The sequence below is a fragment of the Halomonas sp. MS1 genome (assembly GCF_024182575.1).
Lineage (GTDB): Bacteria > Pseudomonadota > Gammaproteobacteria > Pseudomonadales > Halomonadaceae > Vreelandella.
In genome coordinates this window covers 3,852,474-3,909,394 of sequence record NZ_CP098926.1, presented here as the reverse complement: position 1 = coordinate 3,909,394, position 56,921 = coordinate 3,852,474, and the positions used below count along the sequence as shown (strand labels likewise).

55 protein-coding genes, 1 tRNA gene and 1 pseudogene (2 of these 57 cut by a window edge) are annotated in these 56,921 nt (G+C 50.9%); 24 read left to right on the top strand and 33 right to left on the bottom strand.

All coding sequences use genetic code 11. The features are described from left to right. From NF683_RS18155 to NF683_RS18120, 8 genes are all read left to right on the top strand, one after another. On the top strand, positions 1–724 hold the 3' portion of the coding sequence (locus tag NF683_RS18155) for a DegT/DnrJ/EryC1/StrS family aminotransferase (RefSeq protein WP_253920633.1). It extends 482 nt beyond the left edge of the window; the window shows 724 of its 1,206 coding nt (coding positions 483–1,206); the start codon falls outside the window, past its left edge; it ends in the stop codon at positions 722–724. A 159-nt stretch (positions 725–883) separates the two neighbouring features. Continuing rightward, positions 884–2,098, top strand: coding sequence for a glycosyltransferase family 4 protein (locus NF683_RS18150; RefSeq protein WP_253920632.1), 1,215 nt, complete (start codon positions 884–886; stop codon positions 2,096–2,098). Positions 2,099–2,186: 88 nt separating this feature from the next. Continuing rightward, entirely contained in the window at positions 2,187–3,107 is a 921-nt protein-coding gene (locus tag NF683_RS18145; RefSeq protein WP_253920631.1) for a glycosyltransferase family A protein, read from the top strand. 26 nt (positions 3,108–3,133) lie between these two features. Further along, entirely contained in the window at positions 3,134–3,595 is a 462-nt protein-coding gene (tagD, locus tag NF683_RS18140) for a glycerol-3-phosphate cytidylyltransferase (RefSeq protein WP_089038491.1), read from the top strand. A gap of 40 nt (positions 3,596–3,635) precedes the next feature. Then, a complete protein-coding gene (locus NF683_RS18135; protein ID WP_253920630.1) occupies positions 3,636–4,847 on the top strand; it encodes a CDP-glycerol glycerophosphotransferase family protein in 1,212 nt (403 codons plus the stop codon). Between the two features lie 79 nt (positions 4,848–4,926). Continuing rightward, positions 4,927–5,868: a glycosyltransferase gene (locus NF683_RS18130; protein ID WP_253920629.1), complete on the top strand. Its 942-nt coding sequence runs from the start codon at positions 4,927–4,929 to the stop codon at positions 5,866–5,868. Between the two features lie 353 nt (positions 5,869–6,221). Next, entirely contained in the window at positions 6,222–6,620 is a 399-nt protein-coding gene (locus tag NF683_RS18125; protein WP_089038488.1) for an antitoxin Xre-like helix-turn-helix domain-containing protein, read from the top strand. After that, a complete protein-coding gene (locus NF683_RS18120; protein WP_089038487.1) occupies positions 6,614–7,330 on the top strand; it encodes an RES family NAD+ phosphorylase in 717 nt (238 codons plus the stop codon). The genes NF683_RS18125 and NF683_RS18120 overlap by 7 nt, the downstream gene beginning before the upstream one ends. Positions 7,331–7,344: 14 nt before the next feature. On the opposite strand, the gene mntR is transcribed toward NF683_RS18120, so the two are convergent. Further along, positions 7,345–7,821 carry a manganese-binding transcriptional regulator MntR gene (gene mntR, locus NF683_RS18115; protein ID WP_089038486.1) on the bottom strand — a complete coding sequence of 159 codons (477 nt, stop codon included), beginning with the start codon at positions 7,819–7,821 and terminating at the stop codon, positions 7,345–7,347. 153 nt (positions 7,822–7,974) lie between these two features. Between mntR and NF683_RS18110 the strand changes: the two genes are divergently transcribed. Further along, positions 7,975–8,115, top strand: coding sequence for a hypothetical protein (locus tag NF683_RS18110; RefSeq protein WP_253920628.1), 141 nt, complete (start codon positions 7,975–7,977; stop codon positions 8,113–8,115). Here the strand turns inward: NF683_RS18110 and NF683_RS18105 are convergent. From NF683_RS18105 to NF683_RS18095, 4 genes are read right to left on the bottom strand one after another with little or no spacing between them, the layout of a single operon-like run. Next, a complete protein-coding gene (locus NF683_RS18105) occupies positions 8,112–9,650 on the bottom strand; it encodes a cation:proton antiporter domain-containing protein (RefSeq protein WP_253920627.1) in 1,539 nt (512 codons plus the stop codon). The genes NF683_RS18110 and NF683_RS18105 overlap by 4 nt on opposite strands. Positions 9,651–9,679: 29 nt before the next feature. Then, entirely contained in the window at positions 9,680–10,129 is a 450-nt protein-coding gene (locus tag NF683_RS18100) for an ion channel (RefSeq protein WP_253920626.1), read from the bottom strand. A 35-nt stretch (positions 10,130–10,164) separates the two neighbouring features. Next, positions 10,165–10,296: a hypothetical protein gene (locus NF683_RS21325; RefSeq protein WP_269768699.1), complete on the bottom strand. Its 132-nt coding sequence runs from the start codon at positions 10,294–10,296 to the stop codon at positions 10,165–10,167. Continuing rightward, positions 10,293–11,501: an MFS transporter gene (locus tag NF683_RS18095; protein ID WP_089038483.1), complete on the bottom strand. Its 1,209-nt coding sequence runs from the start codon at positions 11,499–11,501 to the stop codon at positions 10,293–10,295. Before NF683_RS18095 ends, NF683_RS21325 begins: the two co-directional genes overlap by 4 nt. A 432-nt stretch (positions 11,502–11,933) precedes the next feature. Here NF683_RS18095 and NF683_RS18090 point away from each other — a divergent pair, with 432 nt between their 5' ends. The 3 genes from NF683_RS18090 (at position 11,934) to NF683_RS18080 (ending at position 16,127) form a co-directional block, all read left to right on the top strand. Beyond that, positions 11,934–13,361, top strand: a complete 1,428-nt coding sequence (locus tag NF683_RS18090; protein ID WP_253920625.1) for a bifunctional enoyl-CoA hydratase/phosphate acetyltransferase — start codon at positions 11,934–11,936, stop codon at positions 13,359–13,361. A gap of 2 nt (positions 13,362–13,363) precedes the next feature. Continuing rightward, positions 13,364–14,611 (top strand): acetate/propionate family kinase, encoded by a 1,248-nt coding sequence (locus NF683_RS18085; protein WP_089038481.1) that lies wholly within the window; start codon positions 13,364–13,366, stop codon positions 14,609–14,611. A 169-nt stretch (positions 14,612–14,780) separates the two neighbouring features. Further along, positions 14,781–16,127 (top strand): Na+/H+ antiporter family protein, encoded by a 1,347-nt coding sequence (locus NF683_RS18080; RefSeq protein ID WP_089038480.1) that lies wholly within the window; start codon positions 14,781–14,783, stop codon positions 16,125–16,127. Between the two features lie 75 nt (positions 16,128–16,202). Here the strand turns inward: NF683_RS18080 and NF683_RS18075 are convergent, their stop codons facing one another. The 4 genes from NF683_RS18075 to NF683_RS18060 form a co-directional block, all read right to left on the bottom strand. Beyond that, positions 16,203–16,937 (bottom strand): RNA methyltransferase, encoded by a 735-nt coding sequence (locus tag NF683_RS18075; RefSeq protein WP_253920624.1) that lies wholly within the window; start codon positions 16,935–16,937, stop codon positions 16,203–16,205. Between the two features lie 155 nt (positions 16,938–17,092). Continuing rightward, complete coding sequence (gene groL / locus NF683_RS18070; protein ID WP_089038478.1) at positions 17,093–18,736, bottom strand: chaperonin GroEL; 1,644 nt, start codon at positions 18,734–18,736, stop codon at positions 17,093–17,095. A gap of 58 nt (positions 18,737–18,794) precedes the next feature. Then, positions 18,795–19,088: a co-chaperone GroES gene (locus tag NF683_RS18065; protein WP_038484796.1), complete on the bottom strand. Its 294-nt coding sequence runs from the start codon at positions 19,086–19,088 to the stop codon at positions 18,795–18,797. Between the two features lie 230 nt (positions 19,089–19,318). Continuing rightward, positions 19,319–19,789, bottom strand: a complete 471-nt coding sequence (locus NF683_RS18060; RefSeq protein WP_038484793.1) for an FxsA family protein — start codon at positions 19,787–19,789, stop codon at positions 19,319–19,321. A 229-nt stretch (positions 19,790–20,018) separates the two neighbouring features. Between NF683_RS18060 and NF683_RS18055 the strand changes: the two genes are divergently transcribed. Continuing rightward, a complete protein-coding gene (locus NF683_RS18055; RefSeq protein WP_038484790.1) occupies positions 20,019–20,780 on the top strand; it encodes an SDR family oxidoreductase in 762 nt (253 codons plus the stop codon). Positions 20,781–20,908: 128 nt separating this feature from the next. Here the strand turns inward: NF683_RS18055 and NF683_RS18050 are convergent, their stop codons facing one another. Both NF683_RS18050 and NF683_RS18045 read right to left on the bottom strand, forming a co-directional pair. Then, on the bottom strand, positions 20,909–21,997 hold the full coding sequence (locus NF683_RS18050; RefSeq protein WP_253920623.1) for a hypothetical protein: 1,089 nt from the start codon (positions 21,995–21,997) through the stop codon (positions 20,909–20,911). 158 nt (positions 21,998–22,155) lie between these two features. After that, positions 22,156–22,240: transfer RNA gene (locus NF683_RS18045), tRNA-Leu, on the bottom strand. 86 nt (positions 22,241–22,326) lie between these two features. Here NF683_RS18045 and NF683_RS21385 point away from each other — a divergent pair. The 3 genes and pseudogenes from NF683_RS21385 to NF683_RS18035 form a co-directional block, all read left to right on the top strand. Beyond that, a pseudogene (locus NF683_RS21385) lies at positions 22,327–22,533 on the top strand (double zinc ribbon domain-containing protein); the annotation flags it as partial. A gap of 135 nt (positions 22,534–22,668) precedes the next feature. Continuing rightward, the gene (locus tag NF683_RS18040; protein WP_253920622.1) at positions 22,669–23,046 is read left to right on the top strand and encodes a ComF family protein; all 378 of its coding nucleotides are present in this window, start codon (positions 22,669–22,671) and stop codon (positions 23,044–23,046) included. A 34-nt stretch (positions 23,047–23,080) separates the two neighbouring features. After that, positions 23,081–24,055: a serine/threonine protein kinase gene (locus NF683_RS18035; RefSeq protein ID WP_253920621.1), complete on the top strand. Its 975-nt coding sequence runs from the start codon at positions 23,081–23,083 to the stop codon at positions 24,053–24,055. Positions 24,056–24,111: 56 nt separating this feature from the next. Here NF683_RS18035 and NF683_RS18030 read toward each other — a convergent pair whose 3' ends face one another. Beyond that, on the bottom strand, positions 24,112–24,705 hold the full coding sequence (locus tag NF683_RS18030; RefSeq protein WP_253920620.1) for a hypothetical protein: 594 nt from the start codon (positions 24,703–24,705) through the stop codon (positions 24,112–24,114). 297 nt (positions 24,706–25,002) lie between these two features. Here NF683_RS18030 and folE point away from each other — a divergent pair, with 297 nt between their 5' ends. Then, the gene (folE, locus tag NF683_RS18025) at positions 25,003–25,554 is read left to right on the top strand and encodes a GTP cyclohydrolase I FolE (RefSeq protein WP_038484772.1); all 552 of its coding nucleotides are present in this window, start codon (positions 25,003–25,005) and stop codon (positions 25,552–25,554) included. Between the two features lie 119 nt (positions 25,555–25,673). Further along, on the top strand, positions 25,674–27,131 hold the full coding sequence (locus NF683_RS18020; RefSeq protein ID WP_089038472.1) for an NAD-dependent succinate-semialdehyde dehydrogenase: 1,458 nt from the start codon (positions 25,674–25,676) through the stop codon (positions 27,129–27,131). A 129-nt stretch (positions 27,132–27,260) separates the two neighbouring features. On the opposite strand, the gene purH is transcribed toward NF683_RS18020, so the two are convergent. The 8 genes from purH to ppa form a co-directional block, all read right to left on the bottom strand. Further along, positions 27,261–28,841: a bifunctional phosphoribosylaminoimidazolecarboxamide formyltransferase/IMP cyclohydrolase gene (gene purH, locus NF683_RS18015; protein ID WP_253920619.1), complete on the bottom strand. Its 1,581-nt coding sequence runs from the start codon at positions 28,839–28,841 to the stop codon at positions 27,261–27,263. 60 nt (positions 28,842–28,901) lie between these two features. Continuing rightward, complete coding sequence (gene fis / locus NF683_RS18010; protein ID WP_038484762.1) at positions 28,902–29,225, bottom strand: DNA-binding transcriptional regulator Fis; 324 nt, start codon at positions 29,223–29,225, stop codon at positions 28,902–28,904. Further along, positions 29,222–30,262, bottom strand: coding sequence for a tRNA dihydrouridine synthase DusB (gene dusB / locus NF683_RS18005; protein ID WP_253920618.1), 1,041 nt, complete (start codon positions 30,260–30,262; stop codon positions 29,222–29,224). Before dusB ends, fis begins: the two co-directional genes overlap by 4 nt. Before the next feature lie 99 nt (positions 30,263–30,361). Further along, entirely contained in the window at positions 30,362–31,273 is a 912-nt protein-coding gene (prmA, locus tag NF683_RS18000; RefSeq protein ID WP_253920616.1) for a 50S ribosomal protein L11 methyltransferase, read from the bottom strand. A gap of 108 nt (positions 31,274–31,381) precedes the next feature. Next, positions 31,382–32,722 (bottom strand): acetyl-CoA carboxylase biotin carboxylase subunit, encoded by a 1,341-nt coding sequence (gene accC / locus NF683_RS17995; protein ID WP_038484756.1) that lies wholly within the window; start codon positions 32,720–32,722, stop codon positions 31,382–31,384. A gap of 30 nt (positions 32,723–32,752) precedes the next feature. After that, positions 32,753–33,217 carry an acetyl-CoA carboxylase biotin carboxyl carrier protein gene (gene accB / locus NF683_RS17990; RefSeq protein WP_089038468.1) on the bottom strand — a complete coding sequence of 155 codons (465 nt, stop codon included), beginning with the start codon at positions 33,215–33,217 and terminating at the stop codon, positions 32,753–32,755. Between the two features lie 296 nt (positions 33,218–33,513). After that, a complete protein-coding gene (gene dsbD, locus NF683_RS17985) occupies positions 33,514–35,394 on the bottom strand; it encodes a protein-disulfide reductase DsbD (protein WP_253920615.1) in 1,881 nt (626 codons plus the stop codon). 217 nt (positions 35,395–35,611) lie between these two features. Next, entirely contained in the window at positions 35,612–36,142 is a 531-nt protein-coding gene (gene ppa, locus NF683_RS17980; protein ID WP_009724723.1) for an inorganic diphosphatase, read from the bottom strand. Between the two features lie 257 nt (positions 36,143–36,399). On the opposite strand from ppa, the gene NF683_RS17975 reads away from it, so the two are divergent. Then, the gene (locus tag NF683_RS17975; protein ID WP_038484747.1) at positions 36,400–38,115 is read left to right on the top strand and encodes a bifunctional protein-serine/threonine kinase/phosphatase; all 1,716 of its coding nucleotides are present in this window, start codon (positions 36,400–36,402) and stop codon (positions 38,113–38,115) included. A 91-nt stretch (positions 38,116–38,206) separates the two neighbouring features. Here the strand turns inward: NF683_RS17975 and NF683_RS17970 are convergent, their stop codons facing one another. Together NF683_RS17970 and rnt are read right to left on the bottom strand one after the other, a co-directional pair. Further along, positions 38,207–39,466: a 6-phosphofructokinase gene (locus NF683_RS17970; protein WP_253920613.1), complete on the bottom strand. Its 1,260-nt coding sequence runs from the start codon at positions 39,464–39,466 to the stop codon at positions 38,207–38,209. Between the two features lie 235 nt (positions 39,467–39,701). After that, positions 39,702–40,370, bottom strand: a complete 669-nt coding sequence (gene rnt / locus NF683_RS17965; RefSeq protein WP_038484741.1) for a ribonuclease T — start codon at positions 40,368–40,370, stop codon at positions 39,702–39,704. 209 nt (positions 40,371–40,579) lie between these two features. On the opposite strand from rnt, the gene NF683_RS17960 reads away from it, so the two are divergent. The 3 genes from NF683_RS17960 to NF683_RS17950 are packed head-to-tail and all read left to right on the top strand — an operon-like array spanning position 40,580 to position 43,338. Then, the gene (locus NF683_RS17960; protein ID WP_030072775.1) at positions 40,580–41,800 is read left to right on the top strand and encodes an argininosuccinate synthase; all 1,221 of its coding nucleotides are present in this window, start codon (positions 40,580–40,582) and stop codon (positions 41,798–41,800) included. 53 nt (positions 41,801–41,853) lie between these two features. Then, positions 41,854–42,180, top strand: a complete 327-nt coding sequence (locus tag NF683_RS17955) for an HlyU family transcriptional regulator (RefSeq protein WP_089038465.1) — start codon at positions 41,854–41,856, stop codon at positions 42,178–42,180. A gap of 30 nt (positions 42,181–42,210) precedes the next feature. Beyond that, entirely contained in the window at positions 42,211–43,338 is a 1,128-nt protein-coding gene (locus NF683_RS17950; protein WP_253920612.1) for a DUF294 nucleotidyltransferase-like domain-containing protein, read from the top strand. 3 nt (positions 43,339–43,341) lie between these two features. Here NF683_RS17950 and NF683_RS17945 read toward each other — a convergent pair whose 3' ends face one another. The 4 genes from NF683_RS17945 to NF683_RS17930 are packed head-to-tail and all read right to left on the bottom strand — an operon-like array spanning position 43,342 to position 48,744. Continuing rightward, the gene (locus NF683_RS17945; protein ID WP_089038463.1) at positions 43,342–46,110 is read right to left on the bottom strand and encodes an ATP-binding protein; all 2,769 of its coding nucleotides are present in this window, start codon (positions 46,108–46,110) and stop codon (positions 43,342–43,344) included. A 2-nt stretch (positions 46,111–46,112) separates the two neighbouring features. After that, entirely contained in the window at positions 46,113–46,316 is a 204-nt protein-coding gene (locus NF683_RS17940; protein WP_089038462.1) for an Asp23/Gls24 family envelope stress response protein, read from the bottom strand. Beyond that, positions 46,313–48,373 carry a 3'-5' exonuclease gene (locus NF683_RS17935; RefSeq protein WP_089038461.1) on the bottom strand — a complete coding sequence of 687 codons (2,061 nt, stop codon included), beginning with the start codon at positions 48,371–48,373 and terminating at the stop codon, positions 46,313–46,315. Before NF683_RS17935 ends, NF683_RS17940 begins: the two co-directional genes overlap by 4 nt. Next, entirely contained in the window at positions 48,370–48,744 is a 375-nt protein-coding gene (locus NF683_RS17930) for a response regulator transcription factor (RefSeq protein WP_089038460.1), read from the bottom strand. The genes NF683_RS17935 and NF683_RS17930 overlap by 4 nt, the downstream gene beginning before the upstream one ends. Positions 48,745–48,898: 154 nt before the next feature. Between NF683_RS17930 and NF683_RS17925 the strand changes: the two genes are divergently transcribed. Next, positions 48,899–49,957, top strand: a complete 1,059-nt coding sequence (locus NF683_RS17925; RefSeq protein ID WP_253920611.1) for a tRNA-queuosine alpha-mannosyltransferase domain-containing protein — start codon at positions 48,899–48,901, stop codon at positions 49,955–49,957. A 53-nt stretch (positions 49,958–50,010) separates the two neighbouring features. On the opposite strand, the gene nth is transcribed toward NF683_RS17925, so the two are convergent. The 7 genes from nth to rsxA are packed head-to-tail and all read right to left on the bottom strand — an operon-like array spanning position 50,011 to position 55,908. Then, positions 50,011–50,649 (bottom strand): endonuclease III, encoded by a 639-nt coding sequence (nth, locus tag NF683_RS17920; RefSeq protein ID WP_253920610.1) that lies wholly within the window; start codon positions 50,647–50,649, stop codon positions 50,011–50,013. 15 nt (positions 50,650–50,664) lie between these two features. Continuing rightward, entirely contained in the window at positions 50,665–51,366 is a 702-nt protein-coding gene (locus tag NF683_RS17915) for an electron transport complex subunit E (protein ID WP_253920609.1), read from the bottom strand. After that, positions 51,363–52,010: an electron transport complex subunit RsxG gene (rsxG, locus tag NF683_RS17910; RefSeq protein ID WP_253920607.1), complete on the bottom strand. Its 648-nt coding sequence runs from the start codon at positions 52,008–52,010 to the stop codon at positions 51,363–51,365. The genes NF683_RS17915 and rsxG overlap by 4 nt, the downstream gene beginning before the upstream one ends. Next, positions 52,007–53,056 carry an RnfABCDGE type electron transport complex subunit D gene (locus NF683_RS17905; RefSeq protein ID WP_253920606.1) on the bottom strand — a complete coding sequence of 350 codons (1,050 nt, stop codon included), beginning with the start codon at positions 53,054–53,056 and terminating at the stop codon, positions 52,007–52,009. Before NF683_RS17905 ends, rsxG begins: the two co-directional genes overlap by 4 nt. Next, entirely contained in the window at positions 53,053–54,732 is a 1,680-nt protein-coding gene (rsxC, locus tag NF683_RS17900) for an electron transport complex subunit RsxC (protein ID WP_253920605.1), read from the bottom strand. Before rsxC ends, NF683_RS17905 begins: the two co-directional genes overlap by 4 nt. Beyond that, positions 54,719–55,321, bottom strand: a complete 603-nt coding sequence (rsxB, locus tag NF683_RS17895) for an electron transport complex subunit RsxB (RefSeq protein ID WP_253920604.1) — start codon at positions 55,319–55,321, stop codon at positions 54,719–54,721. The genes rsxC and rsxB overlap by 14 nt, the downstream gene beginning before the upstream one ends. Positions 55,322–55,326: 5 nt before the next feature. Next, positions 55,327–55,908, bottom strand: a complete 582-nt coding sequence (gene rsxA / locus NF683_RS17890) for an electron transport complex subunit RsxA (RefSeq protein ID WP_089038453.1) — start codon at positions 55,906–55,908, stop codon at positions 55,327–55,329. 244 nt (positions 55,909–56,152) lie between these two features. Here rsxA and NF683_RS17885 point away from each other — a divergent pair, with 244 nt between their 5' ends. After that, positions 56,153–56,921 carry the 5' portion of a Na/Pi symporter gene (locus NF683_RS17885; RefSeq protein WP_089038452.1) on the top strand. The gene runs 395 nt beyond the window's last position, so only the first 769 of its 1,164 coding nucleotides appear in the window; it begins with the start codon at positions 56,153–56,155; the stop codon falls past the right edge of the window.

Here is a 56,921-nt window from a genome sequence, read left to right as displayed (position 1 = left end):
GGCTCATGGCGCTCGTTATCAAGGTCGAAGCGTCGGAGGAATAGGTCATGTAGGGTGTTGGTCGTTCTGTCAGGACAAAATTATGACCACCGGTGGCGAAGGGGGAATGGTCACTACCAATGACACCGTGCTTTGGAAACGAATGTGGGCTTATAAAGATCATGGCAAGAGCTGGGACGCTGTCTATGTGCAAGAACATCCACCGGGTTTCCGCTGGTTGCATGATACGTTTGGCACCAATTGGCGCATGACTGAAATGCAGGCCGTCATTGGTCGTATTCAACTTAAACGGATGCCTGAGTGGAGTGCGATTCGCCAGATGAATGCTCAACATCTCTGGCAAGCTGCGTTGGATTGTAAAGGGTTGCGTGTACCTGATTTTTGTTTAGATATGACCTCTGGATCACGAAGGCAAGATACCAAGCATGCCGCTTATAAATGCTATGTATTCATTGATCCGCGTCAGCTACGGGATGGCTGGGATCGCGATCGTATCCTGAGTGATATCAACCTAAGAGGAGTACCCTGTTTTCCAGGCAGTTGCTCTGAAGTATATCTCGAAAAGGCCTTTTTAAACGCTGGCTGGCAGCCACAAAGCAATTTGCCAGTTGCACAAGAGCTTGGTCAAACCAGTCTGATGTTTTTGTGCCATCCGACACTCTCCCAAGAAGAAATTGATAAGACATGTCAAGTGCTCAAAGAGGTCATGGCGCTAGCTGTTTAATCATTTTTTCAAGCCTTCCAGAATTTAAAAGATCATCTGTATTTAAAAGATCATCTGTCTTTAAAGCTACCTGCATTTAAAGCTCACTATTTAAAATAGCTAATGTCGGCAAACGAGCCCTCAACCTGTGTGGCTTGGTGTTTCGTTAAGGAGTTTTTTATGAAGCCTAAGGTTGCTACCTCGAATAAGCGTTTTTTGCTGATATCGGGCACAAGCTATTCATTGGTCAATTTTCGAGGGCCATTGGTTCAAGCCCTGATCAAGGCTGGATTAGACGTACATGTAGCTGCTCCAGGGCTTCTTGAAGACATGACGACTCGCCAGAAGCTTGAAGCCTGGGGAGCGGTTGCTCACGACTTTCCGATGCAGAGAAATGGGCTAAACCCGTGGCGCGATGCTTTAACGCTGCACGCACTTTATCGTCTTATGTGCAAAATTCGCCCTGAAATGGTGCTTAGCTACACAATCAAGCCAGTTGTCTACGGACTGCTAGCCGCCTGGTTGGCCAGAGTTCCTCGCCGCTATGCATTAGTTACCGGGCTGGGTTACGCATTTGCTAGTCAGGCCAGCGGCAAGCGTGCTCTGGTCTATCAAGTTGTGCGTAGGTTATATGCCGCGGCACTCAATAGAGCAGACAAGGTGTTTTTTCAGAATCCTGATGATAACGCTTTGTTTCGTGAGTTGGGGATACTGCGTGAGAAGGTGCCTTCGCAGGTTCTCAATGGATCAGGGGTAGACATGAGTCATTTTACGGTAGCTCCTATACCCGTAGGCCCACCGCGCTTCTTACTGATTGCTCGCCTGTTGGGCGATAAAGGCGTGCGTCAATATGCTGACGCTGCACGCCGAATCAAACAGCGGCATCCCGAGATAGTATTTCAACTGGCCGGTGACATTGATAGTAATCCCGATACGATTACTCGGGAAGAATTGGATACCTGGATTAAGGAGGGCTCAATTGATCATTTAGGCTGGCTTAATGACGTGCGCCCGGCAATAGCGGATTGCAGTGTTTATGTACTTCCCAGCTATTACCGGGAAGGTACACCCCGATCAGTGTTGGAAGCCATGGCGATGGGGCGGGCGGTGATCACTACCGATGCGCCTGGATGCCGTGAGACTGTCATTGAGGGGGATAATGGCTACTTGATACCCGTTAGAGATGTCGGTGCGCTTGAGAGCGCCATGCAGGCGTTCATTGACAGTCCTGCCCTAGTACAAACCATGGGCCGACGTTCGTATGAAATTGCTAAAGATCGGTACGACGTTCATAAAGTTAATGCCGTCATGCTTGAATCGATGCAAATAAAAGATCTGGTAGCGAGTAGCCGAGAGCAAGCGCTAGTTAACAATAATGCTATTAATGAAGCCTAAAAATATAAAATTATTTCCTAGGGGTTAATGGTCTGTTGGATAAAACCTATTAATCCTATTCCTAATACAATTATGAGAACCTATTGATATGGCTTTCTTCTCGGTGATCATGCCTGTCTATAATAAGGTGAACACTTTAAGTGATTCCCTGGAGTGTATATATAGGCAAAATTTCAAAGATTTTGAGGTGATTGCCGTAGATGATGGTTCTACTGATGGCTCTCTTGCCATTTTGCAGCAGTATGAGAAGGCCGGTTTGTTAAGGCTTTACCAGCGTGATTCTCCCGGTTCAGGAGGATATGCTGCGCGCAACTTAGGGGCAGATAAATCAACAGGTAAGTGGTTGGTTTTTTTTGACGCTGACGACATTATGTTATCAGACCACTTGTCATGTTTTGCCAATGCAATTAGTCAATATTCTGATATTGAATTATACGTCAATGCTTACCAGAAGATGGAAGGCTGGCGGCGGCTGCCGAGAATAAAAGGGCGGGCTAGTGGTCGTCTGAGCCGCTTGGAAGCCCTAGAATTCTTTGCACTTTTCGACTTTATTCACATGAATGGTGCGTGTATTTCGCGTCAGCGTTTTTTATCTATGGGAGGGTTTCCTGCAGGGCTTTATCGCCGAGGTGGCGATGTATATTTCTGGTTGAAAGTGCTTTGCGAATTAAAAACCATTCACTACAACGCCAATGTGACTACTTTATGGCTGCTTGAAAACAGCGATATTACTCGTGATAAACGCAACCTTGTTGGTTTACATCCAGGTGTTGATCTTTTTAAACAGTATGAATCTACATTAAAGCGTAGTGAGCGGCGACAATTGCGTTTGGCAATAAATCGCAAAGTTCTTTCTTGGGCCGTTGAGAAGAAGCTGCTTGGCCAATCAGTGCGCTTGGATTTAGAAGCATTAAGATTGGGAGGGATGAACATGCGTTTATGGCTGCATGCTATCTCATTACTAGTGCCCCAACCTTATTACGATCAGTTGCGTCGCCGTATTAAATAATCTGAGCAAGCAAGGGGGCAGTACTCATGACCAAGACAGTAATTACTTATGGCACCTTTGACATGTTCCATATTGGCCATCTGAATTTGCTAAGACGGTTGGCTGAAATGGGGGATCGTTTGGTAGTGGGAATCTCAACGGATGAGTTTAACACGCTCAAAGGCAAGCGCACGTTGATTCCATTTGAGCACCGTGCTGAGATTGTTCGCTCCTTGCGCTATGTCGACCAAGTGATTCCCGAGACCGACTGGGAACAAAAGCTTCAGGATATCCAGCGCTATTCAGTTGACACCTTTGCCATTGGTGATGATTGGAAAGGCCACTTTGACTTTCTTTCACCCCACTGTGAAGTGATATATCTGCCACGTACCGATGGCGTCTCTACGACTCAATTGAAACGTTCACTTAATCCTTTCTATAGCGTTTCACGTGATGAGTTAATGAATGCCTTTGACGTGCTCGATACGTTAAGAAAAGACTTCGGCTAATGTTCCTTTGTTTGATGGCGATAGTGCCAAGGAAATCACAATGTCCTCTTACACACTTCGTTTAGCAAAACAGCTGGCATGGTTACCGCTGTGCCTGATTGGCGGATGCTTCCCTCGCAATGATCGTTTATGGATATTTGGTGCTTGGCATGGTCGCCAGTTCGCTGACAACACAAGCTATTTGTATCGCCATGTGCGTGATCATGAGCCTAGCTTGAGAGCGGTTTGGCTTGCGCATGATCAAGAGGTTGTTAAGCGAGTTCGTGAAGAGGGCGGAGAAGCCTATCTTGCTTACTCAGTCAAAGGAATCCTGTTGTCGCTGCGTGCGCGGCTTTTTCTCGTCACTCATTCAGCAGAAGATGTTAATCCGCATGCGTCATTTGGGGGGCAGCTAATCAACCTAACTCATGGAACCCCTCTTAAGCGCTTGGTTCAGGATGCTCGCTCTTCCCGGCTTGGCGTTTTTACCGGCGTGTATGATCGTTACCTGCGCCGGCTTCTACCTGGGCAGCGCAGGCCTCAGCAAGTATTAGTGGCTTCCGACGTCGGCCGAGAGCGGATGATCTCTGCCTTCGGTTTACCAAGCGATCGTGTCACTGCCCTTGGCTATCCTCGCTGGAATGCTTTCCAAGAAAATGCGTCAACATTATTGCAACAGGCTGGCATCGATATATTGGCGTACGACAAGGTGGTGCTATATGCCCCGACCCTTAGAATGCAAGGCAAAGGGGGGCTTGATGTGTCTCAAGGAGAACGCCTAGAAGCATTACTACCATGGCTTGAAAAGCATCGAGTACTATTACTCATCCGCGGGCACACCTCGTTGAAAATGAGCGGTGTACAAGCGTTAATGGAGGGGAATGCGAGTATTCGTGAAGCGCCTGTCAGTATATTTCCAGATGTAAATGCTTTATTTCCGGCCGTGGATGTACTTATCACGGACTACTCGAGTTTGATGTTCGACTATGCTTGTTTGAATCGCCCCATCATTTTGATGGCACCTGACCTGGATGATTATCTCAACCTCGATGTAGGAGTTTATGGAGATTATCTTGCTGATGCGCCAGGTCCGGTAATCGAATCTTGGGAGCATTTACCTGAAGCCTGGGACTCCTTGACTAAAAAGGTCCATCACCAGCGCTTAGCAACTTTTGTAGCTCGCCATGCCGCTATGAACGATGGCAGAGAGTGTGAACGCGTCACCTCTCATCTGCGTAACAGCTGTCGCCTCGAAGTAACCAGCCATGCCTGAACGAATGTAACTACAAAATGAGTATGTAGTTTGAATAGAGAATAAAGCCAGCTTCTCAATGATTTTATGGGGATGCGACATGTCATTTTATGAAAAAGGTATAAAAAGCAGGCAGATAAGTGACGATGCCAATGTTGGCGCTCGAGTTGGTTTTCCAAGGGTTTCTGTGATTGTACCGACGTATTATGACTGGTCACGTCTAAAAAAGTGTGTTGTTGCATTAGAGAACCAGTCGATTGCTCAAGACAATTTTGAAGTCATTATTGTCAATAATGCCTCTGATGATTCTCCGCCAGCGGACTTTTACTTACCCAACAACTTCACCATGATCAAAGAAGCGAAACCAGGCTCATATGCAGCAAGAAATGCCGCATTAAAGATTTCTCGAGGTGAAATAGTGGCGTTTACTGATTCTGATTGTATCCCAGATCCTTATTGGCTGGAGACAGCTATTAATCGACTCGATAAAGGTGCAGAACGCGTTGCTGGTAAAGTAGAGCTTTTCTTCAAATCTGAAAAACTGACGCTTGTTGAAATTTATGAAAAGGCCTTTGGATTTGATCAAGAGCGCTATGCTCAGCGAGGAGGGGCGGTGACTGCGAATATGGTAACTTGGTCGAAAAATTTTGAAATAGTTGGATTTTTTAACGATAACCTCATGTCTGGTGGTGACAATGAGTGGGGAGTTCGTGCGAACGAAAAAGGGATTCCTGTTGAATACGCCCAGGAGGTTATTGTTAACCATCCTGCACGCTCAAATGTAAAGGATATTCTTAAAAAACGAAGGCGAGTGATGGGAGGGCAGTTGAATAAAATGAAAAAGAATTCGAAGAGAAGTTTTATTATAATTTTAGCTAAAGGCTATTTCCCTCCAATAAAAGCGCTAAAGTTATTTTTAGAAAAAGAGTTGACTTTTTCAGAGAGATTTTTAGCTTATCTGTTGTGTTATTATTTTAAATCTTATTCAGCAACGTACAGATTGGCGCTACTCCTCGGCCTGGCTAAGCCAGAAAGATCTTAGCTTGAAGTTATGTGATTGGTGATTGGTGAATAGTGGATGGTGGATGGTGGATGGTGGATGGTGGATGGTAATAGATAAGCGGTAGTCGAGTATTGTTTTTATAAATGCCTTGCCGAATATTAAGAAAATATTCGGCGAGGCATTTTTTTTACTTAATGTTTTTTTAGAGAGCAGCAGACTATCGTCTTCATCCGTAGGTGCCTGATAAGTCTAAGGTTACGCTTTGAGGTGGATAGTCCTTTGAATTAAGTTGTATCTGTAGATACGGTATTTGTAGGCATTGTCTTTGCAGATACAGATTTTTTAATTTAGTATCTATGGATAGGTGGATGTAGACAGGGTACGAGGTGCTTATGCAAACAGCCAGCAGTATTATTCAGGATAAGGCCGCCGCTGCGGCTGGTTTGAAAGCCGCTGTGCGTATTTTGGATAAATGGCGGGCGACAGGTGAGCAGGGCGAATCGATTCTACGCGTCTCCCACAGCAGCTATGCCCGCGCGCGGCGGGGAGATTTGGCTGAGATCAAGTTAGATAGTGATCAATTGGCACGAATCAGTTATTTGCTCAATATTCATGCGGCACTGCGAATGCTGTTTGAAAACCCTGATAATGTTTACGGGTTCGTCTCCATGGCAAATCACAATCCTTACTTTAACGGGCGTACGCCGCTTGAGGTGATTGGTACTGGAGATTTCGCAGCACTTTATGAAACCTTCAAGCGTATTGATAGCTTGCGAGGTGCTCAGTGGTAGATTCGGCGGGAATAAGCGAAGGTTCGCTGCCCCTTTGTCAATCGAAAGAGGTAGTGGGGTATCGCTTAGTCAACAGTAAATTTCCTCCCATTGGGCTGTTTGACGATGTTGCGAGCCTCGATGAGTTTGAAGCGCTTTATGCCCTGCAGGCGCTGACGAATCCAAGGCTGCGTAACGAGGCTGGCGATTTGGGGCTCATTCCTCACAACCAGATTCCCTTTGGTATCCGAGGGTGCTCTTATGCGACAGCGCCTTTTACCCACGTTAATCCGGAAGGTTCTCGCTTTAGCGACGGCAGCTTTGGTGTGCTTTACATTGCGGATGCACTACCAACGGCCATCCGTGAAGTGAGACACCATCAGGAAATCTATTGGAAAAACGTACCATCGTTACATTTTGAACGGTTTATCTTCCGTGGGCTTAAGTGCCTATTTAATGAAAAAGCCTGTCGTGATGGCTTGGCGCTTCAGCCATCCCATGCCATTTATGATGCCGACGATTATCGAGCAGCGCGCACGTTAGGCAGAGAGCTTCGTAAAGAGCAACGTACCGGTTTGCGTTACCACTCTGTTCGGCAACCAGGTGCCACTTGCTGGGCGTTAATGACGCCGCAGTTCGTCCTGGATATTATCCAGACCACTCATATTGAGATGATCTGGAACGGGCGAATAGCCCAAGTGAATCGCCTCTCAGCGGTACCCATCAAGTGAATTCAGTAGAGTAATTATGTTCGCTGTTGTTCGGTGAAGCGCTGCATGATCGTGAGTGTTTTATCACTAACATGATGCTCCATGCCTTCTGCATCAATACGCGCTGTACTGTCATCAACGCCAAGGGCGCGCAAAAAATGCAGCACTACATCGTGACGCGTCCGGGAAATTTCGGCCATTTTTTGGCCTTCTTCGGTCAAGAAGAGCGAGCGATAGGGCTTGCTTGTCACTAGGCCCAGCTCATTCAGGCGGCGAATCATTTTAGAGACGGTCGCTTGGCTAACGGCCATTCGAGTAGCGATATCGGCTGCGCGCGCTTCTCCGCGGTGGCGTAATAAGTCGCCGATTAACTCGACATAATCTTCGATCAGTTCCGTTTCGTGGGCATTACGCACCGTCTCATACTGCTGTGCATGCTGTTCCACGGGCGGTAGCGCATCTCCATCTTGGCCGTATGCGGTAGGAGAGTGTTGCTGTTGGTATTCACTCATTGGCAAAATTTATCAAGGTTAGTGGAAACGTTAATTAGTGATGGTAGCGCATTTTTTTAGATAATTGTTAGCCATGGCTAAACTGTTTGCATAAAGCTTTTTTATTGAGCTACAGCTGTACTTGTTGGGATCCTAGCACAGGAGAGCGAAATAATGACCAAGCAGTATGGCTGGTTAATCATTGTGCTAGTAGCGACTTGCTGCTTTTTCCTGGCCCTGTTGTTTTCACCCAGGCACGGCGTATTAATGCGCTTATGGCGTCATCGTAAGATCGCTACTGCCGATAACGCTTAAGAAGGAGATTGGAGACTTTCCCATGCCTTTTCTGCGATGCCAATACCAGCCCCTGTCATTAATAAGTAGGTTTGGTCGACACCTGCCTCATGTAATGGGGCTGCTTCATCCTGAAAGTGTATGCCCGCAAGCAGCTGTCCAGTAAAGCCTGCTTTACGCAGCTCGCGAGTGGCAATTAATTTACTTTCAAGCTCTGGGGTGGCCAACGTTACTGCCACCAGCTTTGAAATATCTAATTGATGCCAAAATCCCACGTCTTCTATATCGCCATAGTAGACGTGGCGTTTGTTCTCCGATTTATTAGGATCAGAATCAATACCCGCAACTGACACCCCCTTGTCGTTAAAAAAGTCGTAGGCAGCACTACCTGTGCGTCCCATGCCAAGTATTAATACGGTAGCACTACCGATGTTAACGGGCTGTTCATCTGGATGGCGTGTATCACGCTCAAAGCGTGTTAACGACCTTTCCCAGCGGTCGAAAAGTCCATGAGCTAAGCGGTTCAGAGGTGCCGAAATGACAAAAGATAATGCGACGGCGATGGCGAGCGGTACCAACCACTCCTCTAAAATACTAGAGGCAACGATTAAGCCAAATTCACTGTAGGCAGTTAGGCTTAAACCTCCCAGAAAAGCGTTACGTGCCCGGATACGAAATGCGATCAATAGCGCAAAAAATAGTAGTCCTTTTAAGGGCAGTGCTAAGGCGAGAACTCCGGCAAAAATCAAGGCATTGGTGTCGGGTAGCCCAGCCATTCCTATTTGTAAGAAAAAGCTGATTAGGAGCATTTCCTTTATGCCCCATAGCGCCTTTGAAAGCTCCTGAGCGCGGGGGTGTTTGGCCAGCAATAGGCCCATGACTAAGGCACCTACCTCTGAGCTTAACCCGACGGCTTCAAATCCCATTCCACCGATGGCAATTGCTAACACAGCGCCTAGCAGTACCAGCAGCTCATCGTGTTGGGCAATGCTCATTAACCAATAAAGAAGGGGTCTAAGTAGTGGTAGTAAAAATACCAGTAGTGCCCATGGGCTGGGGGTCTGGCCACTATAAAAGCTGAGTACTGCAATGGCGACCAAGTCTTGAATAATTAAAATACCGATGGCAATTCGGCCATGGAGAGCCCGCAACTCTCGCTTTGCCTCAAGTACCTTAGCGGCAAGAACGGTGCTTGAAAATGACAGAGCAATGGCAAGCAATATTGCCTTATCCATAGATAGCGATAAAAGCACGACGAAGCCAATCGTAAAAAATAGGCAGGTAATGGCTAGGTGTATAAATGCGCTTCCAAGCACGACGGGCTCAGCAAGGCTCTTCACGTTAAGTTTTAAACCAATGGTAAAGAGCAGCAATAGAACGCCTAAGTGGGCAAGATGTTCTAGTAAGGGACCTGCCTCGCTGGGCAGGCCAATGCTAGGGCCGAAGGCGTTGAGTGCAAACCCGGCGGCCAAAAAGCCCACCAGGGGCGGTAAGCTAAGCTGACGGGCAATAATCCCGAAGACAAGAGCAAACGATAAAATAAGCACTTCAAACATGCTGAACCCCTAACATAAAGGTGGCTGAGTTATCTTCCCACCCGCCAATGTTTTTGCATTTCAATAAAGGTGAACGATGCCGACCAAGTGATCAGGACAAAGCCTGTTAATGCCAGCGTTCCGTATAGGAATCGAACGGGGCCCGTTGCATAAATATCCCCATAACCGACTGTGGTGTAGGTGACGGCAGAAAAGAATATATAATCTAATAGATTAAAGCTGTCATAACCTTGCAGGGCGCCAATACCGTTGAGCGCTGTTAGCCACCATCCGGTCATACCAAACAGCCAAATTTCGGCAACGTGCGTCAATAAAACACCAAATGCCATGCCAAGGATACGCTGGCGATGAGGCTTATGTGATTGTTCAATTTGCCGTGAGATAAGCCATAGCGATTCGTAGTGAAGCAGCACCGCTATTACGACAGCGATGAACGTCGTTATTACGACGACCAAATGTTCGGGGTATGGAATGGTCAAGTAGTAAGAATCCCAACGTTGCTATGAGAAAATGTTCAGCACAGTCGGCTGCCGAATAACAGCAGTGAGCCATCTAAAGAGTGCCAGCCCCACCAGGCTAGCACTCCTCCGCCCAGCAGTAGCGTTGCTAATACTATCGACAGTGCAAACGCTGTTAATGGCTTCATGAGGCCACCTGAGGAGCGATGTTGCGTGCCAGTGGTTTTTCGCTAATAAACCAGTGCAGACCAGCGGCGACCAGTGAAAGCACAATGGCAATCTTCCAGACAGTGTCATAATGGCCAGTGAGATCATAAAGATATCCGCCAAGCCAGACACCCATAAATGATCCTAACTGGTGAAATAAGAATACAATGCCGCCCAGCATGGATAAATGGCGAACACCAAATACAGACGCCACAATGCCGTTGGTTAACGGTACGGTTGAGAGCCATAGTAGGCCCATGGCGATACCAAATAAATAAGCACTGGTAGAGGTCAGCGGCAACATGACAAAAGCGGTAATTATCGCGCCGCGAATTAAGTATAGCCAGCTAAGTAGGCGCGGTTTTGACCAAATTCCTCCCATCCATCCTGCCGTATAGGTACCCACAATGTTGAACAAACCGACCAGTGCCAACACCGTGGTGCCCACCTGAATGGCCAGACCGTTATCGAATAAATACCCAGGTAGATGGACAGCAATAAATACAACTTGGAAGCCGCAGACGAAAAAGCCGAGGCACAGCAGCCAAAAGCCTTTCTGGCCGACCGCCTCATTGAGCGCGTCGCGTAAGCTTAAGTCGCCCAGTGCGCTGGGGCTTGGGCGGTCTTTTAACATCGCCCCCAGGGGAATCATCAGTGCAGCAATGGCGCCCATCGCTAGAAGAGCTGCTGACCAGCCAAGCCACTCAATTAGCCCCAGTGTGCCGGGTAACATCGCGAATTGTCCAAAAGAGCCAGCGGCACTGACAATGCCCATCGCCATACTGCGTTTTTCGGGGGGTACTGCGCGTCCCACTGCGCCCAAAATTACTGAAAATGTAGTGCCGGATAGGCCTAAACCAATGAGGAATCCAGCGCTTAGAGTCATGCCTAATGCGCTGGTGGAAAGGCTCATAAAGCACAGCCCCGTCACATACAAAATGGCTCCTACGACAATAATTCTCGCCGCTCCAAAACGGTCAGCCAGCGCACCGGTGAAAGGCTGAGAGAGTCCCCAAATTAGGTTTTGAACTGCAAGGGCAAAGGCAAACACGCCGCGCCCCCAGCCGAAATCGCTGCTCATCGGCTCAAGGAAAAGCCCAAAACCATGGCGAAGCCCCATAGCAGTGGAAATAACCACGCTTGCTAGCATGATAAGGAGTAGTGTGCGATGTCGCGTCAATGCCATTTTACGTCCCTTGTTCTGTAGTTTGTTAACGCGTTAACTAACTATCTCACGGGTCAGATTTTTTTAGAAGCTATCAACTGTCGGACGAATTAGCAGTGTCGGTAATAAGTTGAGGGCGGCATACTAGGTAGTATGTTGCAAAGCAACAAGTGTGCTTTGACTAAAGTCGTAAGCTTGTGTCACAAATGATTCGTATCTGTTAGTGACGCTTAAACGACATAAAAAATGCTTAAGTTAGGGCAGCTAAGTGTGGGTGATACCGACGAACTTCTTAATCTGTCGGCAATGCCGTCGTTTATCTCGCCTCTGATGCTGGAGCGTCACTGACGGGATTAACCCACTACGTAGATGCAGGCCACCATATTCGCTTCTAACGTAGGGGTGATTAAGGAAGTTTCCTAGTTTAAGGACGTGGTTTAAAGGAGTCACTTGATGTCGGCCAATGACGCTAATGATCTAATTGAAAATCGCACCTATGACGAAATAACGGTCGGTGATGAAGCCCACCTAGAAAAACGCCTTACCATGGAGGACATCAAACTGTTTGCTGTGATGTCAGGTGATATTAATCCGTCACACGTCGACAGCGACTTTGCTAAGAGCAGCCGTTTTCAGGAAGTCATTGCTCATGGCATGTGGGGCGGCGCGCTGATATCCACTGTGCTGGGAACGCAGCTGCCCGGACCGGGCACGGTCTATCTTACCCAGTCGTTGCAGTTTAAGGCACCCGTAAGGCTGGGGGATGTACTGCGGGTATCCGTGCGGGCTATCGAAAAAGACGATCAGCACCATAGGATCACCTTTGCCTGCCGTTGCGAAAATCAACGCGGTGATACGGTCATTGAAGGTGACGCTAGCGTATTGGCACCGATTAAAAAAATTCAACGGCCTCGGGCGTTGCTGCCCAAAGTGCGTTTAACAGAGCGTGGCAGGTTGCATGAGATTCTAACTGCTGCCGATCATCCGGAGCCAATGCCCACCGCAGTCGTTCATCCGGTAGACCAAAGCGCCATTTGTGGAGCGGTTGAATCAGCGGCGCAAGGTTTAATTATTCCTGTGCTGGTTGGGCCCAAGGGGAAAATCCAGCTCGCCGCTGAAAAAGCCGAGGTGGATATCAGTGCATTCGAACTGATAGATGTTCCCCACAGCCACGCGGCTGCTGAACAAGCGGTGGCATTAGCACGTCAAGGCCACGTAGGTGCGTTGATGAAAGGCGCGCTGCACACCGATGAGCTTTTACATGAAGTGCTTAAGCGTGACACAGGGTTGCGTACCGAGCGGTGCCTAAGTCATGTGATGGCCTTTGATGTGCCAACCTACCCGCGACCATTGTTGATTACGGATGCGGCAATCAATATCTATCCTAAGTTAGCTGAGAAGCGCGATATTGTTCAAAACGCGATCGAGTTAGCTCACGCATTGGGTAACGACAATCCCCGTGTGGCGATCCTTTCTGCTGTCGAGACCGTCAACCCCAAAATCACGTCTACGATTGATGCGGCGGCCCTGTGTAAGATGGCTGAGCGCGGCCAGATTAGCGGTGGCACCTTGGATGGTCCGCTGGCTTTCGACAATGCCGTCTCAGAAGCAGCGGCAAGAACCAAAGGTATTGTTTCGCCAGTAGCAGGGCGCGCCGACATCCTACTCGCGCCAGATCTTGAAGCGGCCAATATGTTGATGAAGCAACTGACTCACCTGGCGGATGCCACGGGGGCGGGCGTTGTCGTCGGCGCTAGGGTGCCGATCATGCTGACAAGCCGCGCGGATGATGCATTGACGCGCATGGCATCCAGTGCATTAGCGTTACTACTCGCTGACTATCAGCGTCGGAGCCTACTCAGTAACCCTTCAGGAGCATAACCATGCAGGAAATACTGGTGCTGAATAGTGGTTCTTCCAGCGTCAAGTTTGCGCTTTATCATATCACTGATGAAGACGCTGCCGGTGGAATTCAGGAGGCGTTGACGGTCGCCTACAGCGGCCATTTTTCGGGCTTGGCAACGTCGCAATGTCGCGTGTCGTTAGCGCATCGCGAACCTGGACAGCCCCCGCATCGCTATGATTTGCAAACTCTGGAGGCGCTGGGGCTAACCCCGGCAATAAACCATGAAGAGGCCATCACAAAGTTGATGGCATGGCTTGAGCAGCGTGAGGATAAAAGTACCCTGGTTGCCATTGGGCATCGCGTTGTTCATGGCGGCCAAACCTACTGTGAAGCGACTAGATTAAGCGCTAACGACGTGATCGAGTTGGAAAAATTTTCAAGCTTAGCGCCGTTGCATCAGCCCCATGGACTTGCGCCTATCAAACTACTGATGGCGCGTCTGCCAGACGTACCGCAGATCGCATGTTTCGATACCGCGTTTCATGCTCATCAGCCCTGGGTGGCTCGGCAGTTTGCTTTGCCGCGGGAATGGACGGCCAAGGGGTTGATACGTTATGGCTTCCATGGCCTTTCCTACGATTATATTCAGCGCACGCTACCTAATGTATTGCCGGATGATGCACCCCGTTCACGGGTGGTGGTGGCGCATTTGGGTAATGGTGCCAGTATGTGTGCTATTCGTGATGGCATTAGTGTGGCTTCCAGCATGGGGTTTACTGCGCTTGATGGATTGCCGATGGGGACTCGCTCTGGTGCCTTGGATCCAGGCGTAGTGCTTTACTTAATTAGTGATGAAAAAATGAGTATTGAGGACGTATCAGCGCTTTTATACAAGCGTTCAGGGCTGCTCGGTGTCTCTGGAATAAGTAGCGATATGCGCGAGTTGCTTGCAAGTGATGCCCCGGAAGCCGAAGAGGCTGTTGAGCTTTACTGCTATCGCGCCGCGCGGGAAATCGCCAGTTTAGCTGGCGCGCTGGGCGGGCTTGATCAATTGATATTCACCGCCGGTATTGGTGAGCATGCAGCACCGGTGCGTGCACGTATTGTGGCGCAGTGTGAGTGGTTGGGCATGCAACTTGATGAAAAAGCCAATAAGCGTGATGCCTGTTGCATCTCTTCAGCGAGTAGCCGTGTGGGCGTTTGGGTCATTCCAACCGATGAAGAGCGAGTAATCGCCAGTGATTGCCTAGCGCTTCTCAATAGGGCGGATCAAGCAGCGTTTTAATTCAGCCACCTGATGCCAGGGAGATTAGTTGAGCCACTGACCGTAAAGAGGGTTGAGTGTTGTCATTGTTGTGGTGATGACTACTGTCATTACCGCTACCGAGAAACCACTGATCTGATAGAATCCCCAGTTTTTGTAAGCTCACTCACTTATCTAACTGGGAATCTTAATGAACGCGGTAATTCTTGCTGTGCTAGTCATGGTGGCGCTTTCGCTTGCTCGGGTATCCGTGGTGTTTGCACTGGTTGTAGGCGCGCTGGTTGGGGGCTTGGTTGGCGGCCTGTCACTGGATGAAACGCTCAGTGCATTCAATGATGGTGTTGGTGGAGGCGCGCAAGTAGCCCTTGCTTATGCCACGCTTGGGGCCTTTGCGGTGGCTATTTCCCGTTCAGGGCTTCCAGATATGCTGGCCAATCGCCTGATTACAATGTTGGGAAAAGAAGCGACTGCGGCACATCAGGCGCGGGTAAAGGTGTTTTTGCTCGTCGCAGTGCTCTTGGTGGCTATCTCATCACAAAACGCCATTCCGGTGCATATAGCGTTTATCCCGGTGCTGATTCCGCCGTTGTTGGTGGTAATGAATCGTCTCCAGCTTGACCGTCGCGCGGTGGCGTGTGCGCTTACCTTTGGGTTAACCGCTCCGTATATGCTGCTACCTGTAGGATTTGGCGCGATCTTTTTGAATGATATTCTGCTGGCAAATTTAAATAGCGCTGGCGAGTCACTGGGCTTGGAAATTACCCGGGGCATGGTGCCCATGGCAATGGCTATTCCGGTAGGAGGAATGGCCATTGGCTTACTCGTAGCACTGTTTTTCAGCTACCGTGGGCAGCGTGAATATACTAATAAAGATCTAGTGGCGACTAATGCCCACCAAGGTCACTCGCCTGCAAAACCTCATACGTTTGGGCTGGTGATGTCGGGCGTGGCTATTGTGGCTGCGTTAGGTTTACAGCTATATACCGGCTCTATGATTATTGGTGGGCTAGTGGGGATTGGTCTGCTTTCGCTGGGCGGCATTTTTAAGTGGCGTGAAGCGGACGATCTATTTACCAGCGGTATGCGCATGATGGCGTTAATCGGCTTCATCATGATTTCAGCAGCTGGCTTTGCAGAAGTAATGAAGGCGACAGGGGATATCGAGTCGCTAGTGACAGGTGCGTTTGAGTTGTTTGGTGATAACCGCGGTTTAGCGGCGTTTGTTATGCTGCTGGTAGGCTTGTTTATTACCCTGGGAATTGGCTCATCCTTTTCGACCATTCCCATTATTGCAGCGATTTTTGTACCGCTGGCGGTGCAGTTTGGTTTCTCGCCAATGGCGACGGTTGTGCTGGTTGGTACGGCGGCTGCACTGGGCGATGCTGGCTCGCCAGCGTCTGATTCCACGTTGGGGCCAACTTCAGGTCTAAATGTTGATGGACAGCATGATCATATGTGGGACAGCGTGGTGCCTACCTTCCTGCACTACAATATACCGCTGATTGCTTTTGGGTGGTTGGCAGCGATGTCGCTTTAAGTTTTTTTCGCGCAAACCAACACGCAGACTAAGAAGGGCAGCCATGAGCTGCCCTTTTTTATACTAAAACCATGATTATTGCCCAGGTAGGTGCGTCTCGAAAGCGCTGAGCAGGCCGCGGAGTAAGGAGAGCTCCTTGCGGCTAGGCTGAGAGCGGGAGAACAGCGCCTGAAGCTGTTCTTCAGTGCGGGCATGGGGCTGGGTAAGAAAGCCACTCTGCTGCATCAGGCGTCCAAGATGCTCCTGGAAGTGCACAAACTGCTCGCGGCTGGGCGGCGTGGCTTCAAGTGGCCGTTGGTACATGAAGTGACTATCATCGCGCTTCCGCCAAGCACGGTGTACTTCATAGGCTAAAATCTGCACGGCCTGAGATAGATTTAAAATACCGTATTCAGGGTTGGCAGGTATGCTGACTTGGTGTGTGCAGCAGCGTATTTCGTCGTTGGTGAGACCTGAGCGTTCACGCCCGAATACCAGTGCAACCGGCGCTTGTGCGGCGTTCTCAATTACCTGCCGTGCCATGTCATCAGGTTCATCGAAGTGCGGCAGCGGCAGGCTACGGAGCCTTGCACTCGCACCGACCACTTGTACGCAATCACTAACCGCTTCTTCAAGGCTGCTTACACAACGGGCATGTTCAAGTACATCCGTTGCACCTGCTGCCATGCGAGTGGCTTCGTCATCTGGGAATGCGCGCGGATTAACCAATACGAGCTCGGATAAGCCCATGGTTTTCATCGCGCGAGCAGTAGCGCCAATGTTGCCTGGGTGGAAGGTTTGCACTAGTACGATGCGAATATTGGAGAGCACGGTAATGAAGACCTACAGCTGCCGGATAAAGGCGCTGATGGTAGCATGATTTTAGCTACCGTTAGAGGTGGGTGGGGTATTGTCAAATAAAAGAACCCCGCCGTGGCGGGGTTCTTAGCGACGTTAAACGTCAGAGCGATGGGCTCAGGGTTGCATTACATCATGCCGCCCATACCACCCATTCCGCCCATGCCACCCATGTCTGGAGCAGCGTCTTTCTCTTCAGGATCGTCAGCGATCATGCACTCAGTGGTGATCATCAGGCCAGCAACAGAACCAGCGGACTGCAGTGCAGTACGGGTTACTTTAGCCGGGTCCAGAACACCCATTTCGAACAGGTCGCCGTACTCACCCGTTTGTGCGTTATAGCCGAAGTTACCTTCACCATCTTTCACGCTGTTGATAACAACAGCGGCTTCTTCACCGGCGTTGGTGACAATCTGACGCAGCGGAGACTGCATAGCGCGCAGCGCCATGTTGATACCGTGGTTCTGGTCTTCGTTGTCGCCAGTCAGGCCTTGTACTTTAGCCATGACGCGAACCAGTGCAGTACCGCCACCAGGTACAACGCCTTCTTCTACTGCAGCGCGGGTTGAGTGCAGCGCATCTTCAACACGGGCTTTCTTCTCTTTCATTTCTACTTCGGTAGCCGCACCGACGCGAATAACAGCAACACCGCCTGCCAGCTTGGCAACGCGCTCTTGCAGCTTCTCTTTGTCGTAATCAGAAGAAGTTTCTTCGATTTGCGCACGGATCTGGTTAACGCGTGCTTCGATGTCATTTTCGACACCAGCGCCATCGATGATGGTGGTGTTTTCTTTAGACATCGTCATGCGCTTAGCGGTACCCAGGTGATCCAGGTTCGCTTGCTCAAGCGTCAGGCCAACTTCCTCAGAAATCACGGTGCCGTTAGTCAGGATAGCGATATCCTGCAGCATCGCTTTGCGACGGTCGCCGAAGCCAGGTGCTTTAGCGGCAGCAACTTTAACGATGCCGCGCATATTGTTCACAACCAGCGTTGCTAGCGCTTCGCCTTCGATATCTTCAGCGATAATCGCGAGCGGTTTACCTTGCTTAGCAACCGCTTCCAGCACCGGCAGTAATTCGCGGATGTTGGAGATTTTCTTGTCTACGAGCAGGATGTAAGGGTCTTCCAGCTCGACAGCCATGGTGTCTTGGTTGGTAACGAAGTAGGGCGAGAGGTAGCCGCGATCAAACTGCATACCTTCAACGACTTCCAGCTCGTCTTCGAAGCCACGGCCTTCATCAACAGTGATGACGCCTTCTTTACCAACTTTTTCCATCGCTTCAGCGATGATCTCGCCAATGCGCTTGTCGCCGTTAGCAGAGATTGTGCCTACCTGAGCAATCGACTTGGTGTCGGTGCAAGGAACAGACATTGCCTGAATCTCTTTAACAGCCGCGCTAACCGCTTGGTCGATACCGCGCTTAAGATCCATCGGGTTCATGCCCGCAGTAACGCCTTTCAAGCCTTCTGCGACAATGGCTTGAGCCAGAACCGTTGCCGTAGTGGTACCGTCGCCTGCAGCGTCAGACGTTTTGGAAGCAACTTCCTTAACCATCTGAGCGCCCATGTTCTCGAACTTGTCTTTCAGTTCGATCTCTTTAGCAACCGATACACCATCTTTAGTAACGGTCGGTGCGCCGAAGGACTTGTCCAGTACCACGTTACGGCCTTTCGGACCGAGGGTAACTTTTACTGCGTTGGCCAGAACGTCAACGCCACGAGCCATGCGTTTGCGGGCATCATCGGAGAACTTTACTTGCTTAGCTGCCATGTTCGTTATTTCCTAAACATTGAAATTTAAAAGGAAAAGTAAGTAGTCGAGGCGAGATTTAGCCTTCGACGACTGCCAAGATATCGGCTTCGCTCATGATCAGAACTTCTTCGCCGTTGATTTTCTGTTTCTCAACGCCGAAACCGTCTTTGAAAATCACCGAGTCGCCAACTTTAACGTCCAACGGGCGAACGTCACCGTTGTCGAGAATGCGACCATTACCAACCGCCAGGATTTCACCGCGAGTGGGTTTTTCCTGGGCGTTGCCCGGAAGCACGATGCCGCCAGCGGTTTTCTGCTCTTCTTCCACGCGACGAACAACGACGCGATCGTGCAAAGGACGGATATTCATGCTCACGTTCTCCTGAGTATCGTCAAAGCCCATAAGGGCAGTTAGCTAAATGAGATTTTCGTGGGCCTCTTGCCCGCGAAAAGTGAAGGTAAGTCACCTTCATGTTAATGGCGAAAGCTAGTGCATCCGCCGAACTTGTGTGCTGACTCAAAAGTGGGGGCTGCTCGTAGCCTTTCAAGGGGTAAGTGATAAAAAAATGTGGTTTTTTGGCATTCTTCTTCGATGAGCCTTCAGCGCCGCCTTGCTGTTTCATCGCGGCTAATGAATTCACCTTCAATCGGCCCTTCTTGACTGCTTGAGCGTGATGTCTGGGCCTGTTCGTAGCTTGCTTGCTGCTGTTGGTCAGCAGTGCTTTTTAAGCCTAGCCAGGTGAGGGCTTTAAATATTAACTGGCGAGCGTTAGGCAGCAGGCAGGCGATGCCTAGCGCGTCAGAGAGAAAGCCTGGGGCCAAAAGTAGGGCGCCTCCGAAAATCAGAGCGGCCCCGGTAAACAGTTCTTGAGAGGGAATTTCGCCCACTTGCATGCGCTGTCGCGCGCGCGCCAGAGTGGAAACACCCTCTTTGCGAATTAGATGTAGTCCAATGAAACCAGTGCCCAGTACGAGAAGCAGAGTGGTTAATAAACCAATTTGGCTACCGATCGAAAACAGTAGTACAAAATCAACTAACGTAAACAGCGATATAAAAAGAAGAATGGGCATGACAGACTCCATAACAAACGTAATTCGTCAATATGGTGGCAGAATTCGCGAAAACAAGCAGCCAGCGTTCGGTTAGCTTGCTTACGTATGTGTTCTAATGCTCGATATTTCGCTCAATAACTTCTATGCTGCGATGCACAATAGCGCCATTTTACGAGGCGGGATAGGTAGCGCTTAGCAAGCAATTTAAAGTATCAGTCTTTATAAGTATCGGCCTAAGGAGAATCAGATGAACCTGACAAATAAAGTGATCGCGATTACCGGGGGAGCCCGCGGTCTGGGCTTTGCTATGGCGGAGCGGCTAGGCAAGCAAGGTGCTCGTTTGGCGCTTTTGGATATGAGTGCAGCAGCATTGGATGAGGCGGTATCAGCATTAGCGTCTCAAGATATTCAAGCACACGCATTTGTGACCAATGTGGCTGATGAGCAGTCAGTGCAGCAGGCATTTGCTGACATTGCGGCCCGCATGGGACCGGTAGGCGGTTGTATTAATAATGCAGGGATCACTGACGATGGCTTACTTATCAAAGCAAAAGAAGGGGTAGTTGAAAAACGTATGTCGCTATCTGCTTGGCAGAAGGTGCTTGATGTCAATTTAACCGGCGTTTTTCTGTGCGGCCGGGAAGCGGCAACGCAAATGGTAGAAGCTGGGCACCAGGGCGTTATTGTCAATATTTCAAGTATTTCCCGAGCCGGAAATATGGGGCAAAGTAATTACGCTGCTGCTAAAGCGGGTGTCCATGCGTTGACAGTTACCTGGGGCAAAGAGCTTGCCCGTTACGGCATTCGTACTGGAACCGTAGCTCCAGGGTTTGTTGAAACCGACATGACAGCTTCCATGCGCCCCGATATGTTGGAAAGAATCTCCTCCAGTGTGCCTCTTAAGCGGTTGGGTAATCCTGATGACATCGCGAAAAGCGTCGCTTTCATTTTTGAAAATGACTACTTCACGGCGCGAATTATCGAGTGCGACGGTGGGTTGCGGCTTTAAATCACTAAAAATCAGCTGTTGCCAATAGCTGTTGCTAATAGTATTGCTACTAACGGTGACAACTAACTAATAGGCCATTGGCAGAACTGCCAATGGCCTATCGTGCGTTCGCGGTGGGGCACTAATTGCTAGAAGTGGAAGTGATCGCGCTGGAGCTCGCGTTGGAAATACATTTCTACCCGTAATGTCATCGCCCAGCGCGGGTCGTAGCTAACTTCTCGCTGAAAATGCAGTTCTGGAATGACATCTGCAAACAGTATTCCTTTATGGATATCTCTGCGGTAGCGGGTTTGCAGGTAGTAGTTTGTCATTCGTGGGCTAGACAGGCTTTCACCAATGGCGATAGCTGAGTAGCGAAGTGCGCTACGGCTGTTTAAGCGCTGGTTTAGCTGCACTACCTCGCTGTACTCAAGCGTGTCCTCTTCCTCACGCCATTGCACGTTGGTGATAAATCGCAGGTGGCGATTGGTGGATAATGGGCGGCCAAGATCCCACTCGGTGCGTGCTGAATAACCTGAGTTGTTAAACCAGGATAGGCGATTAAATGATTCTAGCTGCCAGGGGCTATCCTTTAAGTCCCACAGGCGCTCGCTGGTAAAGCGGACATAGGGATCAAGAGGCAGACGAAGCCGGACGCCAGCGCCAAAGCGGTTGCTCCAGTTCTCACGTTTGTCTCTACTTTCTAACCAATCAAGGCCGAATGTTGATGTTCTGCGATCGCGTTGGTCGTTATAGAGCCGCCCAGAGCCTTGTTCAGCTAGTGTGCCCTGTGATTCTTCTGGATCGCTTTCAATGATTAAGCGTAGGCGGTCTTCTGTCGTGGGAAGATCGATGCGATAGCGCACACTAATGTCACCGTTAGTGCCTTCGCCTTCCATCCAGTCAATTTCCTGACCAAGGCGGAGGTAAGATCTGTTATCAGCAGAAGCGGATTGATCACCACCAAAAAAAGAGTCAATGTTTCTTGATGTGTTGTCTACCCAGTTGCCAATGCTTGCTCGAAATGGCTCCACGCGCGCTTCAGCCCACTCGGGTAGGTCGCTGTCGCTATCTTCCTCAGTAGTATAGGTTTCGGCAGAATAGGTTTCAGCAGAATAGGTTTCAGCAGAATAGGTTTCAGCAGAATAGGTTTCAGCAGAATAGGTTTCAGCAGAATAGGTGTCTGGCGACAGTGCGCAAAATACGCCAAGGAAAAAGACAGCGAGCACTGGTTTCATCGAAGAGATCCTGGAAGCGATAAGGTTGTTAGTTGTTAGCTGCTAACCTAACTCAAAAACAGACTGAGGTCAGCTAATCGGTTTATGCAGGATCGTAAAACAAAAAAATTCGGTTAGCATAAAGCTACCGAATTTTTCGAAGGTAAGAACCTTTAAATTGGTGCGGATGGGGAGACTCGAACTCCCACACCTTACGGCACTAGAACCTAAATCTAGCGTGTCTACCAATTCCACCACATCCGCTGAAGACGAGACGTATATTAACAGCATTCGTATTAATGTCAACGGCGTGTCATTAAAATTGTTAATTAAATCAGCCTGGGGAAAGTATGTTTCTGACGCGGTTGGTACATGGTGCAAGCACTTGGGCCAAAAAGGGACTGCCAGGTTATTGTGCGTTTTGCCTTTCTCCCGGGCAAACCAGTGGTGGTTGGTGCCAGGAGTGCTTTGCACAGTTGCCGTGGAATGCCAATGGCTGCTGGCAGTGTAAAGAGCCTTTGGCTGTTGGGAGCGTTGCATCCGTTCAATCTGTTTGTGGGCACTGTAGAGAGAACCCTCCAGCGTTTACCGTCGCGACGGTGGAGCTTTTATTTGAAGAGCCTATAAGAGCGTTAGTTCATGATTTTAAATTTAATGCGTCGCCCCGTGCCGGCATGTTGCTGGTAGAGCTGATGATGAGTAAAGCTCCCAGCTGTATGGGAGAAGGTCTCTTGCCTGTACCGATGCATAGCGCCCGGGCGCGGCAGCGTGGTTTTAATCAGTCTCGCTGGTTGGCTGATCAACTAGGCAAGCGGGTCAAATTGCCCGTGTTAACGGCTGAATGTCGTCAACAGCTGCCTTCTCAACGGACGTTAAACAGAAAGGAGCGAGCAAAAAATTTAGTAGGTGCCTTTCATATTAATGGTTCACTGCCATCACATCTCACCATCATTGACGACGTTGTTACTACTGGCGCGACCTGCCAAGCACTTGCTGAAGAAGCGCTTCGTGCGGGGGCTAAACGTGTCGATGTTTGGGCAGTTGCTCGAACACCTCTGGTGCATAATTGATAGAATGCAGGCTTAATTTGCACAGGAGCGGTATATGCCACACCCGTTTAGTACGCTTTCTCCGGACACTGTTATGTCTGCTGCGGAGTCTGTTGGGATTTGGCCGGCTGGCGAGCCGTTTGCACTTAATAGCTATGAAAATCGAGTGCTGATGTTTCGTGACGATGACGGTGAGCGCTGGGTTGTGAAATTCTATCGTCCTGGTCGTTGGGCAGATGAGATCATTCAGGAAGAGCATGATTTTCTTCAGGAGTTGGCTGCTGCAAATGTGCCCGTTGTTGCGCCATGGCGGGATCAGCATGGCAAATCACTCCATACTTACCAGCAATTTCGCTTCACGCTTTACCCGCAATGCAGTGGTCAAGCGCCTGAGCTAGACAATCCGTCGCATCTTTTTGCATTAGGTAATGCGTTAGGGCGGTTACATGCAGTGTCATCACGAAAGGCGTTTCAGTACCGTCCAACATTAGAGTGGCAGGGCGATATTGATGATGCTGAGGCCCGTGTTATCGAGAGTAAAAGGCTAAGCAAGCATCAGCAGCGCGCTTATCACAACGTTGTACAGAAAATTCTTCGTCATCTTGAAAAGCACCCCATCGCCAGCGATCAAATGATTCGAACGCATGGTGATTGTCATCTGGGCAATGTTTTAGGAAGAGATGAATCATTTACCTTGGTGGATTTTGACGATTGCCTTATGGCGCCCGCTATCCAAGATGTATGGATGCTGTTACCCGTTGATGATCCATCTGGCTGGCGAGCACAGCTAAGTGAAATTGTTGAAGGCTATGAAGAGGAGCAAACATTTCCGCAACACCAGCTGTCGCTAATCGAGCCGTTGCGGGCTTATCGTCTTATCCGATACACCGCGTGGCTTATTTCTCGCTGGGATGATCCAGCGTTTCCTCGTGCGTTTCCATGGCTGGCGGAGAGCGGTTATTGGGATCAGCACATCCGCCAGCTGGAGCAGCAGTTGTTACAGCTTGAAAAGCCTATTTGGCTAGCATAACAATTGCACGGGTAGTTAATTAAGCATCGCCCCCATTGACGATGAGTAACGTGGTTCTATTCAGGTTGATTGACCGCACGTGGGTTTTCAGCGCTTGCATCGGGGTCAGGCCGATCTGATGGGATGGGGTTGGCTACGCCTTCTCCATCAGCCTCTCGCCGAGCAGCATTAATTTCCGCTGAAGGGTTATCTTGAGCGTTGATATCGATATTTTCATCCAGTGTTACCACGAATGCTTGGCCTGGCGATAAGGTGCAAGGCGACTCATCACAGGCAAGACCGTACTGACCGTCTTCTGCATACGCACCGGCACTAAATGACCCGGTGAAAATAGCGCTTTCAGCATCGTGTGTTTCAATGCAGGTTGCGTCTTGAGTTGTAATACGAATGCGCCCATTAGTGAACTGTGCATTGGCGACTAAAACGCAGTATTCGGGCAACTGATGCGAGGCACTGCCAGCTTGAGTGGGATGAAGTAAGATATCTTCATAACGCGATTGGCTGTCGGTAAAAGCAAACTCTTCGATGACCTCGACACCGACACTGGCACCTTTAGGTAGTGTTAATGTCTGTTCGGCGGCTAACAAGGGTGTTGCCAATGCAGTTCCCAATAGGGCAGTTAAGAAAAACGGTGCAGGTTTGAATGACATAAGGAACTCTCAGATGAGCGCTACGAATTAAGCTGACTAGTTCGATCCATGATAGCACAGCTTAAATAGTCTCAAAGGGGGGTGCGCGGCACTCTGCCACAGCAGGGTTAGGTGCGTTAAAATAACGGGATGTGGTGTTTTTTATTGTGCAAAAGTTGTTTAGCGTATATTTTTTGTACATGATTGGCGCACAGCTCTCAGCTATTGATAGATAGCAATATTTCGCTGTTGATTAAACGCTCTAGTGGTCCAGACGTTTTTCAGTGGCTAGCACGTACAGTTTTGATGAGGCTTCAAATGACCGACGACATTGCTCAACACTACCGCCACATTATCGCCGCAATCGGTGAAAATCCTGACCGTGAAGGACTGCGCGATACGCCAAAAAGAGCCGCAAAAGCAATGCAGTTCTTAAATGCTGGCTACCAGCAATCACTTGAGGAGATTGTTAATGGCGCGGTATTTGAGTCACAAACAGATGAAATGGTCCTTGTAAAAGACATTGAACTGTACTCCATGTGCGAGCACCACTTGCTCCCCTTTATTGGCAAATGTCATATCGCTTATCTGCCTAGCGGCAAAGTGCTAGGGCTTTCGAAGTTTGCCCGTATCGTTGATATGTATGCTAGGCGTATGCAAATTCAAGAGAACTTGACGCGTGAAATTGCCGAGGCAGTGCAGCAAGTTACCCAATCAAGAGGTGTCGCTGTGGTGATTGAGGCACGCCATCTTTGCATGATGATGCGCGGTGTGGAAAAGCAAAATTCAAGCATGACATCTTCTGTGATGCTGGGGAGTTTTCGCAGCAACCAAGCAACGCGGCAGGAATTCTTAACGTTAATCAGTTGAAATATTGGCTAAGAATCTTTGGCAGATTTCATTGCAAAGATTTGGTTAAACACGCGGTTTCGTCTTAGCATGAACAGGTCAATGAGCCCGTGAGGCCAATATTTGGTCAGGAGTCTGTCATGGAAGCGCTGAAAGAAACACAGCTGTATTGCCCGTTTGCCTATATCGATGGTAGCTGGGTGGCCGCCGACAGCGGTGAGCAAATTAATGTCTTAAACCCTGCGACGGGTGAGTCCGTGGGCGATATGCCACGACTGGGTAAAGTTGAGACTGAGCGCGCTATCGATGCAGCGGATGCTGCGTTACCCGCTTGGCGTGCGTTGACCGCTCAAGAACGAGCTGATCTGCTGCTGAAGTGGCATGATCTCATGCTGGAGCATAAACATGATCTCGCCTTGCTCATGACCTACGAGCAAGGCAAGCCAGTAAAAGAGGCAGAGGGCGAAATTGTCTATGCCGCTAGTTTTTTACGTTGGTTTGCAGAAGAAGCGCGCCGTGTTTATGGCGAGACTATTCCCGCCGCTAAATCAAACCAGCGTATTGTAGTGACAAAACAGCCTGTCGGTGTTGTGGGGGCTATTACCCCCTGGAATTTTCCGGCTGCTATGATCACGCGTAAAGCAGGCGCCGCGTTAGCCGCGGGCTGTACGATTGTTGTTAAGCCTGCAAGCCAAACGCCATTTTCTGCGACGGCTCTTGCCATGTTGGCAGAGAGAGCAGGCATTCCCCGTGGCGTGTTTAATGTAGTGCCTGGCAGTGCTGCAGATATCGCCAGTGCGCTTACTCAATCACCCAAAGTGCGCAAAATTACCTTTACGGGTTCTACGGAGGTTGGCCGCAAGCTCATGGCTCAGGCGGCTGAGCATGTGCAAAAAATATCCCTTGAGCTGGGCGGTAATGCGCCCTTTATCGTGTTTGAAGATGCAGACCTTGATGCCGCTGTGGAAGGTGCCATGGCTGCGAAGTTTCGTAATGCTGGTCAAACATGCGTATGCACTAACCGGTTTTTGGTGCAGTCCAGCGTTATTAACGCCTTCTGTGAAAAGTTGGCGGTTGCTATGAATAGTGAGCTGTACGTAGGTAATGGCACCGAGCCCAATATTAACATTGGCCCGTTGATCGACGGTGAGGCGGTCAAAAAGGTCAGTGAGCATGTGCAGGATGCGGTCGATAATGGCGCTGAGCTGCTGCTAGGTGGTCATCCGCACCCACTCGGTGGAAACTTCTTTACGCCGACGTTGATTAGCTTTGCAACAGATAAGATGAAGGTGGCTCACGAAGAAACCTTTGGCCCTCTGGCGGCAGTTTTTCCCTTCGATGAAGAGGAAACTGCTATCGAGATGGCTAACGACACTGAGTATGGTTTAGCCTCCTATTTCTACTCACAGGATCTGGGTCGCGTTTGGCGCGTCGCCGATGCACTTGAGTATGGCATGGTGGGAATTAACACCGGCCTTATTTCTAATGCAGCCGCTCCTTTCGGTGGCGTAAAAGCGTCCGGTCTTGGGCGTGAAGGCGGGCATCAAGGTTTGGAAGAGTACCTTGAGACAAAATATCTGTGTATTGATCTAGGTTAAGCGCAGGCGCAAGTACTAGAAATAAACAGTTCTATAAATAAGCATTGCTATAAATAAACAGCGCTATCAGCAAACAGGCCCCCGTCGGAAAATCCGTTGGGGGCCTGCTTTTATGGCAAGACGAAGCGATTAATGACGGAAGTGGCGCATGCCAGTAAATACCATGGCAATGCCCGCTTCGTTAGCGGCATCAATGACTTCCTGGTCACGCATGGAGCCGCCGGGCTGAATAACGGCAGTAATGCCTGCGGCTGCGGCGGCGTCAATACCATCGCGGAAAGGGAAGAATGCATCTGACGCCATCACCGAGCCGGGCACTGAAAGACCTTCATCCGCCGCTTTAATGCCCGCAATTTTCGCTGAGTAAACGCGGCTCATTTGGCCTGCGCCAACACCCACTGTTTGACCCTCTTTGGCGTATACAATCGCATTCGATTTAACGAATTTAGCGACTCGCCAAGCAAAACCCAGGTCGCGAAGTTCTTGTTCCGTTGGAACGCGTTCGCTAACCACGGTCAGCTCTTCGCGGGTTACCATGCCCTGGTCGCGATCTTGTACCAACAGTCCGCCGTTAACACGTTTAAAGTCAAACGCAGGCTGTGTTTCGCCAGGCCAGTGGGCGCTGACATCAAGCAGGCGTACATTCTGCTTCTCTGCCACGATAGCAACTGCCTCATCACTCACGCCGGGTGCGATAATAACTTCAACAAACTGGCGATCAATAATTGCCCGAGCGGTTTCGGCATCTAGCGCCACGTTAAACGCAATAATGCCACCAAAAGCGCTGGTCGGATCGGTAGCGAAGGCTTTGTCATATGCTTCAAGTGCAGTAGCGCCAATGGCTACACCGCAAGGGTTGGCATGTTTGACGATGACACAAGCCGTTTCATCAAACGCTTTAACGCACTCAAATGCGGCATCTGTGTCGGCCACGTTATTGAAGGAGAGTGGCTTACCTTGCAGGGTTTTTGCAGTAGCGACGCTCGGTTCGCTTGCTTGGGGATCCACGTAAAAAGCAGCTTGCTGATGTGGGTTCTCGCCGTATCGCATGTCCTGCTTTTTGTCCAATTGCAGGTTGAAAGTGCGAGCAAACGTTGCGTTTTCGCTAGTCACTTTGCGGCCAAGGTAATTGGCAATGGCGCCATCATAACCGGCGGTGTGTTCAAATGCTTTCACGGCCAGATCAAAGCGGGTAGTGGAACTCACTTGACCGTCTTGCGCAGCCAGCTCTCCCAGTACCCGGGCATAGTCATCGGCATTTACCACGATGGTGGTAAAGGCGTGATTTTTTGCGCATGCGCGCACCATGGTCGGCCCGCCGATATCGATATTTTCGATGGCGTCTTCCAGTGTGCAGTCTGGGTTGGCGACAGTGGCAGCAAATGGATAAAGATTAACGACCACCATGTCGATGGGAGTGATGTCGTTCTCTGCCATCACAGCATCATCCTGACCGCGGCGCGCCAGGATTCCACCATGGATTTTGGGGTGCAGTGTTTTTACACGGCCATCCATGATTTCAGGAAAACCAGTGTGCTCAGAGACTTCTTTAACAGGAACAGAATTTTCCTGAAGCAGTCGGAAGGTTCCGCCAGTTGAAAGAAGTTCTACGCCGTGTTGGCTTAAACCGCGGGCGAATTCAACAATGCCGGTTTTATCGGATACGCTCAAAAGGGCGCGACGGACGGGGGTAGCAGTACTATCAGCCATTAGAGTGCTCGTGTGCAGAGTCAAGGAATTAACATCGAAAATTACAAACAACAACGCCCCTTATGGGGCGTCACCTTCAATCAATCCATAGAGCTTAAGTTTTTTGCGCAATGTGCCACGGTTTAAGCCCAATACATCCGCGGCTCGGGTTTGGTTGCCTTCAGTATGTTCCATTACGCAGCTAAGTAGCGGCGCTTCTACTTCGGCCATCACCATCGCGTAGAGATCAGTTGCCTGGCTGCCATCGAGATGCTCGAAGTAACGGCGTATCGCCGTCTCAACCGCTTCTCTAAGTGGTTGGGGCGGTACGCTCGCGGCGGGGTCCGCCAGAGTGCCTGAGAGACGGTGAGAGAGCTCGTTCGAAAGCAGGTCGCGTTCAGTCATGCAGCATGGCTTCCTTTAGCTAGCAGACGCTCTGCAGCGTCTTGCGTCATGGCATCATTAATCCAGTCAAATTGCGATGCTGGGGTGGCAAGCGCATTAAATTGCTGCTTCAGCAGATAATACTGTTTGTCGTTGAAGCGCGGGTCTTCATTCAAGTACCAACCTAGGTGTTTACGCGCTATGCGAACACCCATTGTATCGCCATAAAACGTGTGCAGAGCTTGTAAGTGCTCATTGAGAACGTTGCGGCGCTCATCAAGAGTCGGGGGTGTTAGCAGTTCTCCATGGGCAAGATAGTGGGTAATCTGCTCGAATATCCATGGGTTGCCTTGCGCTCCGCGGCCAATCATTACTGCATCGGCACCTGTATATGACAAGACCTCTTTGGCCTTTTGAGGGCTGGTAATATCCCCATTGGCGATAACCGGTATCGTCAGGTGCGATTTTATTTCAGCGATAGTGTCGTACTCAGCCCATCCAGTATAGCGCTGCTCTCGATGACGTCCATGTACCGCTAAGGCTTGGATGCCTGCGGATTCCGCGAGTTTAGCAATGCGCAGGCCATTGTTAGCTTCAGCAGACCAGCCTGTGCGAATTTTTAACGTAACCGGAATATCAACAGCCTTGACAACGGCGTCCAGAATCTCGGCTACTAGCGCTTCATCACGCATTAGGGCCGAACCAGCAGCCTTATTGCAGACCTTTTTGGCTGGGCATCCCATGTTGATATCAATCACCTGAGCGCCTAGTTCGGCGTTAAGACGCGCAGCATTAGCCAGCATTTCAGCGTCACCTCCGGCAATTTGTACAACCCGTGGGTCGGGTTCGCCTTGGTGATCCATGCGTAGCTTGGACTTTCGGGTATGCCAAAGAGAGGGGTCGGCTGTCACCATTTCGCCGACCACCCATCCAGCACCTAAACGCCTACAAAGTTGGCGAAATGGGCGATCGGTAACGCCAGCCATCGGCGCCAAGATGACTTGGTTGGGTAACTGGTGAGGCCCTATCATTGGTGGCTGAAAGTTTTGTGTGGTCATTGTGCTGCGCTGTAGATACAGATAAAAATCGCCGAGTAGGCGTTTCAAGGGGGCGTATGATACGCCTACTCGGCGATGGGGTGAAGGCCGTTGGCTAGATTAAACGGCGCGGTAGCCTGATAGGCGAACCCACCCTTCGCGAATTGTGGGCTCTTCCATTGTCAAACCCTGGGCTTCATAGGCCTGCAAGACCTCATTCGCTTGGTTCGCTAAAATGCCAGACAATGCTATTTGTCCGCCGGGTGCGACATGGCCTGCAATCATTGGGGCTAATTCAACTAATGGCCCAGCTAAAATATTGGCGGTGACAACTGGGTAGTGGCCGTCGATCAGCTGTTCAGGATAGTAAAGGGACAATTGCGCGTCGCTAATCTGATTGCGCGCTGCATTATCACGGCTTGCCTGAAGTGCCTGTGGATCTATATCAGTAGCATCGGCGTGGGATGCACCTAACTTTAGCGCGGCAATGGCAAGAATGCCTGAGCCGCAGCCCACATCCAGGACGGTTTTATCTTCCAATTTGCCGCTAACCGCAAGGCTATCCAGCCACTCCAGGCAAAGCGCTGTCGTGGGATGGGTGCCAGTGCCAAAGGCAAGGCCTGGGTCAAGAATGAGATTGACGGCATTGGCTTCTGGTGGCTCATGCCAACTCGGGACGATCCATAGTCGTTGGCCCATTCGCAACGGCGTAAAGTCATCCATCCACTCTCTTTCCCAGTCTCTATCGGCTAATAGCTCATACTCAATCGCTGGGCAGGGTTCGCCGGGGACTTGTTCAGACCAAGCAGCTTGAATGCGCTCAAGCATGGATTCAACGCCGTCTAAGTCGTCATATAGGCCAGTGAGAATTGTATCTTGCCAAAGCGGGGTAGTGCCTCGCTCGGGTTCGAAAACAGGATCATCGTGGGCGTCTTGAAGACCAATAGCTGTCGCGCCTTCCTCTAACAGTAGATCTTCTAGTAGTTCGGCTTGTTCTGGAGCAACGTGGGCTTTGAGTTGGAGCCAGGGCATTAGTAATCTCCACTGCGTGCGTGCATTCACGCAAAGGTAAAACAATAACGGGGTGGCTATGGCCACCCCGTTGAGCATTATCAGCTATCCATATCGCTTTTACAGATATTAGCTGCTGAGTTTCTTTTCAAGATAGTGAATATTGACGCCGCCTTGGCGGAAATAACTGTCCCTCACCAAATCTTTTTGCAGATCAATATTGGTTTTGATCCCCTCGACCAGCAGCTCATCTAGGGCGTTGCGCATACGCGTTAGGGCAATCTCGCGATCAGCTCCCCAGGTGATTAGCTTGCCAATCAGTGAGTCATAATGAGGCGGTACGGTGTAGCCAGTGTACAGATGAGAGTCCATACGCACGCCAAGGCCACCCGGAGCATGGAACAGGGTGACTTTGCCCGGAGAGGGCATAAACGTACGCGAGTCTTCCGCATTGATCCTGCACTCAAAGGCATGGCCATTGATCTTTACGTCTTCTTGGCGAATCGAAAGTGGCAGGCCGGAGGCAATGCGCAACTGTTCCTTAACGATATCTACGCCTGTGACCATCTCGGTGACAGGGTGCTCTACCTGTACACGGGTATTCATTTCAATAAAGAAGAAATCACCGTCTTCGTACAGAAACTCAAAGGTGCCCGCGCCACGATAGTTAATTTCGAGGCACGCTTGGCGGCATGCTTCTAGCACCTTTGCACGCGCTTCCGGGTCGATGCCAGGGGCCGGCGCTTCTTCCAGAACCTTTTGGTGACGACGCTGTAAAGAACAGTCGCGATCATAAAGGTGGATAGCATTGCCTTGGCCGTCAGCCAGCACCTGGACCTCAACATGGCGGGGTTTCTCAAGGAATTTTTCCATGTAAACCGTGCCATCGCCAAACGCTGAGTGTGCCTCAGTGCGAGTGACAGTAATGGCTGAAAGCAGATGGCCTTCAGTGTGTACCACCCGCATGCCGCGGCCACCACCGCCTGCAGCAGCTTTGATAATTACCGGATAGCCAATGCGGCGTGCAGTGGCTAGGTTGGTGGCTTCATCGTCACCTAACGGGCCGTCTGAGCCAGGCACGGTAGGAACGCCAGCAATCTTCATTGCTTCAATGGCACTAACTTTATCACCCATCAGGCGGATAGTTTCCGCGCGCGGGCCAATAAAGGTAAAGCCAGAGCGCTCAACCTGCTCAGCAAAATTAGCGTTTTCCGAGAGAAAGCCGTAACCAGGATGAATGGCGCTTGAATCGGTCACTTCAGCAGCGCTTATTAATGCAGGAATATTCAAGTACGACTGCGCTGAGGAGGCGGGGCCGATGCATACCGCTTCGTCGGCCAAGCGAACATGCATCAATTCACGGTCGGCTTTGGAGTGAACCGCAACGGTTTTAATCCCTAGCTCTTTACAGGCCCGGAGAATACGAAGGGCAATCTCGCCGCGGTTTGCGATAAGTACCTTGTCCAGCATGGGAGAATCCACCCGTGTTGTTGTGAAAGATTAAGCGATGACGATCATAGGTTGATCGAATTCCACCGGCTCTCCGTCTTCCACTAGGATGGCCTCGACGACGCCGTCGCGATCGGCTTCAATTTGATTCATCATTTTCATTGCTTCAACGATACATACCGTATCGCCTTGCTTAACCGTATCGCCAACTTCCACAAACGATTTGGCGCCGGGTGCTGGGCTACGGTAGAACGTGCCAACCATGGGTGAGTTAACCGCTTCACCTTGATAGCTTACGCCTTGGGGCTCTGCCTCAGCAGCCGGAGCGCTGGGTTGAGCTGGCGCCTGCTGCATAGGCGGCATTTGAGCGTACTGTGGCATCGGCTGAGGCTGCCACGTTGCACCATTCGGATGGCGGCTGATGCGGACGGACTCTTCGCCTTCCTGAATTTCGATTTCGCTAATGTTTGATTCTTCGAGGAGTTCAATCAGTTTTTTAACTTTACGAATATCCATACCTGTTGCCCCAAAAGTGATGAAAGTTAATCGCAATGCAGTTGAGTATCGTATCGCCAGCTGCATTGAGCGCTGTCACAGCGCAGTAAACCTTGTTTGAAAATGAACAGAACGCTGCACGATCTTGAACGTTACCCGGTGCTAAGTCCTAAAACATGAAGATTTTAGCTGATATGGCTGCGAAGTTTGCCGAAAAAGTACGGGCATGTCTAGTGAAGGCCGACATAAGCTCGTTGCTGGTTATTTAAACAACCGTTTGACGACGTTCGCGACACAAGGTGGTCATAGGCTTCAGCTCAGCCTTGTTGCCAGCGCCGTAACGCTTCCAGGTGCTGTACCAGCTGGGTAGCCGTTATTTCACCTTGAATGCGCGCATCTCGTACTTCTTCGCCCTGGCTAAAAAAAAGCAGGCTTGGCGGGCCGAATAAGTTAAAGCGGTTTAGCAGTTCCCGACTTTGAGCATCCGTATTGGTGACATCGACCTCAATCAGGCGAAAATCGTTCAATGCAGCGACCACATTGGGGTCTGGAAAAACATCGCGCTCCATTAGCTTGCAGGAGATACACCAGTCAGCAGTGAAATTAACAAAGGCAGGCTGTTGGGCACTCGCGGCTTCAGAGAGTGCGGTTTCAAGTGCACTCAGTTCATCAACTTGCTGAAAAGTATGCGTTGCTTGCGGCGTGCCGCTGTCCGTTGAGGCGCTGGATACCGTTAAGGGGCGCAATGGGTTGCTGCCGCCTTGGGCTGCGCCAATGACAAGAGCAATGCCCCATGCCAGTAACATCAGTCCTAATGTTTGTCGTGCTTTGGGCCAGCCTTGTGGCTGATTCATATTTAAGGCGCCCAACATGAGTGCGCTACCTATGGCCAGCGCTGCCCAGAGCAAAAGCGCCAGCGAAGGCGGCACTAATCGCTCAACCATCCAAATGGCAACGCCCAGTAACAGCAATCCGAAAGCAATTTTAACGCCGTTCATCCAAGCGCCTGAGCGCGGTAGCAGCGTTGCCCCAAAGGTGCCCACTAATAGCAGTGGCACGCCCATGCCTAGGCCCAGTGCAAATAAAACAGCTCCGCCCATGGCAGCATTTCCGGTCGAGGAAATAAACACCAACGCACCGGCAAGTGGGGCTGTTACACAGGGGGAAACCACTAATACCGATAGTGCGCCTGCCAGGGCTAGGCCTGCAGGGCCGCTTTGCTGTGCACGTGCTTGCCAACCGTCAATTTTAGCGGCCAGCCGCGGTGAAACTCTTAAGTCAAACGCCCCGAACATGGCTAAGGCAAATAGCGTAAATAGAACAGCAAAGGTAACTAGCACCGGCGCTGATTGTAGGTGGGCCTGAAGATTTAAGCCCGCGCCAAACAGGCCCATTAGCACACCGACTAACGCGTAGGTGGACGCCATGCCCAATACATAGCTGGCTGAGAGTACAAACGCTCGGGGCCGAGTTGGTTTTTGTCCTACGATAATGGAAGACAAAATAGGCACCATCGGTAGGACGCAGGGCGTGAAAGTAAGGCCCAGTCCGGCGATAAAAAATAACCCTAAGGCAAGAGGGAGGCTGGCGCTGTCGAGCAATGCGCTAAAGCGGCTATCTTCGCTTTGTGGGGCTGAGAATTCAGCGCTGCTATTTGTGCCCGCGGTTTGACTAATTTGCTGGTCGTCGCTGCCTTCAGCGCCTGGCAGTGCTTGATCTGCAGCGTCCCAGTCAGCAAAGGCCGTGGGGGGAGATGACTCTGAGGCGTCAAGCGATACGGTTTCCGGCGGGTAGCAAAGGCCTGCGTCGGCACAGCCTTGGAACGTCAGTTCAATATCGATCGGGCCGCTATAGGACGGGGAAAATGGCGTTTCAAAGACTAATATGTCACGAAAAACATACACATCGCCCATGAATTCATCAGTTGTGAATGTTCCTTGCGGAAGTAGCGATTCATCAAGGGATACAGCGTCCGTTGTGCTGCTAACGCTAAATTGGTGGCGATATAAATAATAGTCGTCCGCAATATCGATACCAATATAAATGGCGCTGCCGTCATGCCAAGCGGTAGGCTGAAAGGCTTCTAGGACAGGTAAAAAATCGCTTTGATTACTGGAAGAGGAAAACCACTGAGCATGGGCTAGCAGGGGAAGCCAGCAGAGTAACAGTAACAGACTTAAACGCTTAAAAGACAACACGAAGTATCCTTACGCAGACGTATCAGGGAAATTTTGAAATAGCATATCCTACCTTGTGATGTCAGCGTAGATGCTGCGGTGACGTGACGCGCTTCTTCATACTCCGTTAATGTTGAATCTCAGGTCTCGGAATTAAACGGCAGATAATAGAAAAGGCTGCCACATGGGCAGCCTTTAAGAGGAAGCGCGGTCTGGCGTTATCGCTCAACCCGATAGGTTAAGCTTTTTGGTAAGCCGCGACTGATTTTTCAATCGCTTTGCGTGCCGCTTCAACACCTTCCCAAGACTCTACTTTCACCCACTTACCTTTTTCGAGGTCTTTATAGTTCTCGAAAAAGTGAGCGATTTGCTGACGTAGCAATTCAGGAAGATCAGTCACTTCTTGAACATCATCATACAGAGTGCTCAGCTTGGGATGCGGGACGCATACCAATTTTGCATCTTCGCCTGCTTCGTCGGTCATATTCAAAATGCCAACAGGGCGAGCGCGAATGATGCTGCCCGGAGCCACGGGGTGGGGGGTAACTACCAAGGCATCCAGCGGGTCGCCATCATCGGCCAGGGTGTGGGGGATAAAGCCGTAGTTAGCCGGATAGAACATGGGGGTTGCCATGAAGCGGTCAACCAGAAGGGCACCCATATCTTTATCGATTTCATACTTAATCGGCGCGTGATTAGCGGGAATTTCGATCGCCACGTAAATATCGTTGGGCAGATCCTTTCCAGCGGGGATGTTATCGAAGTTCATCGTTTATTCCTTGGCTTGGCTTATTTAGTGCGAAGGCTAAGCAGTTGATGCATTGCATTAATGGCGGAGAATTATACGAAGTTGGCTAGTGGATTACCAATGCGACATAGGTGTGTGCCGCTAACAATGACGATGAATCCAAAAATAAGCGTCGTTTTTCGCCATCACGACGTTTGGCGGGCATCGCTTCCCTTGATCAGCGTGTATCATAACCGCTGTGTGGTTCCCATGAAGAGCCTAAAGCCTAGGAGGATGAGTTGGCGCACGCCCAGTTACTAATTAGTTATGGCCAAGCCTTTGTGGCCCCTGATCGGCGTCTACACCGTAGCTCTATGTCGGTGCGGTTGCCTGATGCGCAGCTGTTGAAAGTAAAAGGGGGTTGCGCAGTTATTAGTGACTCGATTTCTCGTAACACCTTGGCTAAACAGGCAGGTGATTTAAGTGTACGTGGTTTTTTGGCTGACTATTACTCGACGCCTGACCACTGGGATACGAAAACGTCGGCAACCCGGGTACTGCGTGCTCTCAATGGTTGGTGCTACAGCCAAAGCAAGCATGTTAAAGAAGGAAGTTTCGTATCTTCGCTATCCGCGATGGTCTTTCGCGAGCGGGAAGCGCACCTATTTCATATGGGGGATACGTTAGTTTTTCGATTGCGAGGCGCTGAGTTCGAGCAGCTAACCCGCGACCATGTGACTGATATTGGCGGTTATCGTTATCCCTCACGTGCTTTGGGGATGGATGGCAGCGTCGATATCGACTATACCCATCTACCGCTTAAACAGGGCGATTTTTTTGTTTTTACTACTCAGGGCGTCCGTGGCACCTTAATGCCATCTGATTACGTTCGTCTGATCCGCCAAAATGCCAGTGATCTAGATGCCGCCTGTGAGTGCCTAGCGAGTGAAGCAAAGCAGCGTGCCCAAGATAGGGGGTATGGAGGTGATCAATTTTGCTTCCAACTGCTGCGTATCGATGAGCTGCCGGAAGAGTCTGAAGATCACCCAGGGCTTATTTATGGTGACCTGCCTATTCCCCCCGAGCTGACGCCAGGAGAGCGGTTTGATGGGCTTGAGGTGCTGTCGGTGCTGTCACGTAATGCGCAATCAAGAGTTTATCGCGTCCGTGATGTGCATTCAGAGCGTGAAATGGTGATGAAAGCACCCAGCCCAGAACTCTCTTTGCGTAACGCTTATCTGGAACATTTTTTACTGCAGCAATGGGTGGTAGAGCGTGTAAATTCGCCCTTTGTAGTCAAAGTAATGCAGTCGTCACGACCACGCCGTTACCTTTATTACCTAATGCAGCACGTTGAAGGTGAAACGCTTCGCCAGTGGGCAGAAAGGCACCCACAAGCGAGTTTGGTGCAGCGTCTGGATATCGCCAATCAACTGGGTAAAGCAGTTCAAGCGTTGCATCATCGCGATATCATTCATCAGCAAATTACCCCTGATAATGTGCTGATCGACCCCCACGGCAAACTCGTGTTAGCAGATTTCAGTGCCTGCCACATGCGCGAGGTGGATGGCCATCGCCACTCGGGCGAGCTACTCCGCCAAATTGGTTTTAATGAACACACGGCCCCTGAGTACGCACTGGGTGATAGCGTAGGTCGGCGCAGTGACCAGTATTCATTGGCATCAACGGTCTATTGGTTGCTGACAGGGGCATTGCCCTATACGTTGACGCCTAATCGACTGCGCAGCCACACCGATCTTGAAGAGCTCAGCTACCGTAGTGCCCGAACAACCAATCCAGAAATATCGACTGAGCTTGATGACGCGTTGCGTCGTGCGCTAGATCCTCAGCGTGCACTACGTTTTAGACGGCTCTCCGAATTTCTGCATGCCTTAAGAGTCCCGTTAGGGCGCGTGCCCAGCCGTGAGGAGCCTCGCCAAGAGTCACGGCGTTTTTGGCAGGGGGTGGCGGGTATTCTGCTGCTCTTATTAGTGCTTTCCTGGTTATTGCGCTAAAAGCGTAACGTTGCTCAATTAATAAACGCTAACCATAAAAAACGGGGCGATGAATGCTTTCATCGCCCCGTTTTTATAACACGCTAACTATTTACAGCGTGAACTTAGGCAGTTTCTGTTCCACTTTTGCGAGCTTTAGCTTAGCTACTTTAGGCAGACCGTTTTCAAACGGAGGGAAATCCTCGCCCTGGATGAGCGGAGAGAGATACGCTCGGCAAGCGGGGGTAATCGCAAAACCGTTTTCGCTAATAAAATCCCGTGGCATGAATTTTTCTTGGTTAGCCACTTGGGACAGCGGCGCCGAGATGACATCCCACTGATAGGGAGCCTGGGAAATACGGCGAATGGCAGGCATCATGGCATTTTTGCCTGCAAGTGCTAATGTTACCGCCTCGCGGCCCACTGCATAGGCTTGTTCAACGTCGGTTTTAGAAGCCAAGTGACGCGCCGCGCGCTGTAAATAATCAGCAACTGCCCAGTGGTACTTGTAACCCAGGTCTTGCTTCACCATTCCAGCCAGCGTTGGTGCTACGCCGCCTAACTGGCGGTGACCAAAGGCATCGGTATTGCCGGCATCGGCAAGGAAAGTGCCATCTTCGTAGCGTGCGCCTTCAGAAACAACGATAACGCAATAGCCGTACTTCTGAACGCACTCTTCAACGCGCGCCATGACCGCTTTACGGTCAAACGATACTTCAGGAAAGATAATCAGGTGAGGCGGCTCGCCTTCGCCTTCTCCCGCTAAACCGCCCGCCGCTGCAATCCAGCCAGCATGGCGACCCATCACTTCAAGGACGAATACCTTAGTGGATGTGGCGCACATAGACGCAATATCCAGCGATGCTTCACGGGTAGAGGTGGCAATATATTTGGCAACGCTACCAAACCCGGGGCTGTTGTCGGTAATAGGCAGATCGTTATCAACGGTTTTCGGCACATGAATCGCGGTTAGCGGGTAGCCGAGTTTTTCTGACAGTTGGGACACTTTAAGGCAGGTGTCTGCGCTATCACCGCCGCCATTGTAGAAGAAGTAGCGAATATCGTGGGCTTTGAAAACTTCGATCAAGCGTTCATATTGAGCACGGTGGGTATCAATATCTTTCAACTTATAGCGGCAGGAACCAAATGCACCGCCAGGCGTATGGCGTAAGGCAGCAATCGATTCATCGCTCTCTTGAGTCACATCGATGAGGTCTTCCGTTAAGGCACCGATAATGCCGTTATGACCGGCATATACCTTGCCAATCTGGTCGGGCGCTTGTCTGCAAGCTTCGATAACGCCGCAGGCGCTGGCATTGATGACGGCGGTAACGCCACCGGACTGGGCGTAAAAGGCATTATGCTGGGCCATGGAAACGTCTCATCTCCTGAAAACGGGTAGTTAAAACAGTATTCAAGCAAGGGGAAATGACGCCCCTTTGCTTGTTTTCATAATCGTGCATTAAGCAGCGCGCACTAATGGCACGCATACCACTAATGGCACGCATACCACTAATGACACGCTTACGTAGAAAGATCGTGCAAACGCGTGGCCTGCAGCCGCGAAGTTTAGCGCAAAGCCACTGTGGGTGCATCTTGGAGGCTCATTACTCGCTGTCGTCCAGTTCTTGTTCCTGCTGAGCCAGCCGCCATCCGCCTAAGTCTTTATAGCGATTGACCATCGCACAAAAGAGCTCTGCTGTGCGCTCGGTATCGTAGCGGGCCGAGTGGGCGGACTTGTTATCAAACTCGATACCTGCCGCACGGCACGCACGAGCAAGCACTGTTTGGCCATATACAAAGCCTGCCAGGGTTGCTGTGTCAAAGCTGGAAAAAGGGTGAAACGGATTCCGTTTTACGCTGCAGCGGTTCGCCGCCGCATTTAGGAAGCCATGATCAAAGGCAGCATTATGACCAACCAGTATTGCCCGTGAGCACCCATGTGCCTTGATTGATTTGCGGATAGGGCGAAAAATTTCACCTAGCGCTTCAGATTCGCTTAGCGCCACTTGGCGACGCAGTGGGTCATCTAGATTAATGCCTGTGAAATCAAGGGCGGATTGCTCAACGTTCGCGCCTTCAAACGGATGAATGTGATACGCGTAAGTGGCGTCGGGTAATAAATTACCGTCAGGGTCCATAGTAAGCGTCACGGCAGCAATTTCGAGTACTGCGTCACTTTGGGCGTTAAACCCACCCGTTTCTAAATCAATGACAACCGGCAGATAACTGCGAAAACGTTGGGCCATCAATTCGCGGGCAAATGCCTCGCTCATGCAGCTCTCCTTAGTAAAGCGAGTAAGTAGTTAGAATAAGCGGTTAAAGCAACCCCTTTGTTGGCTATGATTCTAGCAGCTTTACCCCTTAGGCGTCGTTGACGGTATTCGCTGAGCATTGAGAGCGCTATACTCGTAGTTTATGTTATTGCACTGCGCTCAGCGCGGTGTCGTTGGGTGAACTACTTTTCATGAACAAGGAGCAAAGAATGTCCGATGTCAAAAAGGTTGTGCTGGCGTATTCAGGCGGCCTGGACACATCCGTTATCGTTAAGTGGTTGCAAGAGACCTACAACTGCGAGGTAGTGACCTTTACAGCCGACATCGGTCAAGGTGAAGAAGTCGAGCCCGCACGCGCTAAGGCTCAAGCACTGGGTGTTAAAGAGATCTATATCGAAGATCTTCGCGAGGAGTTTGTTCGCGATTATGTATTCCCAATGTTCCGAGCGAACACCATCTATGAAGGCGAGTATCTGCTCGGCACTTCTATCGCTCGCCCGTTGATTGCTAAGCGCTTGATTGAAATTGCTAATGAGACGGGCGCTGATGCCATTTCTCACGGTGCAACGGGTAAAGGTAACGATCAGGTTCGTTTTGAACTGGGTGGCTACGCACTTAAGCCTGGCGTGAAGGTTATTGCTCCTTGGCGTTTATGGGATCTCACTTCGCGTGAGAAGTTGATGGCCTACTGCGAAGAGCACAAGATTCCCGTTGATTTTTCTAATAAAAAGAAAAAATCACCGTACTCCATGGATGCCAACCTGCTGCACATTTCTTATGAAGGCGGCATTTTGGAAGACCCATGGGCCGAAGCAGAAGAGGACATGTGGCGTTGGAGTGTTTCTCCTGAAGCCGCGCCTGAGCAGCCGACTTATGTAGAGCTGACGTTTGAGAATGGCGATATCGTCGCTATTGATGGCGAAGCGCTTAAGCCTCATGAAGTGCTTGAAAAGCTTAATAAACTAGGTGGCGATAATGGTATTGGCCGCCTGGATATCGTTGAAAACCGTTATGTTGGTATGAAGTCCCGTGGTTGCTATGAAACACCAGGGGGCACAATCATGCTGCGTGCTCACCGCGCCATCGAGTCGCTGACGCTTGACCGTGAAGAAGCGCACTTGAAAGATCAACTAATGCCTAAATACGCTGAAGTGATCTACAACGGTTATTGGTGGAGCCCCGAGCGTCGTATGCTACAAGCGGCGATCGACGAAACACAGAAGAACGTCGCGGGCGTTGTTCGCATGAAGCTCTATAAAGGCAATGCAACGGTTGTAGGGCGTAAGTCCGAGCAATCGTTGTTTGATGAGTCGATTGCAACGTTTGAAGATGATGCGGGCGCGTACGATCAAAAAGACGCAGAAGGCTTTATTAAGCTGAATGCATTGCGTCTACGGATTGCTGCCGGTAAAGGTCGTCAACAGAGCTAAGCATGCTAAGCGGCCAGACGACGTCTGGCCGCTTTTATTGCGAAGGAGTCCGAATGTTTAAAAAACTATTTTCTGGCCTGTTGGGTGGCGCGGGGGCTGGCGCCTCGGAAGGAGCCACCAAAGCGGCCGAGCCAGTTGAATATAAAGAGTATTTAATTGTGTCTCAGCCTGATAACCAAAGCGGACAATTTCGCGTTAGCGGTTGGATCCGTAAGTTAGATGGCGAGGGCGTTACTCACGAGCACCGCTTTGAACGCTCTGACATGCTGCCAGGCCGTGAAGCCTGTGATGCGATGATGGTCGCTAAAGCGCAGCGCTTTATTGATGAAGTAGGTGAGGAGATGTTTACGGCTGATCCTCGTAATGCTAGTGACACCTAGCAAGCTTTTCGTTTAGTTGAGGAGCGGAGTATGCACATGGTCTATCGTGCTTCCCCTTGGCGCTCCTTGGTATGTCATCATGGCTCATTGGATATCTCGGCGCTAAGTGCTCCACTTCGCGATTTTTACACGCATACCTCTCTTTTTAATCCATCCTTATCTGACGCCTATGCCGCACAGCTCTCTTTTGTTGAGACATTGCTGCGTTATGACTTGCCTGCTTGGCGTATTAGCGAACTCATTAGTGACCACATCGCTTGGCTTTATCGTCAATCGATTGCCGCAGCGCTAGATGAAATGCAGGCACAAGGGTGGGGTAAGCCGCCGGTAGATTACTGCGTTGTTACGCTCGGCTCGGCGGCACGCTTTGAAAGCTTGCTTGGGCCTGACCAGGACAATGCGCTGATTATTGGTGACTATCCTGACGCTCGACACGTTGAAATTGATGGCTACTTTCAGGCGCTAGGCGAACGTTTTACACAACGCTTAGATGAAGCGGGCATTCCGCTTTGCCGTGGCCATGTCATGGCGCGTTGGCCAATGTGGCGCAAGCGCTTGAGCGAATGGCAGCAGCAATTTGCAATTTGGAGTGCGGATCGTCAGGTTAAGCGGGGGCAGCAAACCAATATATGGCTCGATTTTTATCCTGTGGCAGGGAATGTTGAGCTCGCACAAACGTTAGGCCAACGGGTGCGTTCAACTCTCTCAAGCGCGCCTTTGTTCATGAATGAAATGGCGGCGTTGTTAGATGAGCTGCCGGTGGCGCTTGACCGGTTTGGTCGCATTGCTTCACATCCTGGGCTAGCGGCTCCCTATGACCAAGCAATCGATCTTAAGCGACAAGGATTGATGCCTCTAATAAGCGCTGCCCGATTACTCTGTGTGCGCTACCAGCGAAGTGAGATAGGCACACGTGAACGACTAACGGCACTTGCCCATTTCACACGTACGTTGACGAAGGAGCAATCGAACTTACTGCTAGCCGCTTTTAGCCGTATGCAGCACTTGCTTCTAGAGCAGCAGCGCCACAATAAGTCTCACGGGCAAACAGCCGACGGCTGGGTGGACCTGCGACGTCTTCGTGATGATGAGCGGCTACTGCTGAAATTTGATTTACAGCAAATCAAAGCGTTTGTTAACCAAGTAAAGCGCTTATAACGGCTATTCCCCCGTAAGCTGCGAAGAGTTACCTAGAGTTGACTCCTTAGGAGCTGCTGGCAGCTCTAGGGTTAAGCATGCGCCACCCAGCGTTTTAGCGTCTTCCACCCAAAGTCTTCCACCAAGGTGAGCAATAATGCCTCGGCTGATAGGTAAGCCAAGGCCGCTACCTTTGGGGCGGCCGCGTGGTATTTCGCCGCTTTGCTGTATTTGATGAAATTTCTCAAACACGCGCTCACGTTCGTCAGCGCTGATACCGGGTCCGTTATCTTCAACGCTTAAACGAAAATGATTACGATGCCGATAAAGTGCCAGCCGCACTTGAGGCTGCTGGCGGTCAGCAAATTTACTGGCGTTATCGAGCAGGTTAATAATGACTTGCTCCAAGCGGTCTTGGTCACCGACCACCATGGCGGGGTCAGCCGCTAAACTGATATCGAGGGTAATACCTCGATCTTCATGTAATCGAGCAACCGCATCGATGCTCTGCCTCGCTAGGGCTGCTAGGTCGAGGGGAACCGGGTGAAGCGTCAGGCGACCGCTCTCTAAGCGTGCAAGGTCAAGAATTTCCTCTATTAAACGCGAAAGACGCTGGCTCTCATGGACAATAACGCCCAGAAAATGTTGGCGTTTTTCATCGGGTAGTTGATCACTATCGCGTAATATTTCGGCAAACGCGCGTATCGAGGTTAGCGGGGTTCGAAGCTCATGACTTACCATAGCGACAAACTCGTCCTTCAAGCGGTCAAGCTCGCGCAGCTGTTCATTGGCACTGCGGAGCTCGTCACTTACGGCGACTAATTCTTGTGATTTTTGCTCTAGCCGACGGTTGTACTCCAGGGTTTGTGACGTAGTGTCTAAAATACTCAAAATCGACTCAAGATCCAGTGCTTCTCCACGTACCACTGAATTGATTAGTACGCGCGCTGATGCACTGCCAAGAGAGCCTGCTAGCGCCTGCTCTGAGCGGGTAATTAGATCGGCTGTTGCCGGTTCGTCTGAGCGGTAGTCGCTTTTATTAATGCTTTGGTTAAACACCCGATGGGTGACTTGGTTGCCAAGGTAGCGAATAAGTAATTCTTTTAAGGCGCCTTGAGTCGTCTGTCCTCTCCATAAAGAGGTCGTTTGCAAGTTAGGGTGTAAGGCGCCAGTGAAAAGGGCGGCTTGGGTTTGCTCAAGTGGCGTAGGGCGGCTAAAAAGTGACACGCCAATCAGTAAGCCAACATTTGCCAGCATACTCCACAGCAGTGCGTGGGAATAAATATCCCAATCTTCCAGGCCAAATAAGCGGTAAGGCATCAGCCATGAAATGCCCCATGGCCCCTGAGTTAGAAACGTTGCATCTAACCAACCGGATTGGGCAAAACCTGGTAGCAGTAACGTATAGCACCAGACTAAAAAGCCTGCGATTAAGCCAGCGGTGGCTCCTTGGCGAGTCGCGCCACGCCAGTAGAGGCCAATTAACAGGGCTGGGGCAAATTGTGCCACCCCAGCAAAGGAGACAAGCCCGATAGTGACAAGGCTGTAGGAGTCACCAATCAGCGCGTGATATAGATAGCCAAGCAGCAGTATCAAAACGATGGCAATTCGGCGAATGCCCAACAGCCAACCTGCCAACTCGCCGGACGTGCTCAGGTGAAGGCGTTGTGTTCTTAGCAGTAAGGGCATAATGAGCTGGTTACTCACCATGGTAGACAGTGCAATCGTCTCAACAATCACCATGCCAGTAGCTGCTGAAAGGCCGCCTATAAATACCAGCAAGGGTAATCCTTCAAGCCCTGCAGAAAGGGGCAGTGTCAGCACAAAACTATCGGAATCACCCGCGCCAGCACCTAACAGAAGGCCAGCAAAGGCGATAGGAATAACAAACAGGTTGATGAGCAACATATAAAGCGGAAATAACCAGCTCGCCCTGGCTAAATGCTGTTCATCGACATTTTCGACAACCAACACCTGGAACTGACGAGGCAGGGTTAAAAAGGCCAGAAAGGCAAGTATTAGCATTCCGACCCAGCCAGTGGCACCGCCTGGTACGCTTTCCAACCCCATTTTTTCCGCTATTTCTGGCATCGTGGCGACGCTGGCGAATAGCGCGCTGGGGCCTTCATACAACACAAATACCACAAAAATACCGACGGCCATAAACGCAACCAACTTTACCAGTGACTCCAAGGCAATAGCGGCAACCATTCCCTCATGTCGTTCACTGGCATCGAGATGGCGGGTGCCGAAAAGTATAATAAATACCGCAAGCACTAAGGCGACCCAAAGCGATTTGTCCAGCCAGAAACGCTCATCAACCAGGGTGGCATCCGCGGTATTGGGATAGTTCACCAGTACTGCATGGCTAACGGTGATCGCTTTTAACTGCAGCGCAATGTAGGGCGTTATACAAATGAGGGCCATTAATGCAACGAGTGCGCCTAAGCTGGTGCTTTTGCCATAACGAGCACTAATGAAATCAGCAATAGAAGTGATTCGCTGGCGGGATGCGATGCGCACCATTTTGCGAATGACGACAGGGGCGAGAAGCATCGCCAGGGTTGGGCCAAGATAGATAAGCAGGAAACTGGGGCCGTGGTCTGCTGCGCGTCCCACGCTGCCATAGAACGTCCATGCGGTGCAGTAAACGGCAATCGACAGCGCATATACCGTGGGCGAGCCAATTAATGATCGACCCTGCTCGGCACGACGGTCCCCCCACGCGGCGACGACAAACAGTAGTGCCAAATAGCCAAATGCCGTTCCTAGAATCACTGCATCTGTACGCATGATCAGCGTCCTGAACGTTGTTCCATTAACCAGGCGGTGAGGCCAATTACCGCGCCCCAAGCAATAAACAGATAAAGCGGTAACCAGCTCATGCTCAAAGAGGTGAGCCGGTCAACCATGATAATCAGCGGGGGGCTGAAGAGCAGTATTGCTAGGGCGAATAAGGCTATTAAACGCTCGATTTGCCGTGAGCCTGGATGTTTCATGAGGCGCTGGCATCCTGGCGATCAAACGCGTTGGCCTGCAGCGCCAACAGCTGCTCTAACGTATCCACGCCACGTGCTTCAAGCCGGGGTAACAACGCTAGCCATAATTCAGCGGTTACACGGGCGTCACCAAGCGCCGTGTGGCGAGTGCCTGGTGGGAACGTCAGGTCGTAGCGTTGTGCCAACGTATCTAAATCATGCCCATCTAACGCTTCGTCTAATGCTCTTGAGATTAATAAGGTATCGATGACAGGCAAATCAAAGACAACCCCTTTGTTAGTAATGGCGAGCATATCAAACGCGGCATTATGCGCTAATAAAACCGCTTCACCGACGTAATCTCGGAAGCGCGTTAGGACAATATCAAGGGGCGGTGCACCGGCCACATCAGCATCTGTCAATCCGTGTATTGCTGTACTGGTAGGGGGGATTGGACGTTTCGGATCGACTTTTTGATCAAAGACCTCGCTGGCCAATAGCCGCGCATTGACCACCCGACAAGCCCCCAGGCTAATCACCGTATCCCCTCGGCGTAGCTCAAGGCCAGTGGTTTCAGTATCAAACGCAACCACTTCTAGGCTACGTAATGTGCGGTTCGCCAACTCCTCATCGGGTGGCGGCAGGTCAGCGATGCCGAAATCATGGAACTCTGGTCGCGGAGGTGCGGTTTCACGGGGTGCCCCAACGCGCTCCATGGCTGGTAGCGGCAGGCGCAGGCGCGCATGAATAGCATCATCGTCAGCAAGGCTCCAAATATCGCTCGCATGCTGGCGCAGTACGTCTGACACCAGCGGATTAAGTGGTAGCGATGGCAGGGGCTGGCGACGCCATTTCGCTAGCTCATGCTCTGGTAAGGGGCTGCCTTGCCAAATTAAGTCCAAATAAACCCGCTTGTTGCCAAGGCATATCTCACCTTCAAAATGGCTAACCGGCAGGTGAGAGTTAAGATGCTTGACTAAGGAATCAAACAGAACAATCAGTGCCGGTGCGTCGCCTTTAAACCAGGCAGGCATGCCGACGGGGGTGATGAGCCGATGCGCTGGATCTAAGCGTTCATCCAGGGCTTGCCAGAAGTCATTCGACCACATAGGGGTTAAGCGCTCGCCTTGATGTTGCAAATCATCCAATAACTGTCCGATTTGACCAACATTATCACCCAGGGTCGCTCCTTCCTCTTGGATTACCTGCTCGAACCGATGACGTAACGCTGGGTTCTCTGCGCCGTTATGGCGCAGTTGTATCAGTGCATCCGCTGCACTGGTCAGGCTTGCTGTGTGTTGGCGTAGGAGGGGGAGCTTGGTGGCGAGTTCTGCTCTAACACCCATTTCATTTGACCAGGAAGCGGTTGCATCGCTAAACGTTAGTAGTGTTTCTCCATCACTGCCAGGAACTCGACGTAGCACGACCTTTAACCAGCGGTTATCACAGGGGGCAAGCAGTTCGCGGGGCGAACCATCCGCAGGAAGTTGGCTAAGCGCTTGTTGTAGGCTGGCAACGGGGAGTAGCGCTTCTAAGCGTTTTCCCAAGCCCAACGCCGTATTATCGACAAAGAAATCTTCTGCGGCCTGGTTGAATAGCATCAAACGGCGGTGGTGGTCACATAGTAATAAGGGGGTTTCGAGTACTTGCAGCAGCGTTTCTAATTCGCGACGTATTTTTGCGGCGCTTCGTGCGCCATCGGCATGAGCCGTGGCTAATTGATTGCGGTCAATGCGCCAACTCTCGCGCACTCTTCGTAGGTCAGGGCCAAGCCCTTTCAGCCAGCCTTCTGGTGGGTGTTCATCACGAGCATCTGGGTTTGCCACTAATCTGGCCAACTGAACCTGTAAATGGCGTAGAGGGGTGAAAAGCATGCGTTCTAGTAGCAGGCCAACTAAAAATATCGTCGCACCGCCGGAAAAACTGCCCAACCAGAGCGCTATACGGGTTGGGCCAGTAGGCGAAAGCTGAGCATCCAGCCACGCAGCAAAAATAGCGCCCCCCAGCAAGCTGATACCACTTAGCAGCAGCCATAGGCCAATGAGTCGCTGACGTTTAGGGAGCCCGTCGCGGGTCATTGTGGGTTGCCATTGAGCAGTGATTTAACTTTTTTAATTAGCGACTGGGTCGAAAACGGTTTGGTGATGTAGTCATCAGCCCCTAGCGCTAAGCCTTTCTCACGTTCGATATCTCGCCCATGGGCGGTCAGCATAATGACCGGCAGTTGGGCCGTCGCTTCTGAACGGCGAAGGTGCTCAAGTACATCAAAACCGCTGATTCCGGGCAGGCTGATATCAAGCAGCAGCAGGTCGGGGGCGGAATCGTTGATACGTTCGAGTGCGGCTTCTCCGTCGTAGGCGGTGACAACTTGAAAGCCTGCCTGCTCCATTAAAAATTCCAGAGACAGTACAATATTGGGCTCGTCGTCGACCACGAGTACTTTGGCCATGATGCCCTCCCTAAAGGGGTCGTTGTTAGGTGTTTGATTAGAGTGTATGTAGCGCGACAGGTTAGGCCAAGACGACCTTGGCCGAATGCTCGTAACGTCTCTCATCAAGTGGCTGCTTTTTACTTCGCTTAATGGGCTTTTTATTAAGGTGTTTATGCGCGTTTTATTGTTGTCTGCTTATGAGGCTGTTAGTCATCGCTATTGGGCACAAAGTCTGATGGCCGAAGTAAACGATGTCTCTTGGACGTTGCTTAGCTTGCCACCACGCCACTTTTCGTGGCGAATCCGCGGCAACCCATTGAGTTGGTGGTTAAAAGAGTACGAGACGCTGAGTGAATCCTATGAGGTTATATTTGCCACTTCGATGGTCGATATTGCCACGCTCGTTGGCTTATTCCCTCATTTAGGGCGTGCCAGAAAGATTGTTTACTTTCATGAAAACCAGTTTGCCTACCCAGAGTCTAGCGATCAAATCTCCCAGGTAGAGGCCAAAATGGTCAATTTATACGCGGCGTTGGCGGCGGATACGTTGGTGTTTAATACCGCTTACAACCGTGACTCTTTTTTCGACGGTGCGCGGCGGTTGTTAAAAAAGATGCCTGAAAACCTGCCAGCAGCTAAGCCATTAGAGCGCTTACGCCAACAGTCAAAAGTGTTGCCTGTGCCAATAATGCCGCTAGCGGCTTCTCCCCAGACAAACGCACACCCACGGCGGATTATTTGGAATCATCGCTGGGAGTACGATAAAAATCCCGAAGACTTTTTTACAGTGCTGTTCAAGCTGAGTGAGCAGCAGGTTCCTTTTGAACTAGCGGTGCTTGGACAGCGCTTTCGCGATGTACCTGCCATTTTTGATGAGGCAGAAGAACGCTTGGCGGCACACACGATTTGCTGGGGGCCGCAGCCAGAAGCGGAGTATCGAGCATTGCTCACCGGTGGTGGTATTGTGGTCTCGACCACGTGGCACGAGTTCCAAGGATTAGCCATTATGGAAGCTGCCCAGCGCGGCGCGATTCCGCTAGTGCCAGACAGGCTGTGTTTCCCCGAACTCTACCCTAACGACTACCGCTTTGATGGCACGCAAGAGGGGCTTTACCAACGACTCCACGCTTGGTTAACCGACCCTACTAGCCAACCAGCACTGTTGAATACTCAGCAGTGGCAGTGGCCTGAATGGCGTCGCGCTTACCGTGCGCTTTTGATGGAGCACTGATCACTGCATTGTTGGTCGAGCCCCTGCCTTACTCACGTTAACAACCAGTGGGCTTAAGCAAGTTCGGTTTTGTCTTTATAGTCGCACAGGTCTTCAATAATGCAGCTGCCGCAGCGTGGTTTGCGGGCAATGCAGGTATAGCGCCCATGAAGAATCAGCCAGTGGTGGGCGTCCTGTTTAAATGCATTGGGAACATGGCGTAGTAGCTTTTGCTCAACCTCAACGACATCTTTGCCTTTGGCGATACCCGTGCGGTTAGAAACTCGAAAAATGTGCGTGTCTACGGCGATGGTGGGTTGACCAAACGCAGTGTTTAGAATCACATTGGCGGTCTTTCTGCCTACCCCCGGCAAGGCTTCCAGTGCTTTGCGTGTTTCAGGTACCTCGCCACCATGTTGATTGATCAGCAAGTGGCAGGTTTTCATCAGGTTTTCGGCTTTAGTGTTAAACAGCCCGATGGTTTTAATGTAACTTTTTAGCCCATCGATCCCCAGGTCAATGATCCCTTGGGGCGTATTGGCCACAGGGAAAAGCTTGTCAGTGGCCTTGTTAACACCAACGTCCGTCGCTTGAGCAGACAGCAGCACCGCAGCTAGCAGTTCAAAGGGCGTGCTCCAGTTTAGCTCAGTCGTGGGGTGGGGATTCTCCGCCTGTAGGCGAGCAAAAATTTCATGACGCTTTTGGGCATTCATCGGATGCTCTCTTGGTTATTTGATAGTGCCAGTAACACGGACTCGACGATCTGTTCGGGGCACTGCTTGAGCAGGTTGCGCGCGAGCGCTGCGGCGTTGATCAAGTACATTTTTTAACGCAATCAATAGCCCCGCAACGAAAAAAGCCCCGGGTGGCAGCACGAAAAACAAAAACTGATAATCATCGACGAAGGTGAGTTGCCAGTTGCTGGCAATAGGCCCAAATAGCAGTTCCATATCGCTAAACAGCGTGCCTTGCCCAAGCAACTCACGTAGTGCCCCGAGCAGAATCAATACGCCACCGAACCCGAGGCCCATCATAAATCCATCAATGGCTGCTGGTATGACTGGCTGGCGGGAAGCGAACGCATCTGCACGCCCTAAAATGGCACAGTTAGTGACGATCAATGGAATAAAAATTCCCAACACTTGGTAAAGCGAATAGGCAAATGCAGCCATTAAAAGCTCAGCACAGGTCACGAAAGCGGCAATCACCATGACAAAGGCAGGCAGTCTTACTGCGCTGGGAACCTGGTGGCGAATCAATGAAATAGTCGTGCTAGCGCCCACCATGACAAGCAGGGTAGCGAATGCCAGCCCCAGTGCATTGACAACGCTACCACTAACAGCCAGTAAGGGGCATAGCCCCAATAACTGAACGAGAGCAGGGTTATTCGACCATAGGCCGTTTCGGGCTAGTTCGCGCCACTGACTCATTGGGTGGACCCTTCGAAGGTAATAGGGAGTTCTGTTTCGGCGACATGTTCGGTGGCATAGCTCAGCGCACTATGGACGGCGTCGACGACTGCGCGTGGCGTAATGGTGGCGCCAGTAAAAGCGTCAAAGTGGCCGCCATCTTTACGCACGGCCCATCCACCCGGTGGCAGGCTGTTTAAACTCAAGCCATTAAACTCGCTTATCCAGTCACTTCGCTGGCGCTCAATGTCATCGCCAAGCCCAGGCGTTTCTTGGTGGTGGGTAACGCGTACCCCGGTAATGCGTTGCTGCTGGTCAATGCCCACCAGTAGCCGAATTTCGCCATTATAACCTTGGCGAGTAACGACCGGCAGAATGACGACCCGCTGATGATCGCGCTGGACGTACCATCCCTGTTGAGGTTCGCGGTGCCCCAGCTGTTCCGGGTTAGGAAGCTTAAATACGCCATCTAAAACCGTTTGAACCGCTACGTCTGCTAATGCGGCAGGCAATACATCCTGCAGTTGGCGGTGTTGATAGGCTAGCTGATGGTCAGCGATGCGCTCGGCAGTCACCGCTCGGGTCAACGCAACGCTGCCTGCAGTGACCAGCGAGAACATTCCTAAGGCGAAAGCGCCGCGTAGCATGGCTTGGCGGGAGGTCATGGTGAGTCACCGTGCTTGGCATGTTGCTGTGCTTTAGGCTGGCCCGTAGGGCGTGGCACGGTATAGAGATCCAATAGCGGTACACATAAGTTCATTAGTAAAACGGCAAATGCCACTGCATCGGGGTAGCCGCCAAACGTGCGAATAATCATGACCAACGCGCCAATCCCTGCGCCAAAAAACAGTTTTCCTCGGCGGCTGGTTGCCGCTGAAACGGGATCAGTGGCAATGAAAAAGGCCCCAAACATTGCTGCACCTGTGGTTAGGTGAAACAGCGGTGAAGCGAAGTGGCTTGGGTCGCTGGCATAAAAAAACGTGGCAAGCACTGCCATGCTTACAAGCATCGAGACAGGGATATGCCAGCTGATAATCCGTTTGGCAATTAATAGCAGTCCACCTGCTAACCAGGCTAGCGCGACGTTGCGCCAAGCGTTCAATGTTCCTTCAGGTAAAGGCTGACTAGCCCAAAACTCGCTGGCCAGTACCGCTTCACCTTTATGTTTAAAGGCATCTAGCGGCGTAGCACCACTTAGCGCATCAAGTGTGGAGGCCGGTAAGGTACCGCTTATCTGGGCCCATAGGTTTTCAGAGATTAGTGGCTGCGGCGGCGACCATAACGTCATGTAAGTGGGAAACGATACGAGTAAGAGTGCGTAGCCCACCATGGCGGGATTGAAAGGATTCTGGCCTAGGCCGCCATACAGTTGTTTAGCAACCACGATGGCCGCAATAACGCCTATCCCAATGAGCCACCAGGGGCTAGCAGGTGGTAGCGATGCAGCTAACAGTACGCCGGTTAATACTGCACTTGAATCTCTAAGCGCAGGCTGTAACGGGCGCTGGCGAAGTTTTAACACCAGCGCTTCGGCGCCGAGTGCAAACAGGGCGGCTAAAAGCACATTACTAATAACGCCCAGGCCGAAGTAAAACGTCATTGCGCCAAGACCCGGTGCGGTGGCGACGATCACCCATCGCATTAAATGAGCGGTGGGTGGCGTCGTATTTAATGATTCAGTCGTTCGCTGCGAGGCGTGCATCATGCTCATGGCGATTCCTGTTGTGCCATCGTGGCGCGAGCTTCAGCCAGCCGGGTATCAGCTGCCTTAAGGTTTTCTTGGGCGGTGGCCAGTTGAGTTTCTAAATCATCGTGGCGCTGACTTGGGTCTTCTGCTGCAGCCCTTGCGAGGGTTTTTTCAGCTTTTCTCACTGCCGCTTTAGCGGCGGTTTGAGCAATGCGCAAGCTGCGTAAATCCACCACTGGCGCGGCACTGTCGGTTGCCTTTGAGCTATCTGACGTCTGTCGGCTTTGTGCCTGCCTCGCTTGGCGACGAGCTTGCTTCTCGGCATTCTCGCGCGCCAGCCGAGCCTGACGAAATTCAAAGCGATGTTTAGCGTGCTCGGCTTTGGCGGACTCAATGCGCTTAACGCGAATACGCTGCTTTGCCGAACGATAGTCTTGTACTAATGGGATATAACTAGGGCAAACATAACTGCAGGCGCCGCACTCAATACAATCAAATAAGTGGAATTTTTCCAATGTAGCGTCGTTCTCTGCGCGGGCATACCAATGCAGCTGTTGCGGAAGAAGCTGAACAGGGCAAACACTTTCACAGGCACCACAGCGAATGCAGGGAGACTCACTGGGGACTGGAGGAAGTTCTTCACGGGTGGCTGCAATCAAGCAGTTTGTCGTTTTGGTCACCGGGACATCAAGTGTTGTGAGTGGTAAGCCCATCATCGGGCCGCCCACAATGACTTGATGAAGCTGTTGGTTTGCTAACCCTACCTGCTGAAGCAGCGTTTCAACAGGTGTGCCAAGGCGCACCCAGTAGTTGCCTGGTGTGCTGATGGCATCTCCCGTCAAGGTGACAATTCGCTCGATCAAAGGTTTGCCATCACGTACGGCGTATAGCGCTGCCAGCAGTGTGCCGGAGTTGTGGCAGAGAACACCGACATCGGCAGGAAGGCCACCACTGGGAACATCGAGGTTGAGCAGTTTCTTGATCAATTGGCGCTCACCACCGCTGGGATAGCGGGTCTCGATGACTTTCATCGTTATGCTCACTGGATGCTGGCAGTCAGACTGTTGAAAGTGAGCGAGCACCTCCTTTAATGCATGGATCGCTTCGGGCTTATTATCTTCAATACCCACCACAATCTGACGGGCACCGCAGAGCCTAGCGACCATTTGCGCGCCTTCCAGTATTTCGGTTGGATAGTGGCGAAGAGCCAAGTCGTCTGCGGTGATATACGGCTCGCATTCGGCGGCGTTGACGACGAGCGTATCAATGCGCTGATGATCCGCAATTTGGGCTTTGATATAAGCGGGAAAGCCTGCACCACCAAGGCCTACTAGCCCACAGTTGTCTAGTCTAGCAATGATCGCTTGGTGGTCTTCGCTACGCCAATCAAGCGAGGGCTGCACGTGCCAGCGGTCTAAACCATCGGCATCGATGGTGATGTCGCTCTCACTAATCTGAGTCACTGTCCCGCTAATGCTGGCGTGCAGGTTGGCCGATACCATGCCATCTCGTTGGGCAATCAGGCTACCTACCTGAACTGCATCTCCAATAGCCACACAGGGGATCGCGGGATTACCTGAATGCTGTTTGAGCGGAAGTGTTACCCGGGCAGGCAGCGTCGCGTTGCGAACTGGCGATTGGTTCGAGCGATCTTTTCGTTCGGGCGGAGTAATGCCACCTGGGAATTCATAGGCCGGCATGCTGGCTCCTGGTTAGCTGGCGATCGCTGGCGATTAAAGGTGCTATGGTGACGACAGGCTGCCATTGGTTGAGAGGCTTGCTTCTGGGCAACATATCAATACAGTCTACGGGGCAGGGTGCAACGCACAAATCGCAGCCGGTGCACTCATCTTCTATCACCGTATGCATCTGCTTTGCAGCGCCAATAATGGCATCCACCGGACATGCTTGAATGCACTTAGTGCAGCCAATGCACTCGGCTTCACGAATAAATGCGACGGTATCTTCGCTGGCTGCTTCGCCATCCAGTGGCACAGGCTCTCGGCCTAATAAGTCTGCTAATGCGTGAATAGTCGCTTCGCCGCCAGGCGGGCACTTATTCAAAGCATCACCCTGATTGATGGCTTCGGCATACGGCCGACAGCCTGGGTAACCGCACTGACCACATTGGGTTTGTGGCAGCAGCGCATCAATCTGCTCTACCAGCGGGTTCTCTTCGCCCTTGAAACGCACACTGGCCATTCCCAGTAGTGCTCCAAACGTGATGCCAATTCCGGTCAACACCCCCACTGCACTGAGAATGCCCCACCAAGAAAATATGTCTCCCATGGCGGTTACCCCTGTACTAATCCTGAAAAGCCGAGAAAGGCCAGTGACATAAGACTGGCGGTGACCATTGCAATGGCGGCGCCTCTAAACGGGGTTGGTATATCAGCATTGGCCAATCGCTCGCGCATCGCGGCGAACAGCACCAAAATCATCGAAAACCCAAGCGCAGCACCCAGGCCATAGAGAGTCGTATGAAAGAAACTCAGCTCACGGTTAAGCGATAACAGGGCAACACCAAGTACCGCACAATTAGTCGTAATCAGCGGTAGAAAGATCCCCAGCACTTGATGCAATAGGGGGCTGAGTTGACGCACCATGATTTCGGTAAATTGCACGACGGCGGCAATAACAACGATAAAGCTGATAGTGCGAAGATAAGTAACGTCCAAGGGTACAAGTAAGCCATGATAGACCGCATAACTAGCGGCAGATGCTAGTGTCAGCACGAACGTCGTCGCTAGCGACATACCCATCGCGGATTCCAGCTTATTGGAAACCCCCATAAACGGGCAGAGCCCTAAAAACTGTACCAATACGAAGTTGTTGACCAGCGCAGTGCTGACCAAAATCAAGAAGAGTTCATTCATAGCGGCGTATTGTGCGCAGAAAAATCGTTGCTGGCTAGTGGGGGAAGCGCTATGGCTCACTATTGACCAGAAATAAGTACTTAGTCAGCAGAACTTGCTACCGCTCTCCTGTTGCCCATCTTCGAAAATGACGGCTGGGGCAAGCTCAGGCATTGGTCATGAGACCGTTTTAAACCTGTCATCAAAGCTACATCATCTCTGCATACCCTCATCCAAATTAAAATCAGCTAGGGAGGGGGAACGCATGTCGACTTCAGGAGTTGTCTTACCGACGCAGGGGGAGCGCCCAGGGACGTCGCAATGGCTATCATGGTTAATTGTCATTGGACTGGTTTATTTGTTGTTAGCTGCGGTGGGGGCTATCGGAGACGGTTTTAAGGCTGCTACCGCAAGCAATGCTAAGGAGCTATTTTCATTTGCTACTAATCCAATGATTGGGTTAGTTATCGGAGTTGTCGCAACTGCGCTAATTCAGAGCTCAAGCACGGTGACAGCCATCATTGTGGGGATGGTGGCGGGTGGTTTGCCAGTCAGTATTGCGATTCCGCTCATCATGGGCGCCAATATTGGTACTTCGCTGACCAGCACTATCGTTAGTTTAGGTCATGTGCGTAGTGGTGAGGAATTTCGCCGCGCCTTCTCTGCGGCGACGGTGCACGATGCGTTCAATATCGTTGCCGTGGCTATACTGCTTCCGTTAGAAATGATGTTTGGTTTTTTAGAAAAAACCTCCGCGTTGCTGGCGGGCTTTTTTGTTAGCGATGCCAGCGTCGACATGAAAAGCGTCAATTTCATGAAAATGGCGATTTCACCGGCGACCGACTTGCTGAGCGCCTCGGTATCGTGGCTGCCGAATCCGATCTGGATGGGCGTTGCTATGATTGTTATTGGGGTGGCGCTAATCCTCTTTGTGGTAACGGCGATTGGTAAGGTATTACGCAAGGTTATGGTGGGTAAAGCGCGTGACATCATGCATGCAAGCGTGGGGAGAGGGCCTGTCTCCGGTATGTGTT

Excerpts from the sequence above, each read along its gene's own strand:
- mntR (WP_089038486.1), bottom strand. The coding sequence starts at position 7,821 with ATGAGTGAATACCAACAGCAACACTCTCCTACCGCATACGGCCAAGAT.
- ppa (WP_009724723.1), bottom strand. The coding sequence starts at position 36,142 with ATGAACTTCGATAACATCCCCGCTGGAAAGGATCTGCCCAACGATATT.
- NF683_RS17955 (WP_089038465.1), top strand. The coding sequence starts at position 41,854 with ATGTTTAAAAAACTATTTTCTGGCCTGTTGGGTGGCGCGGGGGCTGGC.
- rsxB (WP_253920604.1), bottom strand. The coding sequence starts at position 55,321 with ATGGGAGACATATTTTCTTGGTGGGGCATTCTCAGTGCAGTGGGGGTG.
- NF683_RS18080 (WP_089038480.1), top strand. The coding sequence starts at position 14,781 with ATGAACGCGGTAATTCTTGCTGTGCTAGTCATGGTGGCGCTTTCGCTT.
- NF683_RS18090 (WP_253920625.1), top strand. The coding sequence starts at position 11,934 with ATGTCGGCCAATGACGCTAATGATCTAATTGAAAATCGCACCTATGAC.
- dusB (WP_253920618.1), bottom strand. The coding sequence starts at position 30,262 with ATGACCACACAAAACTTTCAGCCACCAATGATAGGGCCTCACCAGTTA.
- purH (WP_253920619.1), bottom strand. The coding sequence starts at position 28,841 with ATGGCTGATAGTACTGCTACCCCCGTCCGTCGCGCCCTTTTGAGCGTA.
- NF683_RS17960 (WP_030072775.1), top strand. The coding sequence starts at position 40,580 with ATGTCCGATGTCAAAAAGGTTGTGCTGGCGTATTCAGGCGGCCTGGAC.
- NF683_RS18150 (WP_253920632.1), top strand. The coding sequence starts at position 884 with ATGAAGCCTAAGGTTGCTACCTCGAATAAGCGTTTTTTGCTGATATCG.
- NF683_RS18085 (WP_089038481.1), top strand. The coding sequence starts at position 13,364 with ATGCAGGAAATACTGGTGCTGAATAGTGGTTCTTCCAGCGTCAAGTTT.
- NF683_RS17940 (WP_089038462.1), bottom strand. The coding sequence starts at position 46,316 with ATGAAACATCCAGGCTCACGGCAAATCGAGCGTTTAATAGCCTTATTC.
- NF683_RS18040 (WP_253920622.1), top strand. The coding sequence starts at position 22,669 with ATGATGAGTAAAGCTCCCAGCTGTATGGGAGAAGGTCTCTTGCCTGTA.
- NF683_RS17905 (WP_253920606.1), bottom strand. The coding sequence starts at position 53,056 with ATGAGCATGATGCACGCCTCGCAGCGAACGACTGAATCATTAAATACG.
- rsxG (WP_253920607.1), bottom strand. The coding sequence starts at position 52,010 with ATGACCTCCCGCCAAGCCATGCTACGCGGCGCTTTCGCCTTAGGAATG.
- NF683_RS17925 (WP_253920611.1), top strand. The coding sequence starts at position 48,899 with ATGCGCGTTTTATTGTTGTCTGCTTATGAGGCTGTTAGTCATCGCTAT.
- NF683_RS18065 (WP_038484796.1), bottom strand. The coding sequence starts at position 19,088 with ATGAATATCCGTCCTTTGCACGATCGCGTCGTTGTTCGTCGCGTGGAA.
- tagD (WP_089038491.1), top strand. The coding sequence starts at position 3,134 with ATGACCAAGACAGTAATTACTTATGGCACCTTTGACATGTTCCATATT.
- NF683_RS21325 (WP_269768699.1), bottom strand. The coding sequence starts at position 10,296 with ATGAAGCCATTAACAGCGTTTGCACTGTCGATAGTATTAGCAACGCTA.
- NF683_RS17950 (WP_253920612.1), top strand. The coding sequence starts at position 42,211 with ATGCACATGGTCTATCGTGCTTCCCCTTGGCGCTCCTTGGTATGTCAT.
- rnt (WP_038484741.1), bottom strand. The coding sequence starts at position 40,370 with ATGAGCGAGGCATTTGCCCGCGAATTGATGGCCCAACGTTTTCGCAGT.
- NF683_RS17915 (WP_253920609.1), bottom strand. The coding sequence starts at position 51,366 with ATGAGTCAGTGGCGCGAACTAGCCCGAAACGGCCTATGGTCGAATAAC.
- groL (WP_089038478.1), bottom strand. The coding sequence starts at position 18,736 with ATGGCAGCTAAGCAAGTAAAGTTCTCCGATGATGCCCGCAAACGCATG.
- NF683_RS17945 (WP_089038463.1), bottom strand. The coding sequence starts at position 46,110 with ATGCGTACAGATGCAGTGATTCTAGGAACGGCATTTGGCTATTTGGCA.
- NF683_RS18060 (WP_038484793.1), bottom strand. The coding sequence starts at position 19,789 with ATGCCCATTCTTCTTTTTATATCGCTGTTTACGTTAGTTGATTTTGTA.
- NF683_RS17930 (WP_089038460.1), bottom strand. The coding sequence starts at position 48,744 with ATGGCCAAAGTACTCGTGGTCGACGACGAGCCCAATATTGTACTGTCT.
- rsxC (WP_253920605.1), bottom strand. The coding sequence starts at position 54,732 with ATGCCGGCCTATGAATTCCCAGGTGGCATTACTCCGCCCGAACGAAAA.
- folE (WP_038484772.1), top strand. The coding sequence starts at position 25,003 with ATGACCGACGACATTGCTCAACACTACCGCCACATTATCGCCGCAATC.
- nth (WP_253920610.1), bottom strand. The coding sequence starts at position 50,649 with ATGAATGCCCAAAAGCGTCATGAAATTTTTGCTCGCCTACAGGCGGAG.
- prmA (WP_253920616.1), bottom strand. The coding sequence starts at position 31,273 with ATGCCCTGGCTCCAACTCAAAGCCCACGTTGCTCCAGAACAAGCCGAA.
- rsxA (WP_089038453.1), bottom strand. The coding sequence starts at position 55,908 with ATGAATGAACTCTTCTTGATTTTGGTCAGCACTGCGCTGGTCAACAAC.
- NF683_RS18020 (WP_089038472.1), top strand. The coding sequence starts at position 25,674 with ATGGAAGCGCTGAAAGAAACACAGCTGTATTGCCCGTTTGCCTATATC.
- accB (WP_089038468.1), bottom strand. The coding sequence starts at position 33,217 with ATGGATATTCGTAAAGTTAAAAAACTGATTGAACTCCTCGAAGAATCA.
- NF683_RS18105 (WP_253920627.1), bottom strand. The coding sequence starts at position 9,650 with ATGTTTGAAGTGCTTATTTTATCGTTTGCTCTTGTCTTCGGGATTATT.
- NF683_RS18095 (WP_089038483.1), bottom strand. The coding sequence starts at position 11,501 with ATGGCATTGACGCGACATCGCACACTACTCCTTATCATGCTAGCAAGC.
- NF683_RS18030 (WP_253920620.1), bottom strand. The coding sequence starts at position 24,705 with ATGTCATTCAAACCTGCACCGTTTTTCTTAACTGCCCTATTGGGAACT.
- NF683_RS17970 (WP_253920613.1), bottom strand. The coding sequence starts at position 39,466 with ATGGCCCAGCATAATGCCTTTTACGCCCAGTCCGGTGGCGTTACCGCC.
- NF683_RS18130 (WP_253920629.1), top strand. The coding sequence starts at position 4,927 with ATGTCATTTTATGAAAAAGGTATAAAAAGCAGGCAGATAAGTGACGAT.
- NF683_RS18145 (WP_253920631.1), top strand. The coding sequence starts at position 2,187 with ATGGCTTTCTTCTCGGTGATCATGCCTGTCTATAATAAGGTGAACACT.
- NF683_RS18055 (WP_038484790.1), top strand. The coding sequence starts at position 20,019 with ATGAACCTGACAAATAAAGTGATCGCGATTACCGGGGGAGCCCGCGGT.
- NF683_RS18135 (WP_253920630.1), top strand. The coding sequence starts at position 3,636 with ATGTCCTCTTACACACTTCGTTTAGCAAAACAGCTGGCATGGTTACCG.
- NF683_RS18050 (WP_253920623.1), bottom strand. The coding sequence starts at position 21,997 with ATGAAACCAGTGCTCGCTGTCTTTTTCCTTGGCGTATTTTGCGCACTG.
- NF683_RS18110 (WP_253920628.1), top strand. The coding sequence starts at position 7,975 with ATGACCAAGCAGTATGGCTGGTTAATCATTGTGCTAGTAGCGACTTGC.
- NF683_RS18035 (WP_253920621.1), top strand. The coding sequence starts at position 23,081 with ATGCCACACCCGTTTAGTACGCTTTCTCCGGACACTGTTATGTCTGCT.
- NF683_RS17935 (WP_089038461.1), bottom strand. The coding sequence starts at position 48,373 with ATGACCCGCGACGGGCTCCCTAAACGTCAGCGACTCATTGGCCTATGG.
- NF683_RS18125 (WP_089038488.1), top strand. The coding sequence starts at position 6,222 with ATGCAAACAGCCAGCAGTATTATTCAGGATAAGGCCGCCGCTGCGGCT.
- accC (WP_038484756.1), bottom strand. The coding sequence starts at position 32,722 with ATGCTGGACAAGGTACTTATCGCAAACCGCGGCGAGATTGCCCTTCGT.
- fis (WP_038484762.1), bottom strand. The coding sequence starts at position 29,225 with ATGACTGAACGCGACCTGCTTTCGAACGAGCTCTCTCACCGTCTCTCA.